The organism is Psychrobacter urativorans, from assembly GCF_904846695.1.
Lineage (GTDB): Bacteria > Pseudomonadota > Gammaproteobacteria > Pseudomonadales > Moraxellaceae > Psychrobacter > Psychrobacter urativorans.
In genome coordinates this window covers 1-57671 of the sequence record NZ_CAJHBR010000017.1, presented here as the reverse complement: position 1 = coordinate 57671, position 57671 = coordinate 1, and the positions used below count along the sequence as shown (strand labels likewise).

The 57671-nt window shown below is 41.2% G+C and carries 51 protein-coding genes and 1 other RNA gene; 21 read left to right on the top strand and 31 right to left on the bottom strand.

Translation table 11 applies throughout. The features are described 5' to 3' along the window. Window positions 1-39: 39 nt before the first annotated feature. Complete coding sequence (locus JMY09_RS11080; protein WP_201623654.1) at window positions 40-573, bottom strand: DUF2058 domain-containing protein; 534 nt, start codon at window positions 571-573, stop codon at window positions 40-42. A gap of 100 nt (window positions 574-673) precedes the next feature. Continuing rightward, window positions 674-1888: a phosphoglycerate kinase gene (locus tag JMY09_RS11075; RefSeq protein ID WP_201623653.1), complete on the bottom strand. Its 1215-nt coding sequence runs from the start codon at window positions 1886-1888 to the stop codon at window positions 674-676. 471 nt (window positions 1889-2359) lie between these two features. On the opposite strand from JMY09_RS11075, the gene JMY09_RS11070 reads away from it, so the two are divergent. Further along, entirely contained in the window at window positions 2360-2689 is a 330-nt protein-coding gene (locus JMY09_RS11070) for a TraR/DksA family transcriptional regulator (protein ID WP_201623652.1), read from the top strand. 21 nt (window positions 2690-2710) lie between these two features. Here the strand turns inward: JMY09_RS11070 and JMY09_RS11065 are convergent, their stop codons facing one another. Together JMY09_RS11065 and JMY09_RS11060 are read right to left on the bottom strand one after the other, a co-directional pair. Next, window positions 2711-3424: a thiamine phosphate synthase gene (locus JMY09_RS11065; protein WP_201623676.1), complete on the bottom strand. Its 714-nt coding sequence runs from the start codon at window positions 3422-3424 to the stop codon at window positions 2711-2713. A 170-nt stretch (window positions 3425-3594) separates the two neighbouring features. Continuing rightward, window positions 3595-4677, bottom strand: coding sequence for a serine hydrolase (locus JMY09_RS11060; protein ID WP_201623651.1), 1083 nt, complete (start codon window positions 4675-4677; stop codon window positions 3595-3597). A gap of 420 nt (window positions 4678-5097) precedes the next feature. Here JMY09_RS11060 and JMY09_RS11055 point away from each other — a divergent pair, with 420 nt between their 5' ends. The 3 genes from JMY09_RS11055 (at window position 5098) to JMY09_RS11045 (ending at window position 9717) form a co-directional block, all read left to right on the top strand. Beyond that, on the top strand, window positions 5098-5733 hold the full coding sequence (locus tag JMY09_RS11055; protein ID WP_201623650.1) for a response regulator: 636 nt from the start codon (window positions 5098-5100) through the stop codon (window positions 5731-5733). A gap of 282 nt (window positions 5734-6015) precedes the next feature. Beyond that, complete coding sequence (locus JMY09_RS11050) at window positions 6016-7851, top strand: sensor histidine kinase (RefSeq protein WP_201623649.1); 1836 nt, start codon at window positions 6016-6018, stop codon at window positions 7849-7851. A gap of 147 nt (window positions 7852-7998) precedes the next feature. Continuing rightward, on the top strand, window positions 7999-9717 hold the full coding sequence (locus JMY09_RS11045; RefSeq protein WP_201623648.1) for a sigma-54-dependent transcriptional regulator: 1719 nt from the start codon (window positions 7999-8001) through the stop codon (window positions 9715-9717). Between the two features lie 57 nt (window positions 9718-9774). Here JMY09_RS11045 and JMY09_RS11040 read toward each other — a convergent pair whose 3' ends face one another. After that, window positions 9775-11259: a S41 family peptidase gene (locus JMY09_RS11040; RefSeq protein ID WP_227677292.1), complete on the bottom strand. Its 1485-nt coding sequence runs from the start codon at window positions 11257-11259 to the stop codon at window positions 9775-9777. A 441-nt stretch (window positions 11260-11700) separates the two neighbouring features. Beyond that, the gene (gpmI, locus tag JMY09_RS11035; protein ID WP_201623646.1) at window positions 11701-13329 is read right to left on the bottom strand and encodes a 2,3-bisphosphoglycerate-independent phosphoglycerate mutase; all 1629 of its coding nucleotides are present in this window, start codon (window positions 13327-13329) and stop codon (window positions 11701-11703) included. Between the two features lie 388 nt (window positions 13330-13717). Between gpmI and ssrS the strand changes: the two genes are divergently transcribed. Continuing rightward, a non-coding RNA gene (gene ssrS / locus JMY09_RS11030) (6S RNA) lies at window positions 13718-13913 on the top strand. Window positions 13914-14117: 204 nt separating this feature from the next. Here ssrS and JMY09_RS11025 read toward each other — a convergent pair. Then, window positions 14118-14765, bottom strand: coding sequence for an FxsA family protein (locus tag JMY09_RS11025; protein WP_201623645.1), 648 nt, complete (start codon window positions 14763-14765; stop codon window positions 14118-14120). Window positions 14766-14984: 219 nt separating this feature from the next. Between JMY09_RS11025 and ruvC the strand changes: the two genes are divergently transcribed. Further along, the gene (gene ruvC, locus JMY09_RS11020; RefSeq protein ID WP_201623644.1) at window positions 14985-15569 is read left to right on the top strand and encodes a crossover junction endodeoxyribonuclease RuvC; all 585 of its coding nucleotides are present in this window, start codon (window positions 14985-14987) and stop codon (window positions 15567-15569) included. Window positions 15570-15812: 243 nt separating this feature from the next. On the opposite strand, the gene JMY09_RS11015 is transcribed toward ruvC, so the two are convergent. The 5 genes from JMY09_RS11015 to JMY09_RS10995 all read right to left on the bottom strand — a co-directional run bounded on the left by JMY09_RS11015 (window position 15813) and on the right by JMY09_RS10995 (window position 21878). Continuing rightward, the gene (locus tag JMY09_RS11015) at window positions 15813-16709 is read right to left on the bottom strand and encodes an META domain-containing protein (RefSeq protein ID WP_201623643.1); all 897 of its coding nucleotides are present in this window, start codon (window positions 16707-16709) and stop codon (window positions 15813-15815) included. 41 nt (window positions 16710-16750) lie between these two features. After that, entirely contained in the window at window positions 16751-17410 is a 660-nt protein-coding gene (locus JMY09_RS11010; RefSeq protein WP_201623642.1) for a glutathione S-transferase family protein, read from the bottom strand. A 273-nt stretch (window positions 17411-17683) separates the two neighbouring features. After that, window positions 17684-18322, bottom strand: a complete 639-nt coding sequence (locus JMY09_RS11005; protein WP_201623641.1) for a peroxiredoxin — start codon at window positions 18320-18322, stop codon at window positions 17684-17686. Between the two features lie 366 nt (window positions 18323-18688). Next, window positions 18689-19960 carry a TerD family protein gene (locus tag JMY09_RS11000; protein WP_201623640.1) on the bottom strand — a complete coding sequence of 424 codons (1272 nt, stop codon included), beginning with the start codon at window positions 19958-19960 and terminating at the stop codon, window positions 18689-18691. A 175-nt stretch (window positions 19961-20135) separates the two neighbouring features. After that, window positions 20136-21878: a glutamine--tRNA ligase/YqeY domain fusion protein gene (locus JMY09_RS10995; RefSeq protein ID WP_201623639.1), complete on the bottom strand. Its 1743-nt coding sequence runs from the start codon at window positions 21876-21878 to the stop codon at window positions 20136-20138. Between the two features lie 249 nt (window positions 21879-22127). Here JMY09_RS10995 and JMY09_RS10990 point away from each other — a divergent pair, with 249 nt between their 5' ends. Then, window positions 22128-22643 carry a peptidylprolyl isomerase gene (locus JMY09_RS10990; RefSeq protein WP_201623675.1) on the top strand — a complete coding sequence of 172 codons (516 nt, stop codon included), beginning with the start codon at window positions 22128-22130 and terminating at the stop codon, window positions 22641-22643. A 73-nt stretch (window positions 22644-22716) separates the two neighbouring features. After that, complete coding sequence (locus tag JMY09_RS10985; protein ID WP_201623638.1) at window positions 22717-23607, top strand: UDP-2,3-diacylglucosamine diphosphatase; 891 nt, start codon at window positions 22717-22719, stop codon at window positions 23605-23607. A 6-nt stretch (window positions 23608-23613) separates the two neighbouring features. Here JMY09_RS10985 and JMY09_RS10980 read toward each other — a convergent pair whose 3' ends face one another. From JMY09_RS10980 to JMY09_RS10970, 3 genes are all read right to left on the bottom strand, one after another. After that, complete coding sequence (locus JMY09_RS10980; protein ID WP_201623637.1) at window positions 23614-24825, bottom strand: CynX/NimT family MFS transporter; 1212 nt, start codon at window positions 24823-24825, stop codon at window positions 23614-23616. A gap of 176 nt (window positions 24826-25001) precedes the next feature. Then, window positions 25002-25472 (bottom strand): cyanase, encoded by a 471-nt coding sequence (gene cynS, locus JMY09_RS10975; RefSeq protein ID WP_201623636.1) that lies wholly within the window; start codon window positions 25470-25472, stop codon window positions 25002-25004. Window positions 25473-25683: 211 nt separating this feature from the next. Next, window positions 25684-26346 (bottom strand): carbonic anhydrase, encoded by a 663-nt coding sequence (locus JMY09_RS10970; protein ID WP_201623635.1) that lies wholly within the window; start codon window positions 26344-26346, stop codon window positions 25684-25686. A 118-nt stretch (window positions 26347-26464) separates the two neighbouring features. Here JMY09_RS10970 and cynR point away from each other — a divergent pair, with 118 nt between their 5' ends. After that, complete coding sequence (cynR, locus tag JMY09_RS10965) at window positions 26465-27355, top strand: transcriptional regulator CynR (RefSeq protein ID WP_201623634.1); 891 nt, start codon at window positions 26465-26467, stop codon at window positions 27353-27355. A 144-nt stretch (window positions 27356-27499) separates the two neighbouring features. On the opposite strand, the gene orn is transcribed toward cynR, so the two are convergent. Further along, window positions 27500-28093, bottom strand: coding sequence for an oligoribonuclease (gene orn / locus JMY09_RS10960; protein WP_201623633.1), 594 nt, complete (start codon window positions 28091-28093; stop codon window positions 27500-27502). Between the two features lie 252 nt (window positions 28094-28345). Here orn and rsgA point away from each other — a divergent pair, with 252 nt between their 5' ends. The 4 genes from rsgA to secB all read left to right on the top strand — a co-directional run bounded on the left by rsgA (window position 28346) and on the right by secB (window position 31151). Further along, window positions 28346-29449 carry a ribosome small subunit-dependent GTPase A gene (gene rsgA, locus JMY09_RS10955; RefSeq protein ID WP_201623632.1) on the top strand — a complete coding sequence of 368 codons (1104 nt, stop codon included), beginning with the start codon at window positions 28346-28348 and terminating at the stop codon, window positions 29447-29449. Window positions 29450-29619: 170 nt separating this feature from the next. Next, window positions 29620-30075 carry a rhodanese-like domain-containing protein gene (locus JMY09_RS10950; protein ID WP_201623631.1) on the top strand — a complete coding sequence of 152 codons (456 nt, stop codon included), beginning with the start codon at window positions 29620-29622 and terminating at the stop codon, window positions 30073-30075. 276 nt (window positions 30076-30351) lie between these two features. Continuing rightward, window positions 30352-30615 (top strand): glutaredoxin 3, encoded by a 264-nt coding sequence (grxC, locus tag JMY09_RS10945; protein ID WP_201623630.1) that lies wholly within the window; start codon window positions 30352-30354, stop codon window positions 30613-30615. A 62-nt stretch (window positions 30616-30677) separates the two neighbouring features. Continuing rightward, on the top strand, window positions 30678-31151 hold the full coding sequence (gene secB, locus JMY09_RS10940) for a protein-export chaperone SecB (protein ID WP_201623674.1): 474 nt from the start codon (window positions 30678-30680) through the stop codon (window positions 31149-31151). 250 nt (window positions 31152-31401) lie between these two features. On the opposite strand, the gene adk is transcribed toward secB, so the two are convergent. The 6 genes from adk to JMY09_RS10910 form a co-directional block, all read right to left on the bottom strand. After that, on the bottom strand, window positions 31402-32067 hold the full coding sequence (gene adk, locus JMY09_RS10935) for an adenylate kinase (protein WP_201623629.1): 666 nt from the start codon (window positions 32065-32067) through the stop codon (window positions 31402-31404). Between the two features lie 253 nt (window positions 32068-32320). Next, on the bottom strand, window positions 32321-33604 hold the full coding sequence (ccmI, locus tag JMY09_RS10930; RefSeq protein WP_201623628.1) for a c-type cytochrome biogenesis protein CcmI: 1284 nt from the start codon (window positions 33602-33604) through the stop codon (window positions 32321-32323). Then, window positions 33601-34104, bottom strand: coding sequence for a cytochrome c-type biogenesis protein (locus JMY09_RS10925; protein ID WP_227677296.1), 504 nt, complete (start codon window positions 34102-34104; stop codon window positions 33601-33603). The genes ccmI and JMY09_RS10925 overlap by 4 nt, the downstream gene beginning before the upstream one ends. A gap of 86 nt (window positions 34105-34190) precedes the next feature. Next, window positions 34191-34784: a DsbE family thiol:disulfide interchange protein gene (locus JMY09_RS10920; RefSeq protein WP_227677295.1), complete on the bottom strand. Its 594-nt coding sequence runs from the start codon at window positions 34782-34784 to the stop codon at window positions 34191-34193. 118 nt (window positions 34785-34902) lie between these two features. Continuing rightward, window positions 34903-36960 carry a heme lyase CcmF/NrfE family subunit gene (locus JMY09_RS10915; protein WP_201623625.1) on the bottom strand — a complete coding sequence of 686 codons (2058 nt, stop codon included), beginning with the start codon at window positions 36958-36960 and terminating at the stop codon, window positions 34903-34905. A gap of 351 nt (window positions 36961-37311) precedes the next feature. Continuing rightward, the gene (locus tag JMY09_RS10910; protein WP_201623624.1) at window positions 37312-38646 is read right to left on the bottom strand and encodes a hypothetical protein; all 1335 of its coding nucleotides are present in this window, start codon (window positions 38644-38646) and stop codon (window positions 37312-37314) included. A 421-nt stretch (window positions 38647-39067) separates the two neighbouring features. On the opposite strand from JMY09_RS10910, the gene mrdA reads away from it, so the two are divergent. From mrdA to scpB, 8 genes are all read left to right on the top strand, one after another. Beyond that, the gene (gene mrdA / locus JMY09_RS10905) at window positions 39068-41083 is read left to right on the top strand and encodes a penicillin-binding protein 2 (RefSeq protein WP_201623623.1); all 2016 of its coding nucleotides are present in this window, start codon (window positions 39068-39070) and stop codon (window positions 41081-41083) included. A gap of 121 nt (window positions 41084-41204) precedes the next feature. Next, complete coding sequence (locus tag JMY09_RS10900) at window positions 41205-42023, top strand: RsmD family RNA methyltransferase (protein ID WP_379606721.1); 819 nt, start codon at window positions 41205-41207, stop codon at window positions 42021-42023. Between the two features lie 273 nt (window positions 42024-42296). Beyond that, window positions 42297-42725, top strand: coding sequence for a 50S ribosomal protein L13 (gene rplM / locus JMY09_RS10895; RefSeq protein ID WP_201623622.1), 429 nt, complete (start codon window positions 42297-42299; stop codon window positions 42723-42725). A gap of 10 nt (window positions 42726-42735) precedes the next feature. Further along, window positions 42736-43122 (top strand): 30S ribosomal protein S9, encoded by a 387-nt coding sequence (gene rpsI / locus JMY09_RS10890; RefSeq protein WP_201623621.1) that lies wholly within the window; start codon window positions 42736-42738, stop codon window positions 43120-43122. Between the two features lie 432 nt (window positions 43123-43554). After that, on the top strand, window positions 43555-44481 hold the full coding sequence (locus JMY09_RS10885) for an LpxL/LpxP family acyltransferase (protein WP_452596422.1): 927 nt from the start codon (window positions 43555-43557) through the stop codon (window positions 44479-44481). Between the two features lie 172 nt (window positions 44482-44653). Beyond that, complete coding sequence (locus tag JMY09_RS10880) at window positions 44654-45730, top strand: tryptophan--tRNA ligase (protein ID WP_201623619.1); 1077 nt, start codon at window positions 44654-44656, stop codon at window positions 45728-45730. A gap of 71 nt (window positions 45731-45801) precedes the next feature. Beyond that, the gene (locus JMY09_RS10875) at window positions 45802-46665 is read left to right on the top strand and encodes a segregation and condensation protein A (protein WP_227677291.1); all 864 of its coding nucleotides are present in this window, start codon (window positions 45802-45804) and stop codon (window positions 46663-46665) included. Window positions 46666-46826: 161 nt separating this feature from the next. Continuing rightward, a complete protein-coding gene (scpB, locus tag JMY09_RS10870; RefSeq protein ID WP_201623618.1) occupies window positions 46827-47447 on the top strand; it encodes an SMC-Scp complex subunit ScpB in 621 nt (206 codons plus the stop codon). Between the two features lie 176 nt (window positions 47448-47623). Here scpB and JMY09_RS10865 read toward each other — a convergent pair whose 3' ends face one another. From JMY09_RS10865 to JMY09_RS10825, 9 genes are all read right to left on the bottom strand, one after another. Beyond that, the gene (locus tag JMY09_RS10865; protein ID WP_201623617.1) at window positions 47624-49075 is read right to left on the bottom strand and encodes a capsule assembly Wzi family protein; all 1452 of its coding nucleotides are present in this window, start codon (window positions 49073-49075) and stop codon (window positions 47624-47626) included. Between the two features lie 141 nt (window positions 49076-49216). Continuing rightward, window positions 49217-50425, bottom strand: coding sequence for a DegT/DnrJ/EryC1/StrS family aminotransferase (locus JMY09_RS10860; protein ID WP_201623616.1), 1209 nt, complete (start codon window positions 50423-50425; stop codon window positions 49217-49219). 35 nt (window positions 50426-50460) lie between these two features. Further along, window positions 50461-51453 (bottom strand): ATP-grasp domain-containing protein, encoded by a 993-nt coding sequence (locus JMY09_RS10855; RefSeq protein WP_201623615.1) that lies wholly within the window; start codon window positions 51451-51453, stop codon window positions 50461-50463. 4 nt (window positions 51454-51457) lie between these two features. Continuing rightward, window positions 51458-52462: an NAD-dependent epimerase/dehydratase family protein gene (locus JMY09_RS10850; protein WP_201623614.1), complete on the bottom strand. Its 1005-nt coding sequence runs from the start codon at window positions 52460-52462 to the stop codon at window positions 51458-51460. A 12-nt stretch (window positions 52463-52474) separates the two neighbouring features. Continuing rightward, window positions 52475-53659, bottom strand: coding sequence for a type III PLP-dependent enzyme domain-containing protein (locus JMY09_RS10845; RefSeq protein WP_201623613.1), 1185 nt, complete (start codon window positions 53657-53659; stop codon window positions 52475-52477). Window positions 53660-53668: 9 nt separating this feature from the next. Continuing rightward, window positions 53669-54274 carry a sugar transferase gene (locus JMY09_RS10840; protein WP_201623612.1) on the bottom strand — a complete coding sequence of 202 codons (606 nt, stop codon included), beginning with the start codon at window positions 54272-54274 and terminating at the stop codon, window positions 53669-53671. Between the two features lie 62 nt (window positions 54275-54336). Continuing rightward, the gene (locus JMY09_RS10835) at window positions 54337-55467 is read right to left on the bottom strand and encodes a glycosyltransferase family 4 protein (protein ID WP_201623611.1); all 1131 of its coding nucleotides are present in this window, start codon (window positions 55465-55467) and stop codon (window positions 54337-54339) included. Continuing rightward, entirely contained in the window at window positions 55464-56555 is a 1092-nt protein-coding gene (locus tag JMY09_RS10830; RefSeq protein ID WP_201623610.1) for a hypothetical protein, read from the bottom strand. The genes JMY09_RS10835 and JMY09_RS10830 overlap by 4 nt, the downstream gene beginning before the upstream one ends. Next, window positions 56548-57621 (bottom strand): glycosyltransferase, encoded by a 1074-nt coding sequence (locus JMY09_RS10825; protein ID WP_201623609.1) that lies wholly within the window; start codon window positions 57619-57621, stop codon window positions 56548-56550. Before JMY09_RS10825 ends, JMY09_RS10830 begins: the two co-directional genes overlap by 8 nt. Window positions 57622-57671: the final 50 nt, after the last annotated feature.

Below are 57671 nucleotides of genomic sequence, written 5' to 3'. Positions count from 1 at the left end.
AATAATTTTAAAACTATTTTTATAGCGGCAAAATTATTATTACCACATCAAGTCATCTGGTATCACATAAGCAGCATAAGGATCATCAGTCTCTAGTTCAACCTGTGAGCTGTCATTAGCTACTACAATAAAACCTTCCATTTTAATATTAATTCGATCGGCTAAAGGACGAGGGAGCAAAGCATAGTTTTCTTCTAAACTTGCAATAACCACATGGCCTGCCACTATTTGATCATAGAGCTTTTGAGTGATATATATTTTTTTTACTTTTGACTGATCGCTAAATTGATAAGCAACCTCACCTCGAGTGTCGGCAATCTGATGCTGCTTAATCATTTGTACAATATTAGCTTTTAGCATTTTTTGCTCTAAGACTTGTTGTTTTTCTTGATTAAGCTTTTGATCCTTGGCCATCTTCTCCGCTTGCGCAGTTGCCAATGCCTTTTTAGCTTCTAGGTTCGATGAGTCGCCAGTACGCTTAGCATGTTGAGACTGCTTGCTTATTTGCTTGGCTTTTTTGCTATCAACCAATCCCGCTTTTAAAAGTTGCGCCTGCAAGGCATTCTTGGCCATAATTTGATCACCTAAATAATAGAAGCTAAATCATAAATCGCAAAACATGAGCATGCATAGTAGCAAACTCTGCGAGGGGTTGTCAGCATTCAAATCAATGCTAAGACTGAAGCTGCAATGCAGCCACTGCTGGTAATACTTTGCCTTCTACAAATTCTAAGAAAGCACCGCCGCCTGTCGACATATAGCTTACTCCGTCGGCTACTTGATACTTATCTATCGCCGCTAAAGTATCGCCGCCGCCAGCGATTGAAAATCCTGCACTATCTTTTACTGCTTGCGCTAATATCTGCGTACCGGCACCAAAAGCATCCACTTCAAAGACCCCAACAGGACCATTCCATAAAATAGTCTTAGCTTGACTAATAGCATGCGCCAGCTTCTCAGCGCTCTGCGGGGCAATATCTAAGACCATATCGTCGCTATCGACTGCATCGACCGCTTTGATAGTCGCAGTGGCTTTTTGTAGAGAGCCGGTAAAGTCGGCAAAATCGATCTCATTTTTATTAGCGACTACCACATATTCAGGTAATAAAATATCAGTCTTCGTCATGATTTCACGTGCTGTATCTAGTAAGTCAGGCTCATACAAAGAAGCGCCAACACTATGACCTTGTGCTGCTAAAAAGGTATTAGCTATGCCTCCGCCAACGATAATCTGACTACATAGAGTCGCCAAACTATGCAGCACTTCAAGCTTAGTAGAGACTTTCGAGCCCCCAACGATAGCTAGCATTGGCTGATCCGGAGTCTGTAAAGCTTGGCTCAAAGCATCAAGTTCGGCGGCTAGCAATGGACCGGCACAAACCGTTTTACCTGCTTGACGCATAGCTTGGGTGACGCCTTCTGTTGAGGCTTGAGCACGGTGCGCTGTACCAAAAGCGTCCATCACAAATACATCCGCAAGAGCAGCATAAAGCTCAGACAGTGCTGGATCATTTTTCTTCTCGCCTTCATTAAAGCGTACGTTCTCTAAAAGTACTACTTCACCGACTTTAACGGCTACTTTTTGCTTTAAGTAATCACTATTAACTGTGACCGGTTGAGCCACTTGGGTGCCCAATTGCTCGGTCAAGTACTCAGCTACCGGTGCTAATGAATAAACAGTCTCAAACTTACCTTCTGTCGGACGACCTAAATGAGAACAAACAATAACTGCTGCACCTTTATCCAAAGCCATTCTTATAGTAGGGAGACTCGCCTGTAAGCGAGCATCACTGGCAACTTTACCGTCTTTAATAGGCACATTCAAATCTTCACGAATCAACACCACTTTGTCAGTAAGATTCAACTCACTCATACGCAAAAAACTCATTGCCGCTCCTGTTTATTAACTTTTATAGTAAGTCATTTGATAATTAGTTTTGTAATGGATAATACTGTACTAGATAGTTCTGTAATAGACGGTTTCATAATAGCTAGGTTAAAAACGGCTAGATTAAAAATAGCTATATTAAAAATAGCCACTTTTATAATAACCCTAAGCCAACTTAGATTATTTATAGTGGCTTGAGGTTACCACAATTCGCTGTATTTTAAGCCTGAGTGTCCTACAAGGTCAACTTCTACTAGCAAATACCTCAATCATATGGCTAAATTTTTTTAACTAGCACGCTTATACTTTAGTAGTAGTCAGACAGTAACATCCAGTATTATTTTTTACTAGAATTTACAATATTTTCAACCACTCCACTTGCAGTAACATTTAGTGGTGGTAGTCGTTAACAGTCAGCTTTATGATAGAGCAGTAAACAATAATAACAGCCACCATTTTCAGGAGATTTAAATGAGCAAAAACTTTGACAGTGCCAAACAAACGCTATTAGCGCTTAAAGAAGAATATACAACACGTATTAGTAAAATAGAAGACGATATCCAAAACCCCAAAGATGATCTTAATAAAGACTGGGAAGACCAAGCTATTGCTATTCGTCAAAACGATACTCGCCAGCTACTAGCAGCAGAAGCTCGTCAAAATCTTATCTATGTTCAGGACGCTTTAAGCCATATAGAGAATGGCACTTATGGTGAATGCGATGTTTGCGGTGAAGAGATTCAGCCCCAGCGTTTAGCTGCCGTCCCTTATGCTACTTTATGTATGGATCACGCTGAATAAGAGTACTATTACTAGCCCAAATTAAGTAGGTGCTTGCCAATCGTCAAGTGCCTGCTGCCACTGCTGACAACGCTCGGCAATCCGCTCTACTGGCAAGTCCATGATATCACCTACTACCGCAATATAAGTAATCGGTAAACCTAATAGCTGCTTAATGTTTTCTGCGGTCAAACCGCCAATCACACAAATATCAATTCCTTTATCAATGCCTAGCTGACAGCCTGCTACAAGCTGCTGACGACTTATAGTATTGGCCTTGGGCTTAGTACTAGAAGCAAATATTGCTCCCATTGCCGCATAGCTTGCACCATCACGCTGCGCTTCTTTTATAAGCTCACCATCATAATGACAAGTTCGACCAATGATTTGATTGAGCGCTAATTGTTGTTTTGCTATACGGACATCGCCATCGCCTTGGCCTAAGTGCACGCCAACTCCAAGCTTAACCGCTAAGTCTAAATCATCATTGATAATTACAGGGACTTTATAGGCTTGCGCCAAAGCAATGATTTGTAATGCCTCATCATGCAGCTGCTCACTGCCATTTACTTGGGCTAGCACTTGCTTGCGTCTTATCTGTATCAGTCCGATCAAGCCTGTCGCAAAAGCGGCTTCCAGCTTAGTTAATAGCACCTCTATCGCATCATCATTGGTCAGTAGATATAATCGAGGGGGTATTATTTTATCCGCCGTTTTTAGTGAACTTTTTAACGCTTTATCGCTTATTACGGTCATCACTATGTGTCTATCCTAATCATATTATTGTGCTAAATTCGGAAAAATTTAAAACAAAAAAAAGGCCGTTATAGAGTATAACCGCCTTTTTAGATAATACAGGTACTTGTTTAAATGGGATGTTTTTTTGAAGCGTACCTTTTTAAACGGCACCCGTTGTGATTGGTCAGTTATACGGTGCGACGAGAGGCTAAGCTGTTTAAAATGTTTTTGGCATCGCCCCAGCGTGTAGCTGAGCTACTAGCGCCCAAGATCACAATGATAGCTGGGCGGTTATTCACTCGGGTTTCCATTACTACACAGCGGCCTGCTTCATTGATGAAACCTGTTTTAGAGATACCAATTGGGTAATCCCCTGAGCGTACTAGACTACTAGTGTTATTGGCTGAGTAAGTACGATTACCGCTTCTACTGTTAGAGACATAGAATTCATAGCTTTTAGTGGTAGTAAAGCGGCGAATAACGTCATAATTACCAGCAGCACGAACCATTTTTACTAAGTCGTTTGATGAGGCAACATTACGCTTATCTAAGCCGGTTGGATCACCAAAGTACGCCGTACTCATGCCTAACTCTTCTGCTTTACGGTTCATTGCCCGAATAAAAGCATTATAACCACCCGGATAATTACGCGATAGGCTTTTAGCCGCTGGGTTCTCTGATTTCATCAAGGCCATCAGTAACATTTCAGCACGGTTTAGACGATCACCTGCTTTAAGGTTAGAGCTGGCACGCTTAGGCCCAATAAAATCCTCAGCGTCAAGGGTTATTTCCTCACGCATATCTAAGCCGGCATCTAACACTACCATAGCGGTCATGACTTTAGTAATACTGGCCATAGGGTGAGCCGTATTAGCATTTTTTTCATAGATAGATTCACCAGTTTCGGCATCGATTACTGCTACGCTGCGCGAATCAGTACTGATTGGCAACATATCACTACTGCCAAAACTGCCACGATAAGTGGTGTTATAAGTATTACTGTTGCTGCTACTACTGTAGTTGCTATTGCTACTATTAGCATTAGTTATGTTAGTAGTGCCATAGCCGTTATCGACTTTTTTGATGGCAGAACCGCTGTTTGAGTTAGACATGATATTGCGTGCTTCTGACAAGCTATCAGCCCCACCCCAACTTACACGTGCACTAGACTCAGAACCATTAATGGTTAATGCCGCTTGTGCAGCACTGCCCAAACTCAACGTTATCATAGCAACCAATAGTTGCTGTTTGGTTAATGGTAAATTTGTCATTTTTCCTCCGAGGATGGGTAACACTCTAGTCATAAAACCATAGCGTAATTAGTATGCGTAGTCACTATAAAGAGCTTATTATCGATTGTCTGTACCTCTAGATAAAGACAATAAATCCATTTATAGTTACTCACAATGATATAGAGTATGCTGATATAGAGCTTTTGTACTTTTAGTGTATCATGCTTTACATTTAAGTTTAATCCTATGAAGCGACTTGATGGATTTTTTATGGATTTTGTTAAAATCTACTACATTTTCTTTAGATGCCAGCAATATTTATTAACATTCGAGCAATAATTAGCAATTTTAGCTGCAAAAATTGCAATATAGTCAATGATTTACATTTTTTGCTATTTTCAACATGCTCTAAGCTCATTTGCCAACCGTGCATTTTCTTAGACAGTAAAGAGTATAACTATGATTAGAGTATTAGTAGTAGATGACCACGATTTAGTACGTATGGGCATCAGTCGTATGCTATCTGACAGTATAGATATCGAGGTAATCGGCGAAGCTGACAGCGGTGACATGGCGATAAAAATGGCCAAACAACTTAGCCCTGATGTGGTGCTACTGGATGTCAATATGCCCAATATTGGCGGCGTTGAAGCTACCAAACGCTTAGTACAATTAAATATGGGTATTAAGATATTAGCGGTGAGCAGTATGGCCACCCAGCCTTATCCTTCTATGTTACTCAAAGCTGGGGTTAATGGTTATATCACTAAAGGTACTCCGCTGGATGAAATGATACGTGCTATCAAAAAGCTGTATCAAGGGGGGCGCTACTTCAGTCATGATGTAGCAGAACAGTTAGCAGAAGTGTTGTTATCAGATAATGCAGCCTCACCGTTTGATTTACTAAGTGATCGTGAGAAGCAAGTCGCTATGATGGTAGTCAACTGTCAAAGCCCACAGCAGATTGCTGATCAATTATTTGTAAGCGTTAAAACTATTAACACTTACCGCTATCGTATTTACGAAAAAGTAGGCGTTGATAGCGATGTCAAATTGACTCATATGGCTATTCGGCATGGGCTGATCAAACCATAGAGCAGACAATAGGCGGCTGTGCAATGTGGTTATTGCATCGGCTTATTAAGCCATAGCCCATGGTTAATGGTTAATGAGTTATGGTAAGGTCTAGGAAGTCGATAACCCAAAAGCTGATAACTCGCGGGGCTATAAGTAGGGCTATAAGTAGGGCCATAAATAGATACATAAGACGGGTTAGGCGCTATTGGTTTTAAGTCTTGTTTTTGGGTCTGTTAAGTAGTCGACCACAGCAGTATTTACTTGTGAATGATCAATGGACCCTAATACTTTGGCACTCTTATGAAACTTTCCTCTAGCGTCATGACTGCCATTAATGCTTATTTTCAACAAGCCGAGACGCTACCATCGGCACCGTTGCGACGCTTAGGTATTATCTACAATAGCTATCGACTTGCTGTCAGTGTGTTTTTGATGCTGATGGTCTATATCACTAGTAAAGTAAATAATGGCTTAGTGCTTCCTAGCCTACTACAGCAGACTGCCCTCAGCTTTTATGTGCTGCTCAGCCTTATTTTATTTGGGCTATTTTTAGTCGTGACTCATAAGCCACGTCAACAGCTTTTATTCGGCTTAGTATTAGATATCATCATTTTAAGCTTATTATTGTATGCCAATGGCGCAGCAGATCTGCAATTAACTATGCTATATATGGTGGTGGTAGCTGCTAGCTTTTTGCTACTTAATAGTACCCAAGCCTTGATTGTCACCTTGTTGGCTGTTATTTTTGTTATCTATCAGCAGTTCTTTTATGCCATAGCTAACAGTATGAGCTTAGTCAATCTAGGCGATGCCTTACTGATATCTGCCAGCTTTTTAGCCGTAGGATTCTTGAGTTGGTCAGTGTCTCAGCGCTTGGTAAATGCCGAAGGGATGGCATTACGGCAAACACACGAAGTGGCGCGACTTAACACTATTAACCAAGAAGTTATCAGTCAAATGATAAACGGTATGATAGTAGTCGATAAGCGCTACGTGGTTTTGGCCAATTGCGCCGCTTATCAACTATTAGGTATAGAACCTGAAGTAGTAGCGGCTAGTGATTCTGGCCCTACTAACAAAGCTACGCGCAGCCAAGAAACTGCCAAGAATAGTGATATCCTCAGTAAAGGTGATGGTAAAAATAATCCTAACCCGTTGATTACCTTTCAAAAAAAGCTAGTTAAGCAGCATAACTCTTTGATTGAGAGCTATCTGACTTTGGCTACTAATCAATCACGTACTTTTATATACGAGCTGCCTAAGATAGTGGGAAGTTCGACTATCAAAAAATTACGTATCCAAATTATTCCTCTAAAAGATGCCAGTCAGCTGGTACTGCTCGAAGATTTACGCCGTGAACAGACTAGTGCTCAACAGTTAAAGCTGGCCTCATTAGGTCAATTGACCGCCAGTATCGCTCACGAGATACGTAATCCTTTAGCAGCTATTTCCCAAGCCAGCCAGCTACTAATGGAAGACATTAATGCGCAGGCTATTACTAACGATAATAACGACATTTATAGCAACAGTAATAACCAGCGGTTAGCATCGCCCTCAGCTGTCGACCTAGAAGCCAATCATGAATTATATAAGATAATATTTGCGCAGACTAAAAGGGTTAACCGTATTATTGAAGATGTGTTAAAGCTGTCACGACAGCAACAACCTCATCAGCAACTGATAGAAATTGCTAGTTGGATGCCCCTATTTGTAAATAACCATTTTTATAGTCACGATGTATTTTTGCGTATCCACACCCAGCTTATTATCCAGTTTGATACTCATCAGTTGGAGCAAGTATTGATTAACTTGATTAACAATGGTTTGCGTTACAGCAGCTACGCTCATTCTCACGCTTATGTAGAAGTGGAAATTTACGGCCTACAGAACGATGTTATAATTGACATTTTAGATGCTGGTGATGGGGTGGCTAGTGAGAATTTCGAGCACTTATTCGAACCCTTTTTTACTACTGATAGAATAGGTACGGGTTTAGGGCTATATTTATCACAAGCGTTTAGTGAGGCCAATCATGCTCAGCTCTCCTACGTGCCAGAACACGCAAAAACTTGCTTTCGCTTAGTAATCCCAGCTGTGGCTTCCTCTATCGAGCCTATTAAAAACTTTAAAGCATAAACATCTAAGCGCTATTGATCGGCATCGTCACCCCCTAAAACATAACTATATAGGTGGCAAATGCTAAATAAAAACTGCTTACTACTGGCGAGCATAATTATTAAAAAATTGACAATCTTTAGTACTTTTGAATAAACGAGGTTATATATGACAGCAACTGCGTTAGTCGTTGATGATGAAATGGACCTATGCCGATTGATGCAGATCACTTTGACTAAAATGGGTATCAAGTGCGATGTTGCTTATACTTTAGCGCAGGCTCAGCTCTTTTGGGAAAAAAACCAATACGACTTTTGCTTGACTGATCTTAAACTTCCCGATGGCTCAGGACTAGAGTTAGTCAGACAAATCAGTAATAGCTCCCCTACACCAGTAGCGGTGATCACTGCCTTTGGTAGTATGGATTTAGCCATCGAAGCACTCAAGCTCGGCGCTTTTGATTTCGTTAATAAGCCGCTTGAGCTGCCTCGTCTGCGTCAATTAGTCGAAAATGCTCTAAAAGTAGTACGTCAAGACACTGATGATCAAACATCCAGCACTCAAAGTCCTGAACAGCAGCTATTAGATAGCCGATTGATTGGTAATGCAGCCGTGATGCAAAGCCTCAAAAAAACTATCCTAAAGCTAGCGCGTTCACAAGCTCCAGTGTTCTTATCAGGTGCCTCAGGCACAGGAAAAGAAGTAGTAGCTAGGCTAATCCATGACTTGAGCCCACGCCGTGATGGCAGTTTTGTGCCAGTGAATTGTGGCGCAATACCCTCAGAGCTAATGGAATCAGAGTTTTTTGGTCACAAAAAAGGCAGCTTTACTGGGGCGGTAGCCGATAAGTTAGGTCTGTTTCAACAAGCCAATGGTGGGACTTTATTTTTAGATGAAGTCGCAGACTTACCCTTACCTATGCAAGTCAAGCTATTACGGGCTATTCAAGAAAAGACTGTACGAGCTATTGGTGATACTAAGGAGGTGCCAGTAGATATCCGCATTCTCTCAGCCACTCATAAAGATTTGAGCCAATTAGTACAGGACAGCGATTTTCGTCAAGATTTATACTATCGTATTAATGTGATTGAATTAACGCTACCAGCACTCAATGAGCGTCGTGATGACATTCCAGCTTTAGCTCAGTATTTTTTGGCTTTGATTGCTAAAGAATGGCAATTGTCGTCTACACCACAATTGAGTGCTAGTGCTTATCAACGTCTACAACAGCATGCGTTTGCTGGTAACGTACGTGAGCTGCGCAATGTCCTCGAAAGAGCGATTACTTTATCAGAGACTGATGTTATCGATGTTACCCACTTAGGACTAGTAGACGCTACTGAACCAATGCCAGTTGCTCAAGTTGCTCAAGTTGCTCAAGTTGCTCAAGTTGCTCAAGTTGCTCAAGTTGCTCAAGTTGCTCAAGTTGCTCAAGTTGCTGACGATAGCTACGGTTCAGAAAATAATGCAAATACAATAAAAAATAACAGTGCTCAGTCTACTACTACCAATCTACATCCTTATCGGGTTAGTAGCCAAACTTATCCTACTGCTATTAGCTCGTCAAATAACACTACCCTTGTCAGCAACCCCGCCCCTATGCAACATAATAAGGCTATTAATAATGCTCAAACGCTTGCCAGCTCTGGAGAGTCGGCCAGTGCAGCAACTAGCCCGCAATCAACGCCTTCCACCCCCAGTGCTGGTGATACTGTACAGTTGCCTGCAAGCGGCTTAGAAACCTATCTGCAGGAGCAGGAAAAGCGTCTAATCATCGCCGCCCTCAAACAAACCGAGGGTAATAAAACCCAAGCTGCTGAATTATTAGGTACTAGCTTTCGCTCCTTGCGTTACCGGATGAAAAAGCTAGAGATTGATGATGAATAGTAGAGCGTTGTTGATTATTAACCTTAGAGGATATTAAACCGTTACTGTTAGAATAATTTACTCTGCAACCTTTGGCTTAATCTCACTATCAACGATTGGGCTTTGCTGCACAAAGCGAATACCTGATGTCTTCACTTGTTGACGTAATAAATCCAGCGCTTGTTGCTCCCAGCTGCTCTCACTACCCGATAAAGTAACGTCAGGCTGTACACCGATACCATCTATTTTTTCACCAGTCGCAGTCAGATAATGAGCAACGGTTAATTTTACTGCTTGTTCATTGTTAAGCGGTATAACGGACTGTACTGAACCCTTACCGTAGCTGACTTCGCCGACAATCATAGCGCGCCTTTGGCTTTGCAGACTACTGGCCAATACTTCAGCTGCTGAAGCTGAATAACGATTCTGTAGCACTACGACCGGTAAAGGCTTAAATAAAGCACTACCGCGAGTAGATAAAGTACGTAATGCGCTTTCACGGCTTTTTATTTGCACGATATCGCTGTTATCCATAAACAGGCTGGCAATCTGCACCGCTGAAGTCAGAACCCCACCCGGATTGTCGCGTAGATCTAATAGAATACCTGATACGGGTGCATCCAAACTGGTCAAGCTTTGTAAGACTTTTTCACGACTGTTATTTTGGAAAGTAGGTAGCTTTATAATAGCTATGCCATCGACTAAGCGCGTCTCTATAGCTTGTGGATGATTGTTATTACGCTGTAGGGTGATAGTGCGTTTGCGACGACCTGCTTTCGATATTACTATGTCAACTTGAGTCCCAGCAACACCTGATAGTAGCTGCACGATATCGTTAGTTTGCTTGTCTTCATCCAACTTAAATTCATCGATCTGATGAATGTAATCACCTACTGTAATACCTTTTTTATCCGCTGGTGAATCATCCGCTACTTCAACGACTACCCAATATCCTTCTTCCGCTTTATAACTAACCTTTACCCCGATATCACCGACATCACCTTCGGTAAAAGCCCGCAGATTCTCATAAGCTTCAGCATCCAAAAACTCAGCATGACTATCAAGTTTAGTCAACATACCGCTCATTGCGTTCTCAAATAGCTCTTCATCGTTCACCGGATCCACATAGTCACGGCGTACTAAATCCACTAAAGCTACAAAAGTCTTCAGCGTTTGAGGGGAGATTGCATTCAAAGAGACCTGATCGACTTCAACTGGGATATCCGTATTTATCGATTCAGTGTAGTCAGTACTGTCCACTAGAGGGTTACTGTCTGCGCGTTCGCCTTCTAGCCAACCCCCAGTTTTATCGCTAGTATTTATGCCACTGTCATCATCTTCTAGAGTATCCATTCCATTATCTGCTGACACCTCGTTTTCATCCCCTTGCAAGTCTATAAGCTGCAAGCTGGCAGTAGGATTAGTAGTCTTAACAGTAGTTAATGGTGCAGCTGTTGCAGTTTGTACTACACTGAAGGCGCAACAGGCACTAAATAAGTAGCTTAGTAGTACCGTCCTAGAGCCAGTAGCTATTTTTGACTGTTCACAAGCATATAAACCCATAAATTGACTCATCTAAAATAATAAAAACCCATAAAATAATTACTAGCGCAATAATCGATAACTACTGAATACTGAATACTGAATACTGAATACTGAATACTGAATACTGAATACTGAATACTGAATACTGAATACTGCAGAACAAATACTAGTCAAACAAAGATAAGATAGCATTAACCTTAACCCTCACTCTATATCATTATTGCAAGCACAATGAGTATCATTAGCAAAGATTGAAAAGCGCAAAGCAAAAAGCGAAGATAATGCTTATCCTCGCTTTTTTTCTATACATGACGCATTGCTACACCCTAATGGCTATTGTCTATTAGCACTAGATAAAATCTAGTAGCTGTTACAGCAATTAAAGAGGTTATAGCAATCAAAGTTAAAAGGGCTAGCAGAGTTCACAAAGCCCTAAAATCTAGTAACCGTTAATCAATATTAAACTGCTGGAATTAATAGGTTCTCACCAGTCATCTCAGCAGGTTGGACTAAATCCATTAGGCCTAGGATAGTAGGAGCTACATCACTCAATCTACCGCCGTTACGCACCTGCAATTTTTGTGCACCAATATAGATAAGCGGCACATGTTCAGTAGTGTGCTGAGTATGCACTTGACCACTATCGTAGTCCTGCATCTGCTCACAATTGCCATGATCGGCTGTGATCAGCATCTCCCCATTGGCAGCACGAATGGCTTTTTCAACTCGTCCTACGCAGACATCTAGCGCTTCTACTGCTTGTACTGTCGCAGCAAAGTTACCAGTATGTCCGACCATATCACCATTAGCATAATTCACAATCAACACATCGTACTTACCAGAGTCGATGGCCGCTATCAGCTTATCGGTGACTTCTGGGGCATTCATCTGCGGTTGTAAGTCATAGGTCGCCACATCAGGGGATGGTATCAATATGCGATCTTCACCGATAAACTCCGCCTCTTGACCACCACTGAAGAAGAAAGTCACATGCGCATACTTTTCGGTCTCAGCGATACGCAACTGCGTCTTGCCTTGATCTTGTAAGTATTCACCTAGCGTATTACTTAATGAAGTCGGATAATAAGCGATACTAGTCTTACTGTTATCCGCTAGAATATCTGAGTACTTAGTCAGCATTACAAAAGCGGCAAGTTTAGGACGCTTATGACGCGCAAACCCCGAAAACTCATGATCCGGCAATACAAAAGCTTGAGCCAATTCACGCGCTCGGTCTGCACGGAAATTCATAAATATCAGCGCATCGTTATCTTCAACAGTGAAAGGAGTCTCGCCATGTTCAATAACCGTAGTCGGACTAACAAACTCATCAGTTTCACGAGCTTTATAAGCAGCTTGTACAGCACCATCAGCACGAGTTGACAGGCGATCTGCCTTGCCTTCTGTCAACAGCTCATAAGCTTTTTGGACTCGATCCCAGCGATTGTCTCGATCCATCGCATAGTAGCGACCAATAATACTGGCAATCTGTACTCGGCCTTCATAATGCGCATTGAGCTTATTGATATATTCACGTAGGCGATTGATATACTTATCAGCTGATTTAGGCGGCGTATCTCGACCATCTAAAAAACAATGTATAAATACGTTTTTGGCACCATGAACTAAAGCTGAATGGCACATGCCTTCAATATGGTCTTGATGAGCATGCACGCCCCCATCAGAGAGTAAGCCCATAATATGGACATTACCCCCTAATTCATTGGCAGCATTTACCGCGCCAACTAGCGCTTCATTTTTATAGAATTCGCGGTTAGCAAGCTCGCTTGAAATACGGGTTGAATCCTGATAAAGAACTCGGCCCGCACCCAGATTCATATGACCAACTTCTGAATTACCAAACTGTCCATCTGGTAATCCTACATCCTCACCTGAGCCTGATATGAGGCCATGGGGATACTGCTGATAGATTCTATCAAGATTAGGAGTATGAGCAGCAGCAATAGCGTTGTCATTCTCGTCCTCACGATGGCCAAAACCATCTAATATCATTAATACACGAGGTACTTTTTTATGTTGTTGGTCGCTACTCTGGTCATTAGACTCTGATTGTTGCTTATTAGTCATAGATTACCGCTCCTCAAGTGGATGAACGTCGGTCATAAATTAATAGGATCAAGATATAAAGCTGTCTATCTTAACACAAATCTTAAAATAGCCGAAAATTCAACCTTTTTTAACTCAAAATTGAAAAAATATATTATAACTTAGCCTATGAGAGATACTGTTAAACGGTATAAATAAAAATAGGCATAGTCCTAAAAGCCATGACTTATGGTTATGAGTGCTAATGATAGCTTAATAACAGCTACTCAACTGTAGACCTTAGCTAATAAGGGCTAACACCGCTATTGTTGCCATTATATTATTAAATAAGCGCTTATATACCTGCTACTGGTTGTACCGATAACTATAAAACAAACTTGCAATTGCTTATCTCATTGGGTAGTATTAGGTTATTCTGAAGTGTTGGCGAGTGGATGCTATTTCCCTGAGCCGATAATGCTTTACCTGGATGCGCTACCTATTGCTTCATTGTGTATGCCTGCACTGCTTGCAGTGTATCAGGAAACCTGCCGAGGCAATGACGCATCCGCCCTGAACTTCACGGTTCATGGGTCACCATCCCACAGCGGCATTTCGGTTGTTTAATTCGAGGATTATTATTGCTTAAATAGCTAATATTGAGACTCACTAAAAAGCCCCTAACGTTATTAGCGTTAGGGGCTTTTTCTTGCCTAATCTACCAGCGACTGCTGTTTTAGACTAGCATCCCTATCATACAGTGTGCTTATAAAAAGCGCTCTCACTCATCATAAGCATCACTGTTAGCTGCATATTTATCAAAGATACTTCTACTCGTCATTAGCAGACTGAGTGATCTTTTTGACATCTTTAGGGATATTTTTGGCAGTACCATCAATAGTAGTATGCTGCTTAAACACATTACCAAATGGATTTTGCTGTTGCTTATCAAACGGATTTTGGCCACCAGCATCACCAAATGGGTTTTGACCACCCATGCCACCGAAAGGATTTGGGCCACCGCCCATACCACCAAACGGGTTTTGACCGCCCATACCACCAGCGCCGCCCATTTGCTTAGCCATCATGGCCATCATTTTTTGCTGATTGTTCATTACGTACTTATTAGCCATATCTTTAAGGCGCTTTTGTACGGGTGGTAGGACTACCAACAGAGCCAACAGATCACTAATGACACCCGGTATCAATAACAAAATACCAGCAACCGCCATTGCTACACTCTTAAGCATAGTCGACTCTTCAGGGCGCATTGAAGCATTCATCATACCACCAGCTTTCATTTGCTGCGCCATAGGATTGAGGGAAGCCATACCTTTACGAATAAAAGAGATACCAATAACAGCGGCAATAATAAACCAACCAAATACTAGCCAGCCACTAATGAATTGAGCCAGTAAATACCAGATCAACATCTCAATAATAAACCAAACGATGGCAATACCCACTATCTGACCCATAAACTACCGTCCTATAAAATTAAAAATGCATAAATAACTATATTAACCATCACATACATCAACTAATAAGCAAATTAAATGGCCTAACTTATGATGTATATGGGGATGGCTTGTTATACTATCAAACTTATGGCCTATTTTTAAGTGAATAAATAATAAGCCATACAATAAAAGCTAAGCAGTATAGACTACTTAATTACAATCCTGAACTGGAAAACTATGGCAATTATAATTGGGATTGATCCCGGCTCACGTATGACCGGTTACGGTATCATCCAACAAACGGGCGACAAACTAACTTATATCGATGCAGGGACTATACGCACTGACACTAAAGAGATGCCCGAACGTCTCAAACGTATCTTTAACGGTCTAACACGCATCACACAACATCATATCAAGTATGCCAACGAGCCTATTCATACTGCTATTGAACAAGTGTTTATGGCAGAGAATCCAGACTCAGCCCTTAAGCTGGGACAAGCACGTGGCGCGGCTATTGCGGCTATGGTGGCTTTGGACTTAGAAGTATCAGAATATACTGCTCGTCAAATAAAACAAGCCGTCTGTGGCTATGGTGCTGCCGCTAAAGAGCAAGTTCAAGAGATGGTTTGTCGTATCTTATTGTTAGATGTGGTGCCACAACAGGATGCAGCAGACGGTTTAGCTTGTGCTATCTGCCATGCTCATTCAAGTCACTCTATGAATAAGCTATTACTAAATAGCGGCCTAAGCGGACGTGGTGCTTCTAAAAAGAAGGGTCGTTGGCGCCTTACCGAAGAGGATTTAAACAATCTTAGATAATCCTCAATAGCCTTAGATAACTACTATCCTATGACAGCAAGTTCTATCACTTAAATACTCACAGAAGATCAGGAATAAGTAGAAGTTCAGTAATAAGGCTGTTAACGGAAAAAAAACGCGTTACTGTTGATCATAACGCGTTTTTTAGCTCAAGCTTTTAGCGTAAAGCTTGTAACTTAAATAGCTACTTATCTATTAACTATTAGCTATTAGCTATTAGCTATTCTAATAAATAATAACAAGCTATCTGATAGCGCTTGTTTCTATGACGGTATCTAGAACATACGCATATTCTGAATCTATATTGTCTACCAGCACTGTATCAGCTTCAGTTTTGAAACGCTGTAAACGTAATACTTGATCCTGAGTATTATCGTGCTCATAACCATCGATAGTGCCCGCAAACTCTACTACTGCTCCCTCGTTGATTTTCCTTCCTTGTTCATCATAAGTAACCGGTTTTACTTGCAAACACATCTGCCCGTTATTATTTACACAAGGCTTAGTATTGGCACTTACTGCCCAAAACACAGTCTCCGCTTTACCTTTATATTTAGCTTGTGGGGTCATTTTCCCAGTCCATACTAAAGTAACGCCATCGCTAGTCACTTGAGTTAATTCAGTAACCTCTCCTACCACTAAGCTTAGTTCACTGTCGCCTTGCATCAACTCATTTAAACGGTTTTCAACTATGTCTAAGTCGCCACAGGACATTTTGGTGCTCATGCTATCCTCGATGCTAAGCTTCTGATCTTCTAGCTGATAAGCGGCGCCCATAGTATTACAGCCAACGCTATAGCTAACACTGTTCTGGCCTTGATACTGATTAAAATTTAAAGTTACTTGATCTTTGATCGCCATAAGGGCTCTCAAAGGCTGGTTATTATTATCCATAGCCGTAGCTAAAATCCAACGGTAGCGAGGAAGATTATCAATCATGGTTTGCTCAGCAGTTGCAGGAACAGCGTTGGTAGTATCAGTGGCAGTCACAGTAGGATCAGCCACAACATCACTAGTAGTATTAGCTGTAACCTTAGGATCATTGTTTTGAGAGGTATTGTTACAGGCGCTTAATACTAAGCTTGCGGCTAGTAAACTTGGCAACCAGACTAGTTTGGCTGATTTGGTTATTGGCTTCATAATGGTACCTATTGTATTGCTTATTTTGTATTGCTTATTTATTAGTCGTCAGCGCTATCTTTGGCTTTTGCCATGTTTTGAATACTAAAACGCTCATGCAACATCTGATAAAAACGCGCCAAGTTATCGCCTTGTTTGGTTGGGTTTACTTTGAGCGCTTTACCGAAATCAAGACCTATATATAAGACAATATCAGCAAAAGTTAGGTGATCAGTAACAAGGTAATCACGCCCTTCGAGCACATTGTCAAAGTAAGGTAGGGCAGCAACTGCTCGAGCAGTAGACTTCTGCGCAAACTCAGGCACTTGATCAACACGTGCTGCTTTGGATGGATGACTATGCTGAAAAGCTAGCATAAAATTATATAACACTTCAAATTCGGCAATACGGCGCATAGCACAGACTTGGGCACGCTGTACTACATCATTACCCATCACTGAACGTTCACCATAGACCCGATCTAAATACTCACAAATAGCCTGTGAATCATTAAGCACTGTACCATCATCCAAAGTCATCACTGGTACAGTCTGCATAGGATTCATGGCCGTAAAAGCCTCAGTCATATGCTCATTAGCAGTAATATCAATATCTACCACATCTAAGTCGTCCATGTCATCGACATCGATACCTTTGGAAGCTAATAAAATTAGCGCTTTACGTGGATTAGGTGCGGTGCGAGAAACGTATAATTTTTTCATGATATATTCCTAGTAAGTAATGTCAGAGAGCGACAGCCTGTGCTTATAGTTTTTGCTGATAAACATTAAGTAGTAGTTTTTAAAATTAAATTAAATTAATAGTAACCCTACTGCTCTTATCATAGCAAAACCCTACTGACACTTGTGGAAAAATCACAAAAGCCCCACAACCTGAGGCTATGGGGCTTTTGTATAGTATTTATCATATTGATTAATATAGATAAAATACGATTAATTGTACTTTGCATTTAACTATTAAGACTAATGAATGGCTTATTTGTTAGGCGCAGGGGTAGTACGTAAATACGGTTTGATTTCAGTATGACCTTTAGGATAGTTAGCAGCGATATCTTCGTTTTTAACGCTTGGCGGAATAATAACGTCATCGCCATCTTTCCAGTCTACTGGGGTAGCGATATTATATTTATCAGATAATTGCAGGGCATCAATAACTCGGATAATCTCATCAAAGTTACGGCCACAGCTAGCAGGGTAAGTCAAAATTAGACGAATCTTTTTATTTGGATCGATAATAAACACACTTCTGACAGTAGCAGTAGTACTAGCGTTAGGGTGCAACATGTCATATAGGTTCGCCACATCCTTATTAGGATCAGCGATAATTGGAAAGTTCAATGCCGTACCTTGAGTCTCACCGATGTCTTTTGCCCACTCATGATGATCGTCTAAACCATCCACTGAGATACAAATTGGCTTAACGTTACGCTTTTGAAACTCGCCATTCAAGGCAGCAGCTCGGCCAAGCTCAGTAGTACATACTGGGGTAAAATCGGCTGGATGTGAGAAAAACACCACCCATTTATCACCGGCCCAATCATAAAAGTTAATATCGCCATCAGTAGTGCTTGCATCAAAATTTGGAGCGCTATCACCCAATCGTAAATGTGCCATTGCTAGTTCCTTATTTATTGAGATTCATTTATTAAAATTGATTTATTAAATTTGGTTTATTAAAGGATGAGCGTTAATATTCAAACTTATAGGGATACTGTATTAGGAAGAATGACATGCAGCTGGCTAATCATTATTAGCCACACCTCAGTCAAAAACCTCCTCTAGCTTAACAAATTGGTTATGAATGTCTTGTGACCGATTGTAATGCGCTTATTCCAGTTATGGATAAGCAACTCATCTACCCGCTTTTGCCGCTTAGCGATGACTAATGCATTCACTAGTCAGCTATCATAAGGCAGGTTGTGTTAAAAAAGCATCATAAAACCAGCGATTACAAAATAACTGTTGATTAACCGTTGAATACTAGTTGGCCTTAAACATCGGTGCACCGTCAATTTTTAACTCAACCTTATCTTTTTTCCACATCAATCTTGGCGTCGCCTCACTCATACGCTTACTAACCTCACCTGAGTGCTGCAAAGTAATGCCTTGCTCATCAATGATCGCTATACCAATGACATAAGTATAAACCAAATTACTTTTGGCTTTAGCGGAAGCTTTTATATTAAATACACATTCGACAACTTGATCTTTATATTGCATGCGCATTTTTGGCTGTAATGAGGCGATAGAGACCATGCCATTTGACACCGCTGAGTAGACTGAGAATACTAAGGCTACTTTGCCGCCATAATATTTAGCGATAGCTGGATTGACTAACACTATCTCCTTACCAGGCTCATTAATGCTAGCAACTTTTATATCGCCTTGATGCTGGATAAAAGGCATAGTCGTTAAGCTACCAATTTGCGCAGGAGCATGGATATAACTCATGTCTTTGCTGTGGTGAGCCAATATCCCAACGCGTAAATCTAAGTCATCATTATCTGCACTAGCATCACCATTATCCATCCAGATCGCTTCTACCACTAAATGCTCATTATCCCCTTTAGTAAGAGTAATTCGGTGCTCGCTACCGGGTTTGTCGAGGGTTACTTTTTTTAGATTAAGCGCTGGCGAGTTACTGATAACCTTGCTCGTTGAACTAGTAGGGCTTGTAGGGCTTAGAGAGTTATTACCGGCATTGATATGGCTGTCAATAACAGTGTTAGCTTGCTCAGCTACCTCACCACCGAAATGCGTCACTAACGCACTCAAACCACCGTTGAATCCTTGACCAATAGCGTTAATACGCCAAATGCCACTCTTGCGATAAACTTGTAATAGCATAACAGCACGCTGATTATCAAAGCCGCTACCATCGAATGTATAACTGGCTAATACTTGCCCTGCTTGCTCAAGTTTGACTGTGCTTACCCCAAGTTCACGCATAGTGGCCTGACCGTCAATAGTCGCTGTCAGCACTAAATAATCTATCGAGCTAGGCAGTTTAGTCAGGTCGATATTGAAGCGCTGCTGCTGATTATCTGCTTGCCAGCTCACAGCACCACAAGGGGTTTTGGGCTGGTTATAAAAGGTCATATAATCATCATTTGCTAGCTGCTGCTCAGCATTTAGGCCAAAGCAAGCCACATCAGTAGCCATGCTAGTGGTCAGCTCTACTACCAAGGTGAACTGCTGGGCAATGGCAGCGTCAGTAAATTTCGCTTTTTGACCCGTTATTAAATTGAGCATCAGAGTAATTCCCGTTAAGTGTTAACTATTTATAATCCTAACTAGCGATAAACATCATTATCATTGCCCACAAAAAAGCCTATCTCTAGCGTACTAGAAATAGGCGATGTTGCAAACTACTATTGTTTAATTTAGCTCACAAAAACCAGCTAAAACTAAACTGCTCGTTAACCGTCTAAGCAGGCTTATAACTGTCACGTAAGCTTACGATTTGGTTAAATACTGGATGCTCATGGCTATGCTCGATAGCATCAGATATAAAGTAACCTTCTCGTTCAAACTGGAAACGTGTGCCAGCGTCAGCACTCACTAATGATGGCTCGACTACCGCATTAAGCTGAGTTAAAGAGTTAGGGTTCAACGCTGCATGCACGTCACTAACACTACTTGGATCTGCAACGCTAAACAACGGCTCGTACAGACGTACCGTGGCTGGAATACCTTGGCTGGCCGATACCCAATGGATAACGCCTTTGACTTTGCGACCTTCAGGATTTTGGCCCAAAGTTGTCGGATCAATCGTGGCTTTTAGTTCAATAACTTTGCCATTCTCATCGAGCACATGCTCACTCACCGCTAGTACGTACGTATTACGCAGACGAATTTCAGGCTTTTCAGGCGACAGACGCTTATAACCTGCTGGTGGCTCAATCTCATAGTCACCTGCATCTATGTATAAATCTTTAGTAAATGGAATCTCACGCTCACCCATATCTTCAACGTTAGGATGCTTAGGCTGAGTTAACCAAAGGGTTTGCGTGTTATCATCAAAGCGCGCAGTAACGCTTTCTGCCTTTAACGATTGCCATTCTCTGAGCGCTTCATCAAAGTTGGTAATAGTCACTTTTAGAGGGTTTAGCACCGCCATACCACGAGCGGTAGTATCGTCTAACGATTGACGAATGCTGAACTCTAGTAGACGCATATCAACTACGCCATCAGCTTTGGCAACCCCAACACGATCACAGAAATCACGTAGGCCTTCAGGAGTGTAACCACGGCGACGCATACCGGCAATCGTTGGCATCCGGGGGTCATCCCATCCATCAACAATACCTTCATCGACCAATTGCTTGAGCTTACGCTTACTAGTCAAAGTATGATCGACATTCAAACGCGAAAACTCATACTGATGCGGCGGTTGCTCAAAACCTACTTTCTCAACTACCCAATCATAAAACGGACGATGATCTTCAAACTCTAAAGTACATATAGAATGAGTAATACCTTCATGAGCATCTGATAATGGATGAGCAAAGTCATACATCGGATAGATACACCATTTATCACCAGTCTGATGATGCTGTTGATGCATCACGCGATAGATAATAGGGTCACGCATGTTCATATTGGCATCAGCCATATCAATTTTGGCACGCAATACCGCTTTGCCATCAGCATATTTGCCCTCTTTCATATCTGCAAATAACTGCAAGTTGTCTGCTACGCTAGCATCACGTTGCGGTGAGTCTGTGCCAGCTTCTTTAAACGAGCCGCGATTATCTCTGATTTGCTCGAGTGTCTGTAGATCAACATAAGCATCGCCTTGCTCGATCAGTTTTACCGCCCAACTATAGAGCTGGTCAAAGTAGCTAGAAGCATGTAACGCTTCACCTGCCCACTCAAAACCTAGCCACTGCACATCAGTCTTGATATTATCGATATAATCTTGTTTTTCAGCGGTCGGGTTAGTATCGTCATAACGCAAATGACAGATACCACCGAACTCTTCGGCGATACCGAAGTTTAAGCAAATAGACTTTACATGACCCAGATGTAAGTAACCGTTTGGCTCTGGTGGAAAACGAGTGACAATCTGCGCATACTTTTGCGCTTTAATATCATCACGAATGATATTACGGATAAAATCGTTTTTTGGTTCTTTTTTTAGCTCAGTGTTGTTGGATGGCTTACTCATCAATCATTGCTCCTAGGCAATTTATCAATTTATGCGACGCATCATCACGCCTCATAAAAATTTGCAAATAAAAAAGGTTTTAGAAAAATTATAACAAAGATATAAAGTTGCGTTATTCTATCAGCTTTTACAAACTCATTAACAGCCAGATACATGACAGACGACAAAAAAGCCGTTAGACTAACCATGAATTTATTATCAACTCAACACAGCGCCACTTTAGGTGCTGCTAATAAAAAGGATTATCACATGGTAGATATGCCACCAGTAGTACAACTCGACACTAGTATGGGTGCCATCGTTATCGAACTTAACGAAGAAAAAGCACCAAAAACGGTTGCCAACTTTCTGAACTATGTAAAATCAGGTCAGTATGAAGGTACTATCTTTCATCGCATTATCGATGGTTTTATGATTCAAGGCGGCGGTATGGACGCTGAAATGAATGAAAAGCCAACTAACAAGCCTGTTGAAAATGAAGCCGATAATGGCCTAAAAAACAACGCTGGCACGATTGCTATGGCTCGTACGCAAGATCCACATTCAGCGACTAGCCAATTCTTCATTAACGTAAAAGACAACGATTTTTTGAATCATACTGGCAAGAACGCTCAAGGCTGGGGTTATACCGTCTTTGGTAAAGTCACTAGCGGTATGGACGTTATCGAAAAAATGCGCGGCGTACCTACAGGTCGTTTCGGTATGCATGCTGATGTGCCAAAAACACCAGTTACTATCACCTCTGCAAAAATTATTTCTGAATAATTTGTCAATCAAGGCTTATACATAGGCCTTTGCAGCTGTGCAAAAACTTAATGAGCCATAAAGGTTAAGATAAATGCAGACATTTAATCATCTAATAACGACCCGCCCGCATCAGCTACGGCAAGTATTGATTAGCGATTTGCATTTATCACCTGAAGAGCCTGCCTTAGTGCAGGCTTTTTTGGCTTTGCTTGATGATTGCTTAGTGCTGCCAGCCCTCAAGCGTCTGTTTATTTTAGGGGATTGGTTCGAGGTCTGGCTTGGCGATGATGCTTATCTAAGCTTATCGCCATCGCAGCAGCAAACCCACTGGCTAACGCCTATGATCACCAAGCTTAAACAGTTGCGATTAAATGGCTGTGATATTTTGGTGATGCATGGTAATCGCGACTTTTTATTAGCTCAAACATTCTGCGACCTATTCGACGGTCAGCTGATTTATGAGCCTTATGCGATAAAAGTTGGTGAGCAAAAATTTCGCTTAGAGCATGGTGATGCGTTATGCACCGATGATATGAAATATCAGTTGTTTCGTAAAGTGATGCGTCATAGATTTACTAAATGGTATTTACTTAATAAGTCACTAGAAAAAAGACTAGCTATCGCCGCTAATATCCGGCAAAAAAGTAAGCACAATAATACTAAGAAAGCGGCTTATATTATGGATGTTAACCAAGCATCAGTGGACAAAGCGCTCTTTAAATTTGACGCCCTATTACATGGACATACTCATCGTCCAGAGACTTATCATAGTAATGAAGGCCGTAGCCGCTATGTGCTCGGCGATTGGCGACTACTCGATGTGGACACACGCCAGCCTAAAGTTAGTGCGGTGATCGGTGTTATCACTGCTGATATTGCCGATAGTACTGATAGTGCTGATGTCGATAGTGCTATAGCCTCAAACTTCAATAACGCTAGTGCCGAATTCGATTTGGTAGAGTTTGAATTTTTGCTTCGGTAATAATTATCAGCTAGTAGCCAGATTTATAGCCTGAGCATACTGTCTAGGAGCAAACCTTATAGTGACTAACAGCATACCCACAAGGGTGAAGATAAGCATCAGCCAAACGATCTGAAAACCACCTGACCACTCGCGTACTACCCCTGCTATATAAGGCATAATTGCCGTAATGACAAAGCCAATGCCTTGTACAAAGGCAGTCAAGGCTCCAGCCATACTATGATTAGATAAATGATCTAGCGCCACGGTTAGCGTCAAAGCAAAGCAAGCACCAAGACCACACCCTATCATCGATACCCAAACGATCAACATCGGAGCTGGCATTAGCATCAAGCCGGCAAAGCCAATAATCTGAATGCTGACGGCAAAGAATAACCAAGGGCGGCGATCTAAACGATTAGAAGCTAGTGCAGGAATAGCTATAGCCCCTAGTACCTGAAAAATAGTCATGATGCCGATCAACTCGCCACTACTTTGCGCGCTCCCGCCTAAGCTGCGTGCATAACTAGGTAGCCAAGCAATCATACAAGCGTAACCGGCATTAGCTAAGCCAAAATAGCTGGCCAACAACCAAGCACGGCGATTGTTGAAGAAGTTAATAGGCACACTTTTTGTGATGGTTGCCATGCCTTGCGTAGGCCTTAGCCACCAAAGCAGCAGAGCGATTACTGGCATGACTAGCCAAATCCCAAGCCCCGATTGCCAACGGCCATAATGCTGAGCTACCAGCGGACTTAGCATAGCGGCGATACCACCGCCAGCCATCAATGCGCCGGAATAAAACCCCATCGCTAACGGTACACGTTTGGGATACCAGCGTTTGACCACCCCAGGTGCCATTGCCTGCACAATAGCGATACCCGTACCGCCTATTAAAGCGCTGGCTATTAACGCCCAACCTGATTGCAATGAAAAACGCCATAATCCTGCTAAAGCAATAGCCAATAAGCCGCCAGTTATCCAAGCACTCTCGCTCAGTCGGCGACCGATCCAAGGCAGCAATAAAGGAAAGACACCCATACATAGCATTGGTAATACTACTAGTAATGAAGCCGCTTGCAGGCCCATGCCTGTGCTTAAGCGAATCTCGGCTAACAAGGGTCCCGTAGAGGTTATCGTTGGTCGTAGAGTCAGTGCAAATCCAGCAATGACCACCATAGGCCAAAGTGAGCTGAGTACTGACTGCTTAGTATTGATAGAAATGCGTTTAGTGTTCATCAGCAAACCGATGCCCCTTGTCACCAAAAGCTTAGCCATAAAAAGCCGACGCTGAACGCCGACTTTTAGTAGGTTATATTTTTAGGTAACTATTTTAGTAGTAATTTCAGTAATAACTTTAATAATAATTATGACGTGATAGCCTTTTTAATAAGCTTAGAAGTTTTTACTAAGGCTTAAAAAGGTTTAAAAGGTAGGAATTTACCATCTAGAGTAATAACAGCGCGATCGCCGCCTTCTGGATCTGCAACTTTTTTGATATCCATTTTAAAGTTGATAGCGCTGATGATACCGTCGCCAAACTGCTCATGAACTAGAGCTTTAAGGGTTGTACCATAGACTTGCATCATCTCGTAGAATCTGTAGATAGTTGGATCAGTAGGCATTTCGCTGCCAACACTGCCACGTAGTGGAATAGCTTGCAATAAGGCGATAGCGTCATCATCCAGACCTAAAGTCTCACCAACTTGTTGTGCTACTGCGCTTGGTAATGGATGCTGACCTAGTAGAGCTGCTGTCACATAGACATCGCTTAAACCTGTATTGGCGGCTATTTGCTCGAATGATAAGTTTTTTGCAGCTTTGGCGGCAATAATAGTATCGGTTAAAGCTTGACGAGCGCTGTTGCTAACTTGAGACTGAATCATGGTAATACCTTTTATGGTTAGTAATATTTGGTTAGTAATATTTTGTTAGTAATATTTGGTTAGTAATATTTGGTTAGTAATATTTGGTTAATAATATTTGGGTAGTAATAGTTAACTTGATAATCATCAGCTATAAAATCAGTTATGAAGAACTAGTTATAAAAATGAGTATTGTTGCAAAAAATCAATAGTGTTTTAAAAGACAGTAAGCTTAAACGGCGATAGGGAGCTGCTGTATAGGATAAGCGCGAACCTCGGTATGCTCTGCTAGCGAAACAAAGTTGTTAGTAGCACCATCTAAGGCATCAATGCTGCCGGTTTCGATATCGTATACCCAGCCATGTAATGACAAGCGGCCTTCTCTTATAGCCAGACGTACTGAGGGGTGGGTTTTAATATTTTCAATCTGGGCGATGACGTTTTCTCGTACCATAGATTCGATACGATCACCATCGGTTAAATGCTCGATAGATTCGTTGACTACTCGTGCAGAATCAGCATATTTTAGCCAGCTACCAACCGCTGGCATGTGATCCATACAAGTACAATTGGCGATAGCCGTCATAGCGCCGCAGTCTGAGTGACCACAAATCACTACATCGGTTACTTGTAGGGCAGTTACCGCATACTCTACTGAGGCTGATACTCCGCCTGGCTCAGGACCATAGGAAGGTACAATATTGCCCGCATTACGAATGACAAACAGGCCACCGGGCTCATGTTGAGTGACTAATTCAGGAACTAAACGGCTATCTGAGCAAGAGATAAATAAGGTGCGTGGGTTCTGCTGAGTGGCCAAGCCTTTAAATAAATCAGCACGTTCAGGATAAGCCTCGCTATGGAATTTTAAAAATCCTTCAATAATATCTTTCATCTCAGTGCTCGGTGTTGTTTCGATAAAATGAATTCTACGCTGTTGCGATAATAAGGTAAAAGACTAGTATGTTATGATGTTGATAACCAATACTTATAGATAGATTAAAAAAAACACTATGATACTTAGACATATTAATTATTTTTTGGCAGTGGCCAAACATCAAAGTTTTACACGGGCCGCAGAGTCTCTATATGTCTCGCAGCCTGCTTTGTCGCAGCAGATCAAGCAATTAGAGCAAACCTTAGGCGCTTGTTTATTCGATCGTTCAGGTCGCAGTGTCAAGCTAACAGATGCCGGTGAAGTCTATGCTCGCTATGCGCGTAAAGCGTTGCAGGATTTGGAGGAAGGACGCCGAGCGCTGCACGATGTACAGACTTTAAGTCGTGGTGCTTTGCGAATTGCTATTACCCCAACCTTTACTACTTATTTGATAGGGCCATTGATCAAGGCCTTTCACACTAGCTATCCTAATATCACCTTAAGTGTGCAAGAGATGTCACAAGAGCAGATGGAGAAGCAGTTACTCGATGATGAATTCGATGTCGGTATTGCTTTTGCAGAGGTGCACTCCGCTGACATAGAAGTGCAGACCTTGCTTGTTGAGACCTTGGCATTAGTAGTCAATAACAACCACCCCCTCTCCCAGTATCTGACTATTGATTTGCAAACCTTGAACGAACAGTCGATGGTGCTTTTGAGTAGTAGCTTTGTCACCCGTGAACAGATTGAGCGCTACTGTCGGCAGCATGACATTCAACCCAAAGTGATGATGGAAGCTAACTCTTTAAGTGCGGTTATCGAAATAGTCCGTCATACTCAATTGAGTACTTTACTACCCTCCAATATTGCCCATGTTCGTGACGATCTGATCGCTATTGAACTGGCGCCGACTTTACTAAAGCGTACTGCCGTATTGCTACAACGCAAAGGCGCTTATCGCAGTGCCGCTACTGAGGCATTTATTGCTTTAGCGCATAAGGTTTGTGAGGAAGAGGAATCAGGATAATCAATAAGCTAATAGCCTAGCTGTTTATAAAAACTGGCCAATAAAAAAGGGTCCATGGCATAAGCGATAGACCCTTTTTATGAGATTTTTTCTTACAATTCTAGTCAAAGCTCTGTTTCAGCCTTAAGTTAAAGCGCCAATGCTTCAATCTTCAGCAATTAAGTTAAAGAAATGCTGACGGTAATGTTTTAGTTCACGAATAGAGTCACGAATATCGTCCAAGGCTAAATGACTACCGCCTTTTTCAAAGTTTCTGAGAATATCAGGACGCCAGCGGAAGCACAGCTCCTTGATTGACGATACATCCAAGTTACGATAGTGGAAAAACCGCTCAAGCTCTGGCATTTGGCGCGCCATAAAGCGACGATCTTGACAAATAGAGTTGCCACACATTGGTGACTTGCCACTATCGACCCACTTATTCAAAAACTTAATAGTTTCCGCTTCTGCTTCTGCCAAAGTTACGGTGCTACGACGAATACGATCAACTAGTCCTGACTGACCATGTTGCTTAGTATTCCAGTCGTCCATCCGGTTTAGAATTTGATCAGAGACTTTAATGGCAAATACTGGACCTTCAGCTAACACATTTAAATCTTGATCAGTAACTACTGTAGCAATTTCGATAATCTCATCGTTTAAAGTATCAAGTCCGGTCATTTCCAAATCTATCCATACCAGCCCTTTTTTACCTTGGTTTTTAATTTTAATCTTGTTGGGATGGTCTGTGGTGCTCATAAGCTATCCTAGGTTCAATAAATTCTGCAGCAACTTTTAGTAAGTGATGCTTCATTAAAATCAGTCATTTAAGCCATAATCATTCATGAGTTAAATTTGGGTAAATTGGGTTTTAATAAACGAGCTTTTGCTGACTCATCATCAGGTCTGTAAATAACATTACAAAACCTCTGTCTATGACGATTACTTTAGGCTGTATGTTAGCAAATTTTCACGTTACACTTAACAATATTTTTATAATAGGTCTTACTCATGGCATTAATCCGGCAGCGCAAACTAACTAAACAGCAGATTCGTCGTATCGATAAGCAACAGCTGCAGAGTCAAGACAGTATTGATGAGAGCTTGATGGATGGCGTAGTTATGGCGCATTACGGTAAGCAATTAGAAGTGCAAGTGACCAGCCTACCCCTCGTTATCCCTGTACAGCCGGAGATAGCTCCTGACGACCCTGAACCTTTTTGGCAAGCATTGGCCTTAGGCGATATTTGGCGCTGTCACGTCCGTACTAACCTGCCTATGTTAGCTGCTGGTGATCAAGTACGTTGGGGAGCAGACTCTAATACTGGCTTTGGCCGTATCGAATCAGTAAAGCCGCGTACTTCTATGGTCTCAAGGCCTGATCGCTACCATAAGCTCAAGCCAGTCGCCGCTAATATCGATATTCTAGCGATCGTGTTTGCACCGCTACCTGCTGCTGCACCGACTTTGATAGATCGTTATTTAGTCGTCTGTCATCATGCCGGTGTTAAGCCTCTATTAGTGCTGAACAAAGCCGATTTACTGGCTGACAATGATGATGCCAATACTAATGAGTTACTGATCCAATATGCTGCGTTAGGTTATGAGAGTGTATTAACCTCAGTGGATTGTCCGGAAAATGTCGCCGCTAGCAATGATCAACAAGGACTCAGTGAGTTACAACGTTATATTAATAACAAACTAGTGATTTTTGCTGGGCAATCAGGGGTTGGTAAGAGTAGCTTGATCAATGCGCTGCTGCCTGATTCGGCACAGAGCGTCAATATCATCTCCGATAACTCAAAACTTGGTCAGCACACTACTACTACTAGTCGGCTATTGCCTTTTAATCCTGATGAATTGACTGAAGGCGGCATCGTCGATACTCCAGGTATCCGCGAATATGGTATTTGGCATTTGACTCCTAATGATATTATCTCAGGCTTCGTTGAGCTAGCACCTCTAGCAGGTAATTGTCAGTTCCGCGACTGTCGTCATACTTATAACAGCAAAGGCTGCGCACTATGGCAAGCAGTAGCTGATGGCCAAGTGCTACAACGCCGTGTCGAAAACTTAGTGACCTTGATGGAAGAAGCAGATACTAAGCCTTATTAGCGCTTTGCTTTGTCGATATAAGCTATTTATAAGTTGGCAAACCTTAGATTAGCAAACGCTTTGCTATCCTGCGTTTACTATGATTGACCAAATCGGTATAATAGCGCCTTGTTCACTAGGTTAAGTTGTATCCACAACTTAAAAGAACACTTATTTTTTGGAGGTATGTTTTGGATCGTGCGCTTGAATTTGTGGGTAACCACCCGTTTTTATTTGGTATTTTAGCAGTACTTGCCATATTGTTTTTTGCCATTGAAAGCAAACGCAGCGGTAAAAAAGTGTCGCCCAACACGCTTGGTATGATGGTTAATTCTCAAAACGCGCAATTGATTGATATTCGCGCCAATAAGAAATTCACTACTGGCTACATTCAAGGCAGTCGTAACATTCCCTTCACTGAGCTAAAAGAGCGATTAGCAGAAGTACGTGCTATCGAAGACCCGATAGTTATTATTTGTGATATGGGGGCCACTGCTGGCGCTGCGATACAAATGATCGGTAAAGAAAATGTCTATCGTTTAGATGGCGGTATCGGTGGCTGGCAAGCAGCTGGTATGCCTCTAGTGGGCTTAAAAGACGCTCAGCCAAAGGCTAAAGGCAGAACCAAGCCAAGCTTGCATAAATAACTTGCCTTAATGGTGGTTGCCGTGTCATGGCAGTGAGAAATAAAAAAGACATCATAATACTATGGTGTCTTTTTTATTTCTCATTTGTAGTTCAGTTATGACTATTTACTCGATTATAGCTAGTTGCGCTTGAATTAATAACCCTCAACCCCACTTTATAACTGAAGATAGACAAATACCTACTAACTATTAATTTATTATTAGCGGTAATCATTATATTATAGCCTCGGTACTGTCTTAGCCCTATATAATCAACAAACCTATCAAGGATTTATTATGACTGTATCTGTAAAAGTATATACTACTCCTATCTGCCCATACTGCTCAAACGCCAAACAATTATTAAAAAATAAAGGGGTTGAGTATGAAGAAGTTGGCATGCATGATATTAGCAGCGAAGAACGTCGCGAGCTGATGAAAAAAACCAATAATTATCGCACAGTACCTCAGATATTCATTGGCGATACTTTTGTTGGTGGCTTTGATGAGCTGAATCAGCTTAATCAACAAGGCAAGCTTGACGAATTATTAGCAGGCTAATAATTCACTATTCAAGTGAGCTAATTCTAAGATAACCATAAAATTTTAATTTTTGAGGAAATATCATGGCTGATGAACAAGCACAACCACAACTAGCCCTAGAACGCATTTACGTTAAAGATATGTCATTAGAAGTACCAGGCGCAGAAGTGTTCACTAAAGAGTGGAACCCTGAGCTAGACATCAATCTTTCGAGCAATGCTGAAAAGCTTGATGACGATCATTATCAAGTTATCTTGACTGTGAGCGTTACTGCTAAGAACGCTGAACAACCGGCTTTTATCGCTGAGGTGCATCAAGCAGGTATCTTCTTATTAAAGAATATTCCTGAAGATCAAATAGGCCAAATCTTAGGTGCTTATTGCCCTAACGTTTTGTTCCCTTATGCTCGTGAAGTGATCAGCGACATTGTTACTCGTGGTAGTTTCCCGCAGTTACTACTAGCTCCTGTTAACTTTGATCAGGCTTATGCCCAAAGCCAAGAGCAAGCTGGCGACTCAGCAAATGCTCAAATAGACGCTGAAGGCAAAGCTTAAGCTTTTAAGCTGTAGTTGGTTATAAAAAAGCCGTCATCTTAGCTAAGGTGACGGCTTTTTTAGCTGCTGATTACCAGCATAAAAAAACCTCAACTTAAATAATTGAGGTTTTTTAACTAACTATTAGTTCAGTGAATGTAGTTCAGTGAAGCTAGTTCAGTGAATGTAGTTCAGTGAAGCTAGTTTAGTAAAGCTAATGAAGCCAAATCATTTTAGCGTCATCATTTTAGCAAAATTAGCTCCGTAAACCTTACCCTTTTAATGCAGTCAAAATCTGCTGTTTAACAGTATCAATAGCTTGCGTACCATCGAACTTATCATAATCAGGAGCACTGTTAGCATTAGCACTTTGCTTGGCTTGATCTTGGTAAAAGCCTACTAAAGTAGAAGTTTGCTGATGATAAGTGGCTAAACGCTCACGGATAGTAGACTCTTTGTCATCTTCACGTTGAATCAACGCTTCGCCAGTCACATCATCAAGGCCTTCTTGCTTAGGAGGATTATGATCAATGTGATAAACACGACCTGAGCCAGCATGTTGACGACGACCTGATAGACGCTTGACGATCTCATCATCAGGAACGCTGATTTCAATCACATGATTGATCGCCACATCTGCTTCTGCAAGGGCTTGTGCTTGTGGGATAGTACGTGGGAAACCATCAAAAATACAGCCATTAGCACAGTCAGGCTTGGCAATGCGCTCTTTCACTAAATTGATAATTAGATCATCAGAGACTAAGCCACCAGCATTCATAATGCCTTGCGCCTGTTGGCCAAGCTCGCTGCCTTCTTTGATAGCAGCGCGGAGCATATCACCAGTTGAGATTTGCGGGATATCATACTCTTTTGAGATAAACTGAGCTTGGGTGCCCTTACCGGCGCCTGGCGGTCCTAGCAAAATAATGCGCATCATTGTACGACTCTCCTTAATGAGTGGGATTGGTAGATAAAACCTAGGGATTGTTAAATGGTAAAGCTTACCTTACCTTGCAGCTTTGTAAACCTCAAGTATTTTTAACCTGAGAGTGATAGCTGGCTATGACTTGACTGTTCATATAAATTGATTGCACGCTACAGTCGTCAGCTAAAACGTGCTAGATTTATAAGAAGATTTATCACTACTATAAGCGATAGTACTTATTTATCACTACTATAAACGATAGTCATTAAGGTACTTGCTCATTAATCTCAACCTTGACTTGGTTTTGTTCAGCGCTTATCACTATCGGATTACCCGATAGATCACCAGATTCAGCAATGGCATTACCCGTGTGACTGACTCGGGCAACGACTACCAATTTAGTTTTTTCGCTACGTGCCATTTGAATAGTACGCTCAGGCATCATAGCGTCGAGATCACTCAAGCTGATAGTGGCTTGGCCTTGCTTAATAATGCTAATAGGTAAGCGTTTAGCAGCAAACGGTGGCCCTCCCTTCACATCACGAATAGCCACAAACAACACATCATCAGCCTTTATCAAAGGCAATAAGCTGGCGTTAATAGTTACGGTCACATCGATCCCTAGCGCCGCTTGTTTTTTCTGCGTAGAGACATTAGCACTCAGCTCGTCCAAACTTGCTAAAGCTTTGCTATGATCACCCGGCTTAGCGGCGATATTATCGCGTAAGCGCTTGATCCAACCTTGAGCTTGCTGATAGTTACTACCACGAGCCTCACCCATAGCCATCAGCATTTGCGCGCCTTCGTGCTGTGGGTTTTTGGCTAATACGTCCTGCAATACTCGGCGAGTATTAGTATCGAGCTGGCCTTGATTGGCAAAAAAGCTAATCTGGGCATAAGTAGTAGCGATCTCTTCATTATCAGGAGCTAAGCGATAAGCCCGTGATAGTGACTCTATGGCTGAGTCAGTAGACTCAAGTGATAAGAACAGTTCTGACAAACGCATCCAACGATCAGGATCATCAGCATGGCGATGGACATTGCTTTGCATAGCGGTAATAAGCTGACGACCATCGTCTTCGATCGCCCACGCTGGTGGCTGGTCAAGCTTACCAGTTAATAGATCATCAGCAACTTGACCAACTTTATCTTCAGCCGACCAGAAGTTAAATACGGGCGTGCGATCACCGATTAATAGATAAGCCAATGCCGTTAATGCTGGCACCCAAATGATAAGTAATAAACGGTTCTTTACGCCTGGAACAACCATAGGTTCTATTTGGCGCTGTGCATCTAATAGCTGTCTTTCAAGCTCAAGCTTTTGATTTTGATAGTGACTGTCATCGATAGTGCCCGTATCTTTATCGATCTTAAGCTCAGCCAAACGCTCACGGAATACTGCGATATTGATATCTAATAACTGATTATCTACCGGTTTGTTTTGTGCGCGCTTAGCACGCAGCCAAGGCATCACCACGATGATCGACAGTACTACAGTAATCAATAAGCTTAGAGCAATAAATAAGCCGAGTGTAGAGAATTGGGTCATTTTTTGTCCTCGGTGCTAGTAATGTCACGATCAAAGCCATTAGCGCTGTCAGAACGTGATAATAAACGCTCCAATTCAGCCTTTTCAGTAGCATTTAATGGGGTAGTAGTATGATCTACCGATGGCCCACTCTGACCACGTGCGGTAAGCTGACGGCGTTTGGTTTGCCAAAACCAGCCAGCGATTAGCAAGATGAGTAGTAACGGTGGGAAAAACCACAATATCCAAGTAGAAGGACGTACTGGTGGCTTATAACTGATAAAGTCGCCATAACGCTCTTGCATATAATCGCGAATTTCGCCATCACTGCGACCTTCTTTGATTAGATCATATGTCTTTTGCTTTAGATCTTGGGCGATAGGAGCATCAGATCCAGCCAAGTTTTGATTTTGACATTTTGGGCAGCGTAGCTCTGCGATCAGGCCTCGGTACTGAGCTTCTTGCTGTACTGAGTCAAAATCATAGACATCAATAGCAGCATTAGCAGTCATACTCATCATAGCAGCCAGCAGCGCAGCTAACCCTAAGGCTAGCCACTTAGAGACTTGACAATTTTTGAGTAGGTTGATGCTTATTAAATTAAATATCATTGGCAGACCTCCGCAACTTGAGCTGGATCGAGGGCGGTAGCATTATCGCTAGCTTCATTGAGTATCTTCAAACAAGGCATAATACGCTCTTGCCAATTGGCTTCGTTAATCTCACCAATAATATGCTGACGAATAACTCTATCTCCATCAACTATAAAAGTCTCAGGAGCACCAGTTAAGCCTAAGTCTAAGGCGAACTCTCCCTTTGAATCTTGAATAGACATCGAGAACGGATCGCCACGCTGGTTTAAGTAGCTAAGCGCATTACCAATGTCATCTTTATAATTGACCCCAATAATGTTCACGCCTCGTTCTTCAAGCTGCATCAAAAAAGGGTGCTCAACGATACAAGTAGGACACCAGGAGCCCCAGACGTTCATTAAAAACGGCTTATTGGGCAAATTACTATTAGTCATATTACGACTAGTGTCAGACAATAATGGCAGCTCAAAGGTAGGAACTGGACGCTCAAGAGCGGTATTAGTCACAATCTCTGTCGGCTTACCTAAGCGCATATAAAGCATAACTACTATGCCAAAAAAAACTATTAGCGGAATCAGGAACCATAGCTTCATCTGCTTTGGTTTCATGGTCTTGCTAGCACGCTTGCTCTTATTAGTGTTATTGATATTAGTATTATTGATATTAGTGTTATCACTATTGTTAAGGTCATCGTTTTGCTCAGGATTATGGTTTGAAGTAGTCATTCTACTGCTCCCCTGTCGTCGATGCCGTAGTGGTTACTGCTTTATTCAAAGCCTCAGTTTCTGCCTCAAGGCTCAAATTTCTGCTAGTTAGAGTATCCGTAGCTAAAAGGGTAGACTGAGGTTTTTTGATGCGATAGCGTTTATCAAGCATACTTATTAAGCCACCTAAAGCCATAATAATAGCGCCCAACCAAATCCAACGGATCAACGGCTTCACATAAATACGTACTGCCCACTGATTGCTATCTGCAGCGATAGGCTCGCCTAAAGCCACATAGAAATCACGCATAATACTGGCATCAATAGCAGCTTCCGTCATTGGCATCATGCTCACAACGTAAGTACGTTTTTCAGGATACAGAGTTGCCACTGAGCGGCCCTCTTTACTGACTTCTACTTTAGCTTGCGTGGCATCAAAGTTACTGCCTTTAACTTCTTTAAAGTCGGTAACAGCAAAATCGTAGCCTTGCACCGTTACTGTATCACCAAGCCCCAGCGCTACATCGCGCTCGATACTTAAGCTGCTGGTAAAGGCCACTCCAATAACTGCTATTAACACTCCAATATGGGCTGTTTGTTGACCCCAATAGCTTAAGCGTAACTGGCGTAAACCCTTAAACAGGCTAGGGGCATTTTTGGTCTTATCTTTAAAATCAACCACCATCCATAGCAATACCCAAAAGCTTACGGCTAAAGTTACGCCGATATTGAGCATAGAGGACGGGCTAACAAAGTAAGTAATAATAGCCGCTAGCACTAAGCTGCTGACCGCAATCACCATACCAACGCCCAATAGTGGACGGCTGTCTTTTTTCCAACGGATATTAGAGCCCATACCCATCGCTATCAATAGCAGCCACGTTAGCGGTACAAATAGCGCATTGAAGTACGGAGGGCCTACTGAAACTTGACCTAAACTAAAGGCATCAGCGATGATAGGATATAAAGTACCTAGTAGCACCACTAAAGTTGAGATCAGAATAATGGCATTGTTGATGACTAAAAAAGACTCGCGAGAAACCAGTTGATACTGACTCTCCACCGTCAAGCGCCAGCCACGAACCGCAAACATCAGTAGACCACCACCGATGATTATGCCCAAAATAGCTAAAATAACTAAGCCACGAGTTGGGTCAGCTGCGAATGAATGCACTGAAGTAATAACCCCAGAGCGCACCAAAAAAGTACCGAGTAAACTAAGCGCAAAGGCAAAGATAGCCAGCATGATAGTCCAAGCTTTGAACACGCCACGCTTTTCGGTAACGGCTAACGAATGAATCAACGCTAGACCAGCCAACCAAGGCATCAACGAAGCATTCTCTACTGGATCCCAAAACCACCAACCGCCCCAGCCAAGCTCGTAATAAGCCCACCATGAGCCCAAGGCAATACCTACAGTCAAGAAACCCCAAGCGGCTAGCGCCCAAGGCCGTGACCAACGAGTCCAGACCGCATCTAAACGACCTTCCCATAGCGCCGCCATACAAAAGGCAAAGGGCACTACCATACCGACATAACCCATATACAGCATAGGGGGATGGATAATAAGACCAAAATCTTGTAATACTGGATTAAGATCTGCACCATCGACAATTAGATTGGGTAGAGTGCGATCAAAAGGTGAGGAAGTAAAGATTAGCATGGCCAGCATCATCAGCTGCACCCCGGCTAATATTACTAATACTCGTGCTCGCATAGATAACGGTAAGCCACGGCTGAAATAAGATACTAAGGCACACCAAGTGGCCATAATAGTCATCCACAGTAGCAATGAGCCTTCGTGTCCACCCCAAGTTGCTGATAACTTATAGTACCAAGGCAACAAAGTGTTGGAATGCTGAGCGACATAAGCCAAGCTAAAATCATTGTAATAAAAGCCTGCCATCAACGCCCCAAATGAGAAGGCCATAGCGGCAAACTGTGCCCAAGCTAAGCTTGGTGCCAAACGCTGCCAAGCGACACGACCTTGCACGATCCCTACGGTTGGCAACACGACCTGCAAGATCGCTAAGATAAAGGCGGCCAGCAAGGCCAAATAACCTAATTCTGTGATTAACATACGGTCTAACCTTGTTATACGCTAATAGTTTGCTGTAGCAGCTTGGTCGACTTATAACTGGCCAAGACACTTAGCGTCTGTTACGAATTTTTTGACGGTTTTAACGGTGATTTTTTATACGATTACGGCTATAGATGATTATTTGCTGTGTTTGTCTTAGTTGATGCTTTATTTAAATTTAACTTACTTATCAGCCTGTTCTACTGTTTTAATTATAATTCTACTATTCTACTTTGACGGTTCTGACAAAAATAATGACTTCATCTGTAGGCATATTATGCTAATGATATTTTGATGGTGCTTAAGGTTATCAGCTTCAATATGTCACTATAAAAATTCATCATTAATCACTTAACTAACTGCTGGCAGGAATACTAGAACCAAATGCAACCAACCCGCTAAGAAGCCAGTAATACCACCTAATATAATCAAGGTTAATTCATCCTCTTGAAAGGCTGGGCGTAATAAGTTTTGAAATTCGCGCGGCGACAAAGCACGGATACGGTCACGAAATAAGCCAAATATCTTGCTAGCACGACTCTCATTCAATTCAGGATCACGCATCGGTATCATAGTAGCGCTGATCGACTTATCAATAATAGTGTTCTTTAGCTGACCAAATTCACGACGACCTAGTCCCATACGTAAAGTAGTATTGACTAACGGTGAATCCAGCACCTCATATAGATGCGACTTCATGAGCTCACGAGTTTGTGCCGCCCGCTCGCCATACATCATCTCGTTCATGATATTCTCAAGAGTCACCAAGTCTTTTACCACAATCTCAGCGAACACCTCAGAGACTTCCTCTTGACGCTTCATAAAGCCGCCCTGCCAGCGAAACTGAGTAATATGGGGCACTTGTAACTTGATAAAAGGAAAGCCTTTACGCCAAGAAAAGAATTTTATACAAGGAATAAATTTAGGTTCTATCGGGTTAAATACCATCCAAATAGCAATCCAATTGGTCAGTAAGCCCCACACTGCCGCAAAGAAAGGGACCGTCCAATGCACTGGTACTACCAAAAAGATAAACATCTGGATAACACCAAATATCAAACCAATCAGCGCACTGATATGCCAAATAAAGTTGATCTCATGTTGACCAACTTTTAGGAACATATTGACCATCAAGCGTCGATCGCTCTCCATCTTATTGACGATCATCTGCCGCATATCGACTAAGTCCTCGACATGATAAGTCAAGTCAGTCACTAGCGACTGCATGATGCCTGGCAGCTGTTGATGAGCTTGGGTATACAGACGCCGCTTTAAGGCATAGGGAATATTATTCCACAGGGTCTCTGAGCGCTCAAGCATGATCTCATCGATTAAAGATTCGAGGTTTTGATCAACAGTATCAGTAATGAATACTGCCATTTGCTCAGGCTCCATCGCCTGAAAAAATTCATCAAGCGAGCCTAGTTTAGATAAGGTTTGGTCAACAATAACCCCTGATATCTTGCCAGCTTTACGCGGCACTATACCTTGCCAGCCTATTCCAGGTAAGCCAAAAAAAGGAAAGTTTGGGATACGAATACCCCGAAACTTAATAGGGTAAAACAGCATCTTTAGTGCCATCCATACATGTATCCAAGTGACAAATGCGGTCACTGGCGGTATGGTCAGCATGGCAAGGAACTCTGGATGCTCAGCAAGCGTCTGCCATATTGAAGTTGCAACCATGACTGTTTATACCCCTGACATAAGGATGAGCTTTAATCTACAGTCATAACTAATGACTGATTACTAAAACAATGTTTTTAGCAAAAATGCTATAAAATAAACCGCCTGATTTTAACATACTTGCCATTTATTAGCACGGCTTACTAGTTAAGCTCAATGACTGTTGGTACTACCCTTAATCTCACTAGATTGAGCTTTTATTGACCTTTTTTTGTCATCACTACTAATACAGGTTATTGTTTTAGCAGAATTAACTGTTAATCCACCCCTTCGGTTAGTGATTACCGGCCCTTGATCTAGCAAACCACAATTGCTAGGGCAAAGGCAACAGAGTCTATTTTGTTCTGTTATAATTTGCTACTGATCGCCGTGGCTAGCCTTAATACTTTTGCGCGACTTAATAATTTGGTACTGACTTTACATGAATAAACCGCTTACGCCAGATACTGAACTAGTGAACCGCATTTTTATGCAGCGAATTATTATTTTTGGGTTGATTATAGTGGTAGGACTAAGTGGCCTGCTACTGCGCTACGGCTATTTGCAAGTTTATGCTCATGAACAGTATTTAACTAACGCTGATAATAACCGCATCAAGCTGATATCAGCCCCGCCCAGCCGTGGCTACATCTATGACCGTAACGGCATAATATTGGCGGACAATCAGCCAGTATTTACCGCTATGCTAAGCCCCGATGAAGTCACTAACCCTGAACGTACGCTAACTTTATTAGCTCCTATCTTTGAGCTAACGGCTAGCGATATAACTGACATTTTAGCCCGTATTAGTCGCAGCAAAAACGATCCCGTCACCATAAAAATCGATGTGACTGAAAAGCAATTGGCGCAGTTTAGTGAGCGCAAACCTTTCTTTCATGGCGTTAACATTCAAAGCAAGCTAACTCGCTCTTATCCTTATGACGACCTGTTCGCCCATGTTATTGGCTATGTTGGTCGTATTAATGATAAAGAGACCAAAACCATTGATAAGGATCGCTACGCTGGTACTGATCTAATCGGCAAAATTGGTATTGAAGACTTCTATGAAGATATTTTGCTCGGGCAGCCTGGCTATCAGTCGGTAGAAACCGATGCCCACGGCAATATCTTGCGCCAGTTAGAGTCAAAAGCCCCAACAGCCGGTAATGACATCACTCTAAGCTTAGACTATGGCCTACAAACGATAGCTCAACAGCAGCTCGATGGTCGTCGTGGCGCTATTGTGGCGATAGACCCCAAAAACGGTGATGTATTAGCGTTCGTCAGTAACCCAAGTTACGATCCTAATCCTTTTATATCAGGTATCTCTTTTAAAGATTACGGCGAGCTGCGAGATGATCTCGATCAGCCGATGTATAACCGAGCGCTGCAAGGTATGTATCCGCCAGGCTCTACTATCAAGCCGTTTGAGGGGCTGGGTGGTCTGCATTACGGTCTACGTAACTGGGATACTACGATTTATGACCCAGGCTATTTTAGCTTGCCTGGTGACTCGCATCGTTTCCGTGACTGGAAGCGTGGCGGGCACGGTACGGTCAACCTCAATAAATCTATCGCCATGTCGGTTGATACTTATTACTACAAGTTGGCTTATGAGATGGGTATCCAGCGCCTGCATGACTGGATGGTACGCTTTGGCTTTGGTGAACAGACGGGAATTGACTTGCCTAATGAAAAGTCCGGTATTATGCCTTCGCCGCAATGGAAAAAAGACACTTACAATAAAAGCTGGTTACCTGGTGAGACTATCTCTGTCAGTATTGGCCAAGGGTACTTTTTATCCACGCCCTTACAGATTGCTAATGCTACGGCGATGACGGCTAACCAAGGCTATCATATCACCCCGCATCTACTAAAGAGTAGCGTAGGTAGCGCTGATGTCGATATCATCACTAAGCCTGACGGCAAGATAGAATATAATGGCGAGCCCTCTGACTGGCTACGCATGCATAGCGCCATGGAAAACGTGGTAAAAGGCGGTACTGGTCGCGGCATTTATACTGATCGCTATCGTATCGCTGGCAAGACGGGTACCGCGCAAGTAAAATCAATCGCGCAAGGCAAAAGCTATAATAAAGCGGCTTTGGATAAACGCCATTGGGATCACGCTTGGTTCAATGGCTTTGCCCCGGTAGATGATCCACAAATCGCCCTTGCGGTACTAGTAGAAAACGGTGGTGGAGGTAGTGCGGTAGCCGCTCCTATCGGTCGTGCCTTATTCGATTACTGGGTAATACAACGTAAAAATGACCCTATTTTACCGCCGAGCGCTGAACAGCTTGCTATTATTAAACGTCAAAAAGCGGTGGATAAAGCGGCCCGTGATTTAATACGTGATCAACAGCAGGCGCTAAAAGAACAAGCTGAAGCTGAGGCCAAAGCTGCAACAGCAATTACTACAGCAGCGACAGTGACAACTGCAACCACAAGCGGCTGAAGTCCCAACCGTTAACTCTGTTAAAATAGCTTCAGATTAACAATAGCTAGCTTAGTTTGCCGTTGGCGCAAAATCTAGCCCCTTTTAATAAAATAACGTCATAGAATAAGATAAAGACCTTATGAAAAAGCCAGTATCGTCCCGTAAAGTAACTGCTAAACCTGCCAATAAAGGTAATACTAAAATGGCTTCTAAAGCTAAAAAAGCTAAAAGTGCTACTGCTGGCGAAGTCCGTATTATCGGTGGACAGTTCAAGCGGCGCAGTATTAGCTTTATTGATGCGCAAGGGTTACGCCCTACCCCTGATCGCCTGAGGGAAACGCTGTTCAATTGGCTAATTGCTGACATCCATGGCGCACGTGTACTCGATAGCTGTGCCGGTAGCGGGGTATTAGGCTTTGAGGCCTTGTCACGTGGCGCAGCGCATTGCACTTTTATTGAAATGAACGCTGTACAAAGTCAGCGCTTACGGTACAGCGCAGAACAGCTGCGTCTTGACGCTAGTCAGTACCAAGTCATTCAAGGGCAAGCCGAGCAAGTGTTAAAAAAACCAGCAGAGTTTTTGCTAAGCTTGTCACCGTGTCTGTCCGCACAATCAGCATTAGCACAATCAACGTCAGCATCAGCGCCAATGGATGCTCATGACTCTAAGCAAAATAGTGAGCATTGTGGCAGCCCTTTTAATCTGGTTTTTATTGATCCGCCTTACGCTGATGACTTATGGCAGCCTATTTTGACTGCCTTAATCGAGCACCAGTGGATTGATGCTACTAGTGTTATCTACCTAGAAGCGGATAAAGATCTGACCGAGCAATTGGCTGTGTTAGCGGCTACTCTTAGGCAAAATGCGCCTACAGCAGACTTTCAAGGTTTTGACTGTCTAAAACAAACCAAAGTCGGACAAGTTGTCGCTGGACTTTACACGCTAGCATCGTCATAATCGAACAGCTTATGCTATGATTTATTAATAGCTATTTATTTATTAGCGGCTACTACTTATTGTAAACCATCCACTTTGCATAAAAAAAGCAGCTGATAATCGCTAAAACTTGCCAAAAAACGGTTAAATATACTGTTTTAATGGTAAGCCTGCGAAAATAAACCCCAATGCAGCTTGCAACAATCTACGCTACTGCTTATAATGTGCAGTCTGTTTTTTGAGAGCCCCGTTCCCAGCTAAACTCTCAACGAATTCTAAATTTAAGGTTTTATCATGAAAACACTTAGTGCAAAACCAGCTGAAGTGACCCATGACTGGTTTGTCGTAGATGCTGACGGCAAAACTCTTGGTCGCTTAGCCACTCAAATCGCTAGTCGCTTACGTGGCAAGCATAAGACTTGTTATACTCCGCATGTTGACACTGGTGACTTTATTGTCGTTATCAATGCCGAAAAAATCGCGGTTACTGGTAAAAAAGCGCAAGACAAAAAGTACTATCGTCACACTGGTTATCCAGGTGGGATTAAAGAAACTAACTTCACCAAGCTGATTGCACATAAGCCTGAAGATGTTTTACACAAAGCAGTTAAAGGTATGCTTCCAAAGGGCCCTCTTGGCTATGCGATGATCAAGAAGCTGAAACTATATGCGGGAACTGAACATCCGCATGAAGCCCAGCAACCTAAAGAACTAGACATCTAAGGATACACTTATGGAACGCAATTACGGAACTGGTCGTCGTAAGACTTCTACTGCTCGCGTCTTTTTAGCTAAAGGTACTGGTAGCATTGTCGTTAACGGCAAGCCACTTGATGAGTATTTTAGCCGTGAAACTTCACGTATGGTTGTTCGTCAGCCACTAGAGTTACTTGACTCTATTACTGCTTATGACCTTTATATCACTGTTAAAGGTGGTGGTATTAGTGGTCAAGCTGGCGCTATTCGCCACGGTATCACTCGTGCTCTAGTTGAGCTTGACGAAACTAACAAGCCTGCGCTTAAAGCAGCTGGTTTTGTTACTCGTGACTCACGTCAGGTTGAACGTAAGAAAGTTGGTCTACGTAAAGCACGTAAACGTCCACAATTTTCAAAACGTTAATCAAAGCTATTATTTATTGGTTTATGGCTACTGCTCTTATTATGAGAATAAGCTAGCTATAAGTGATAAATTAGTAGATTTGCAAAACCTTATAAGTGGTTTACCGCTTATAAGGTTTTTTTATGGCTGATAGAATATAGAAAGATTGACTCGCTAATCAATCCATAACCCCAAACCTCCTCATTGCCTAAAAAACCAGCTTGCAAAGTCGTCAGAGCTGCCCCATCATAACAGTACCTTTTCTACATCAGTCTTAATACCATGAAAGCGCCTGAACAGTTTGATCCTAGCAAAATAACTAAGTCCAGTGCTCCTAGCGCTTCGCCCTCTAAGGCGCTACAGCAAGGCAAATCACCAGCTATTCCTGTTGGTACGCCTACGATTACTCAGACCCATAAGCAAACTGATGCTACCGTCAAAAAGCCGTTTGAGATGCGCTTGTTAATGCCACAGTATTGGGGTATATGGCTGCTGTTGGCGCTGATATTACCCTTAGTATATTTGCCACTACGCTGGCAGTTTTGGCTAGGTCGTAAGCTAGGTATTAGTCTATATAAGCTAATCGGCTCACGCCGCCGTGATACGCTGATTAATTTAAAATTAGCCTTTCCGGAAAAGCCAGAAGTTGAGCGCGAACTAATGGCCAAGCAAGTCTTCGTTAACCAAGGTATCGGTGTATTCGAGACTTTATGCGCTTGGTATCGTCCGAATGTTTTTACTCGTACCGTATCGATCTCAGGATTACAGCATCTAATCACTGCTCAGAATGAAGGACGAGCCGTTATTTTATTAGGGGCCCACTACACTTTGTTAGATCTGGGTGGTATGCTTTGTACTCAGTTTTTTCCGATGGATGGCATGTATCGACCGCAGAACAATGCCCTACTCGATTGGTTGGTTTATAACGGCCGTAGTAGTATTTTGAGTAAGCAAATCTCTAGTCGTGATATGCGTAGTGTGGTTAGCTCTATTAAAGCCGGCCATGTCATTTGGTATTCGCCGGATCAAGATTATGGTCTTAAACAAGGGGTGATGGCTCCGTTTTTTGGCGTTCCGGCAGCTACTCTTACAGCGACACGGCGACTAGCTGTAATAGGAGATAAAGCAAAGCTCCCTGCTGTCATGGCGCTACATACTTATCGACAAACCCCTGACAACATACCTAAAGGCAAACGGCCGCATTATCATTTAACTATCACGCCTGAACTGGACAACTATCCTAGTAATGATGCCGTTACTGATGCTACTCGAGTTAATGAGCTGCTAGAAGGTTTGATTCGTATCGATCCTACCCAATGGATGTGGTTTCATCGACGTTTCAAAAATGGTCCGAATGGACGCACTGACATCTACAAGTAATATAAGCTAACTGATATGAGCGCCAATGCAAATTTGCTATACTTCACTTCTTTAGTAAGCTTCAGTAAGCTTCATTCGCCTTGACAACCGTTTAACAGAACCCTAATGACATTTTAATAAAACACGCATAACCCTCTAATAACACCTTAATAAAGACGGATACGGATTTTTCATGAATAATAATGACAGTGTGACCCCTTTGAATAGCCAAAAGCCCGCCAAGCGTGTGTTAACAGGTATTAAACCGACTGGTACTCTACACTTGGGCAATTATGTTGGTGCTATTCGCCCAGCTATTGAATCGATTAAAAACAGCGATGATGAAGCTTTTTTCTTTTTGGCAGATTACCACGGTATTATTGGCTGTCATGATCCTGCGGTGATTCATGAATCTACTAAATCGATTGCGGCTACTTGGTTGGCTTGTGGCCTTGATCCTGAGCGTGTCACTTTTTATCGTCAGTCCGATGTGCCAGAGATTCCAGAATTGGCTTGGATTCTTAATTGCTCCTGTGCCAAAGGTCTAATGAATCGTGCCCATGCTTATAAAGCTTCAGTCGATGTCAATGTAGCTAATAGTGTTGATGCTGACCAAGGCGTTACTATGGGGCTATTTGGCTATCCGGTATTAATGGCGGCCGACATCTTAATGTTTAATGCCACTCATGTGCCTGTTGGTCGTGATCAGATTCAGCATATCGAGATGGCTCGTGATATCGCTGGTACTTTTAATCATAGATATAAGCCGCTATTCACTATGCCAAGCGCGGTAGTCGATGATGCTACCCCCTTATTGACGGGGCTTGATGGCCGTAAAATGAGCAAAAGCTATGGCAACACTATCCCCCTATTTGGTGATATGAACCCACAAGTGAGCTCAGAGAAGCAGATGCATAAAGCTATTATGAAGATCGTTACTAACTCGCAGTTACCTAACGAGCCAAAAGACCCTGATGATTCGGCTATATTCGAAATCTATAAAGCCTTTGCTAGTGCTGAAGAAGTCGCAGCTATGCGTGAGCAATTCGCTACTGGTATTGGTTGGGGTGAGGCCAAACAAGCGCTATTTGAAAAAATAAACAATGAGATTGCGCCATTCCGTGCTCGTTACCAAGAGCTGATGAATAATCCAATACAATTAGAAGAAATACTACAAATGGGAGCGGATAAAGCCCGTCGCCATAGCCGTAAACAGTTGGATAAGACTCGTCGTGCAATCGGCATCCGTCCGCTTGCTAAGCTTAAGTAATAGTCCTTATTTAATACAAACTATTTGTAGGCTGGGTTTTTAACCCAGCCTACGCTAATAATTTTAGACAGTTGAACGCGGGGTCTATTGCTATAAATATCGATACAAATGACAGTACTCAAAGTAATAGTAATTTGCGCATTTATCAGACGCCAGTGCAGCACTTACCAGCAGACTTGTACGTGCCACCGCAAGCGTTTGCCATTTGGCTAGAGCAGTTTGCCGGACCGCTAGACTTTTTGCTTTATCTAGTCAAAAAGAACAACGTTGATCTTACTCAGATGCCGATACTGCCTATCACTGAGCAGTATTTGGCTTATATTAGCGAGCTGGATACTGATCATTTTGAATTGGCGGGTGACTATCTACTGATGGCATCGACCCTAATTGCTATTAAGTCTGAGCTGTTATTACCTAAGCGGCAAAACCCAACTGATGAGCGTGACCCAAAAGCTGAGCTGATAGAACGCCTAGAAGCTTATGCGCAAATTAAAGAGGCGAGCCTGCGCTTAGACACCTTAGTACGTCTTGAGCGTGACGTATTCTTAGCACTAGTTAGCATGCCTAATCAAGATATTATGCAAGCTGAACTGCCGAGCTACTCACCGAATTTATTGATCGAAAGCTTGTTTAAGATGCAATTACAGGCTAACTATCAACTGCAAACGCACACGGTAAAAGTAGATGCTGTACCTTTGGCTGATCGTATTGCCAGCATTAGCCGCCAGCTTAGTATTAATGGAGTGCATTCTTTTTATCAGCTGTTAGATAGATCGCAAGGCAGAATCGGGGTAGTGGTTAGCTTTGTAGCAGTACTAGAGTTAATGAAACGTCAATTGGTCGGGGTGCTCAAAGCAGATAGCGCTATTAACAATGAGAAAAACAGTGAAGGCGATCATCAAACTAACAAGTTAACTTTGCAATGGTTAGCTTAGGCTGATTTTTATGAATTCTTAACTTTTAACTTTTAATAATAATGCTAAAGCTTAACGTAGTGCTTTAGCAACTTATGCCATTGGTGGATTACGCTGCGCTAATGGTAGTACCCTTTCAACTGTTGCAAAAATTTTAATCCACTCTTTAGAGCAGTATGCTAATGACCAACCTTGATAATCCTAAAGATCACTCTACAAACAATAATTCTAAAAACAATTATCCTAAAGGCAATCCTGAAGATCACCACCCTGATAAACACCAAAGTATCAGTCTAGATATCGAAGTACTGCTGCATGCCTCCGAAGCGCCGCTAACGGCTAGTAGTATTAGACAGTACTTGTCTCTATCCACTAAAGAGCTGCAACTGGCTTTAGAGATATTACAACAGCGTTTAGATGACGGGGTGTTAAGTCTTACTGAGACTGCCAGCGGCTATCGCTTACAAGTAGCAGACCAGTACAGCGCTTTAATCCAGCAAGTGTTCCCGCAGCGTCAACAGCGCCTTAGCCAAGCCTTGCTAGAGACTCTAAGTGTCATTGCATATAAGCAGCCAGTGACTCGTAGTGACATTGAGTACGTACGTGGAGTGACTTTATCTAGTGGTATTTTAAGACAGCTGTTCGATAAAGGTTGGATAATTGAGGAAGGTTATAAAGACACTTTAGGTCGCCCTGCGCTATTGCATACTACCGCGCAGTTCTTAGATGCTTTTGGGCTGACAGATTTAGAGCAGCTGCCGCCTATGCCGGATTTGGCAGCAGTTGGTTCAGTGTCCAACTAAGCGTTTGACAGCTAATAGTATTACCATAAAAATACGGTTATAAAAAAGGGTCTATTGATAATTCAATAGACCCTTTTTATGTACAGATACCTTTAATAAAAAACCATTTAGCCTACTGATGTTAAAACTATAGGCTTAACAATTACAGATATGAGCTTACAACTATCAATTTAAAATTAGTAAGTCTTTAACTGTAAGCCTATACCAGCACCAATCTCAGTCGACTGGGTATCTGAGTCAACAGCCCATAGTCTAGTACTAATCGTCGTTAATGGCTGTAGCTGATGGTCCCAAGAGACATCGATAGCTGTTAACTTGTCGGTAGTTGGGAAAGCTTGGTTAATAGCCTCATTAGCTTGGTTTACTTTAGCATGCTGTAATTTTGCATTGATAAAATTACGCTCATCCAACCATAGTTTACCGCCGACTGAAATACTCTCAGCATCACCACCTAATGAATGGCCTAGCGGATAGCCTTGTTGATAATAGCCATCAGTATAAATACTATGATCGTAAGATATGCCTTGTACTTTACCGCCAGTACGAGTATCGGCATATTCAGCATAGAGCTGATAAGGCTTACCATAAGCAGCTGAAGCGTAGTCGACACCCGCTAAATACATATTTTTAGCTGGCAGTGCCCCAGCTTCATCTTCGCCTACTAGCTGCGCATAGATCCCAGCAGGGACATTAATCAAAGGCGCTAAACTCAAACGCGCATCAAAACCGGCCAGCTGATTGGCAGGATCGCCATTCTCATTACCACCATTATCTTTAGTACCTAAAACGGCATCGGTAAAAGATCTAATATTCTGTGGTCGACCTTTACCGCCCCACATAAAGGTACGCGAAGCTCCTAACTCTAGCCAAGGCCAAGGACTAGCGGTAAGACGCGCGCCGAATAACTTGGTATCAGGTATAGCGTTGTAATCCTCCAGCTGACCGGCGAATAGCTGATACTGCCAAGGGCCTACCCAAGATAAATACGGCGAGACTGGCGCTGCTTGCTGATCACGCTGCATAGTAATACCAGTAACGGGAATACTAGCATCACCTCTAATCAGGCTGCCATCAGTACCTGGTCCCCACCATGCTGGAATTTTGCCCGCTACTAGCCACTGATTGGCCAGCTTACCAGCGACATAAGAGCCTTCAAAGCTAACATCAGAGCCGTCTTCAATGAGCTTGTCATTCTTTAGATTGGCTTGTAGATTGAACTCTAGATTGTCTTCGCTAAGCCCTACAGAGCCACTGATCTGCTGCCCAGCCAACTGGTTATCCGCAAAAGTCTGTGGTAACTGCTGGCGATTGGCCTGTAAATACAGTCCTACATCAGCGTGGACTATCGAATTAGGGTTTTGCTTAAGTTTGGTAGCTACTGACTGTAATAGCTGCTGCTGCGCAGGCGTTGTCGCCTTAGCCGTACTCAAACCACGTTTGATTTCATTGGCAGTTAATGGCCAAGTGCTAGTACTAATCTGCGTCACGCCTTGACTATTGAGCCAGTCAATATCAGCCTTTAGCCGCAGATCATTCATATATAGGTTTTGTGCCGATGCGGTTGTCGATAAGATAGAAACTATCGATACTACACCGGCCGTTAATACCGTAACTAACTTTTTATTCATAAGGGTCTGCTTCTATAGCGATGTTTAATAATGGCTGTATTTTTATAAAGTACTAGGGTTAAAAAACCCAGCAGTATTTGATAGGTTTTTTATTAATATAGGTTTTTATTAACAATATATACCACTATTATACAGCAGTTATTACTGGCTAGAAGCATTCATGTTAGTGAACACAGTATCGATAGCCGCTACGGTCTGCTCAATCTCAGCGCTAGTCAAGGTTGGATGTACTAAGAACATTAAGCTAGTCTCACCCAACTGTTTAGCGATAGGCAACCTAGTTTCAGGGCGCAGTCCGGTATTATCAAAGGCTTTTTCTAAATAGACCTCAGAGGCCGATCCTGAGAAGCAAGGTACCTTAAGCGCATTAATCTCAGCGATGATACGATCGCGTGACCAGGCTGCAGGCAAGTTGTCCGACTCTACGTAGACATAGAGCTTATAGTAGCCATGAGTCGAGTCAGTAAAAGCTGGCGTCTGTTCTAATCTAGGGACAGATAAATACCCCTTGGCTTGCCATTTATCACATTCATCCAGTATGGCGTGGGCGTTTGCCGTACGCTTGGCGGTCCACTCGCTCATGCGGGTGAGCTGAATACGGCCAATCACCGCTTGCATCTCTGTCATGCGCCAGTTAGTACCGAAGCTCTCATGTAGCCAGCGATAGCCGGGGGGATGGTCAGTCTCATAGACAGCGGCATAGCTCTTGCCATGATCTTTATAGGCCCACATTTTGCGCCATAGCTGCTCGTCATTGGTGGTGACCATACCGCCTTCACCACCCGTAGTCATGATCTTATCTTGGCAAAAGCTCCAAGCACTGATATGACCGATACTGCCGATGCTACGCCCTTTATAGCGAGTGCCATGGGCTTGGGCGCAGTCCTCTATGACATACAGATTATGCTGCTCTGCAAGCGCCATGATGGCATCCATGTCACAAGGCCAGCCTGCCAAGTGTACACAGACTATAGCTTTAGTCTTGGGCGTGATAACCGCAGCTATAGTCTCAGCGCTGATGTTACCTGTAGTAGCTTCCACATCAGCGAAGACTGGAGTAGCACCGGCATTAACCACTGAGGAAATACTAGCGATAAAGGTACGAGGAGTGACCACAACTTCATCACCAGCTGTGATACCTAAGGCTTGCAAGGCCACATCTAATGCTAAAGTACCATTACCTAGAGCGATAGCATAGTTGCTGTCTGCCCAGTCTGCAAATTCTTTTTCAAACTCGCGGCATTCTTGCCCAGTCCAATAATTTACCTTATTGGAGAGTAATACTTGGCTGACCGCATTCGCTTCTTCTTGAGTGAAGCTAGGCCATGGTGAAAATGGAGTGTTTAGCATAATAACTACAGCCGTATTTTATAGATCGATTAAAGTTAAACTTTGGCAGGCTCAACCAGCTCAGAGGCATTTATGATTACCACATCATCGTACATCATCATAATAACATCTTCGTCATAAGCCCCGAATCTTTCAACGTTTTCGATATTGTTCACATTATTTTGAATAAGTTCATAGAAGTTGACACCAGCACCATAAGCATGAACATAAGCACCCCCGAAACGCGGGTTGATTTCAGATAAGAAATATGTGCCATCTTTATAGAAAAAGTCAATATCGATAGGCCCATAAAAACTAAATTTAGGTACTATACGTTGTATAGTTTCAAAAAGGGCTTGATCTTTGAAAGATATAGTCTTACTTGCTCCACCTATCTTTGTTTCTATTTTCTTTTTAGAAAATGCCGATACTGCTTTTCTACTTATGCAGTCAACATAGACATCAACATCTATATCGTCGCCACCCATCAACTCTTGAATTATAAAGTAATTTTTTTCATGTTTACTAATTTGACTCTCTAGCTGTTTAAGATCCTGAATTTTTTCAGCTCCAAAGCTAGCACTACCTGTCCTAGGCTTTATAAATACTGGAAAGCTGACTTTTTTATTTTCAAGCCCAATTTTAAAGCTTTCTAAACTGTCGTAAGTCAATACTGTACTTATATCATTAGCAACTAAAAACTCATACATCTTGAATTTATCAAAACATAATTGAGCTGTTTCAGATGAAGGACACAAAGGTAGAACCCCATTTTCGATAAATAGGTTTCTGTTATTAGCTAGAATTTCTATTTCAGGATCTATCAAAGTTGTTATAGCCTGAACTTTATTATCTTTACATAAGTTTAATATATAAGATAAATAAGTACTATCGTCTATACGAGGTGAAATAAACTGTCTATCTGCTGAATACAATGCAGGCGCATAAGGACTGCAATCAGTCGCCAGTAGTTCGACATTGCTATTAAAATCTTTAAAATTTTGAAGTAGTTTTGCTCTACGTCCAACACTGCAGAATAATACTTTCATTACCTTATTGCTCCTCAATAAAATCTTCTTTCTTACCCCAAAGTAAAGCGAAGGGCTCACTTTCCATTTCTTTCTTAAAGTCTATTAAGGAATCAATGTAGGAATATTTTTGTGTATAGCCCAGTTCTTCCTGAGTTTTAGAAATATCAAACTTAGCTAACAACGGATCTGGCATTTCAGGCTTATAAACCTTGCGGGAAGGTATATCTTTTTTTGAAAAAACATTAATAATTCCACTTATTTGTTCTTCTAGTGATACAGCTTCTCCCCCAACATTGTACATACCGCCCTTCGAATTACTCTCAAAGCACTTTCCAACAACTTGGGTGAAGTCTTTAATATAAACCATTTCTTTAGAGCGTGACGCATCACCCCAAACCTCGATGTCTAATGATTTTTCGGCCCTATCTATAAGCATACGATAAGGCATCATCTGTTTTTTAAAGTTTGAATAATGATAGGGATTTGGATGATAGTTATATATAGTGAAAAATCTTAAATGATATCTTTCAAAGTCATAAGTAGCAGCATAATGATCTATCAAGTCTACAGCTGCATTTTTGGCGATAGTATAAACGGAGTGGTCTCCTAATAAGGGAAACGTTTTAGGTTGGTCAGCCTCTATCTTTTTATCAGTATTATGATACTTATATTGATCAAAAGGAGTTTGTGGAAAAATTATTTTTTCGCCCCCTGCTTTAACCATATACTCTAAAACATTCAAAGTTCCAGTAATAATTGATGTTGTTAGGGCTCTTGTGTCGTAGTTATATCTTGAAGGTAACTCACCAGCTAAGTGAACAACTCCATATATATCTTGAGGCAAGCAATCAAATGTCTCACTATTTGCTATGTCCACTGAGTGATACTTCATACCTTTAGATTCGAAAAATCCATTATCTGAAGCTCTTGAACCTATTGCATACACATCATAGCCCAGCTCTTTCAAATACACAGAAGTATAGGCACCTAAGTTTCCGGTAGCTCCAAAAACAATAATTTTTTTCATAAAGATTATTCACTATTCTGATGTGTTGTATATGCTATAAAAATCAGCTGCTGACCATTTTTTTCTAATTAAGATGTATTCGCCATTATCTTCCAAATAGATATTAGGAAAATATCTAATAAATAGAGGGGATAATGTCATAGTGTATGCCCCAACCGACTTATATTTGATTAGATCACCTAATTTCAAAAGATTTGTATCTTCTAACTCAAAAATCTTATCGTATTCTAAACAAGTTCCGCCTGCCACCACCTGAAGGGGCACTATTGATCCAGACGGATTACTAGCTATTATAGTATGAAAGTAAGCACTTTTTTTATAAAAAGGATCTAAATCATTTCGAGAACCATCAGTTGTAATAACATGAAAGTCTTTGATTTTTTTGACATCAATAACTGAGGAAATAAAATCTAATGCAGATGCGACTATCGCATTACCAGGCTCAATAATTATCAAAACTTCATTTAGATCAAAAGTAGATGATAGACCTTTACTTATGGAATCAAAATATTCATCGAAAGTTGGTTTATCATCCATAATTCCATAGAACCCACCTCCTATATCAATATACTGTATATTTAAACAGTACTCTTTTACAACTTCACCTACATAAAGAGCAATCTTTTCATATACATCAACCGAACGTGATAAAGTAGTTCTATGAACATGAACGCCAATTAAATTTATATTGCTATGAGAAGTAATTCTAGAAACAGCATTTTTAAAATCTTTGTTCTCAGGTGAAAAACCGAATCTACTGTATCCTTCATCCACTTTTGCATCTTTTGGTGAAATAATATCAAGGTCAATATTAATTCTAATACCTACAGAGAAACTCTTATTTTTAGGGAGGTCATCAAGCCAATCAATTTCTCTTTGAGAATCTATATTGACTATAGCCCCTTTCTCAATAGATTCCAAAAAAGTGGATTTTGACTTTAACAGGCCATTATAGACTATGTTATTTATATCGAAACCTACTAATCTCGCAAGTTCATACTCATCGCTTGATACTACTTCTGCATAACCTCCTGCCGATTTTATTTTCTTTAGAATATAGGGTAAAGAGTTTGTTTTGAGAGAATAACTGAAAACATTTTTTGGAAAATATTTATCTAACGATGATTGTATTAGATCAATACTATTTTGAAGTACTTCCTTTTTTACAATAAAAGCAGGGGTTTCTAAATTAATCATATTTAATCCTTATTCAACTAAAAAATCTTGCTGTGTTACAGCTAGTTCAATACTTGCTACATCACTTTTCGTAACTATTTTCTTAACCGTTTTAAAAAAAATAGTAGAATCTAATTTAAAAGACATATTTTCGATATACCAATTATCCATTTCAAACTTATCTTTCCAAGTAACGCTATTTCTTCCATTTACTTGTGCCCAGCCTGTTATACCAGGTTTAACAGAGTGTCGCAATTTTTGTCTATTGGTATACATAGGTAGATATTCTTTTAATAAAGGTCTGGGTCCGATTAGAGACATCTCTCCCCTAAGAACATTAATAAGTTGTGGTATCTCATCTAAAGAAGTTTTACGAAGGAAAGAGCCTAGTTTAGTAATGCGCTCTCCCATAGGAAGTAAGTTACCTTCAATATCTTTTTTATCGTTCATTGTTTTAAACTTTATAAGCTTAAAGAGAATTTCATCTTTACCAGGTCGCTCTTGGAAGAAAAATGGCTTACCATTATTTGAATAATATAAAGCAATCATGGTTCCTATAAATATAGGACTTAAGACTACAATACCAAAACATGCAAAAAATAAATCTAATAATCTTTTAAAGTACTTCTCATACATACTGAACACCCCGCTTATAAGAGAAAGTAAGATTAGAACTTTTCATATTAATAACTATGAGTTTAAGTTCCTAATATTTTTTTGAGTCTATCATTTACAATACGAGAGTCGAATTTTTCTTGAGCTATTTTATAACTCTCGTAGCCCATTTGTGCCACTTGTTCGGGGTTCTCTATAAAATAAATCATCTTCTCAGCTAAGGCTTGTGGATTCCATTTTTCAACCAAAAAACCGTTCACTCCATCAACTACTGTTTCGCGACATCCTGGAACATCAGTTGTAATCACTGCGCGCCCTATAGCCATAGCTTCTTGTGTACTACGAGGAACACCTTCACGATATGATGGCAACACGAACACATCAGTATTAGCAATCCAGTCTTTAACATCATCTACATGACCAGGATAGTTCACTAGCTGAGAGGAGATTAAGTCATCAAGCTCTGACTGTTTCAACGCTCCAGGATTAGAAGCATCAATACTACCCAACACAGTAAATGTAGTTCCAGGGTATTTATCGTTTACTATTGTGGCGGCTGATACAAAATCGTGAATACCTTTTTCTTTTAGCAAACGACCAATAAAAAGAAATTTTAACGGCGTTTTAGTATCTATTACAGGCTGATGAGGATAATCCTCTAAATTCAAGCCAATACCACCTAATACCTCAACTTGCTTTACTTGTATGTTATATCTTTCTAGCAAATCTTTAGGATCATCGGGATTCAGAAATATAATCTTATCTAATTTAGGTAAAGCTACTCTATATAATAGAACTTGAATTTGTTTTATTAGTTTTGTTTTTTTACTTAACCCTTCAGGTTGATCGGTAAAAGTATAACCTAAACCTTCTAACATACCTATGATACGTGGAACTTTAGCTACCCTTGCAGCCAAAGTTCCAAAAATTACTGGTTTGGTGAAGTAAGAGAGAACTAAATCTGGCGCTATCTGCTTTATCTTTTTTGCTAAAGCATGAGTAGCTCTTATATCTGCTAACGGATTTAGGCCGCCACGGTTTAGTTTATAAGTAACAGGTGTCACACCTATATTTTCTATTTTATCTAAATCTTCAGAGGTATATTCCGAAGTAAACGCATAAACTATATGCTGCTGTTCTAGTAAGGATTTGATTAGATCAGCACGGAAACCATAAAAACTTGAAGCTACCGTTCCTATAATAATTATTCTCATCGTTTAATACCCTTTAAATTTTTCAAGGTGTTACTTTTAAGTCTTAAGATATAAAAAAAGCTAATATAGATGGCGAAATAGTTATACATTCTCAATCGCACTGCTGTGCCTAAATTATCATTACCGATAAGCCAAACGCTAGCATAGATTACAAAAAATATAATTAAGAAACGTACAAAATTGTCCGCTAATTTGATATTTTTAAGTACGTAAATCAGCATAAAAAAGAAAGGTACTGTCTCGATAAGCAACAATACAACCGCTAAAGGATTAGTAATGTATAAACCTAACATCTGGCCCAAGAAGCTAAATATAAAGTTTGGGATAAACATAATTGGGTTAGAAAAGTCTAAACCTAGTGTTGAGCCCCCACCTATTTCTTTAAAACCAGAACGGTACTCTGTGAGTAAATCTAGCGCACCTATATAATTCAAAATAAAAAGAATCAAAAAGTAAAAGAACCCTAAAAATAAAATTTTATTTTTAGAAAATTTTATCTTCCATAATAGTAGAGAGACAAGGAACGCATATCCTAAATAAGGTCTTAACCATAATAAAAAGAAACCTATAATAATAGATATACATAAATAAAAAATAAAAAATAAAAAATTTTTGCTATCAACGAATTTTTTTACTATCATGCAACTAATTAAAAAAATAAAAACCATGAATACGTCACGGAATATATCAAAAACAAAAACATATGGTGTAGGATAAGCTATACATATTAAAATAATATAAAGATAATGTTTTTGGTTATTTCTAAAAGTCAGACTAGCTAATTTAGCTGTGATAAAAGGTATAGCGAACAAGCTTAAAAAGAATAAAATATAACTAATTGAATTGCGTGAATAAAGCCCTATATTGTTGAGGTATCTTAATATAACTGGCCAGATATTTACCGCTAGTGTATATAATCCTGTTGCATAACCATGATAGTAAATAGCATCACTACCAGTACCAAATCCAGATAATATTAAGTCGCTTTTGACTAAAATATAAAAAATGAGTTTAAAAAATACTAATATAGCTATAGCTAATAGAATAAAGTAATTAGGTATTCTCTCGAAAAAAAACTTATTATTCATTATATATAGAGATCCATTTTTCTGAAATAATATCTAAGTTAAATTTACTTTTAGCGTAATTATATCCCAAAATATTTTTCTCTTTAATATCTAAAGCTTTTTCTATAGCCAAAGCTAAATTTTTAGCATCTTTTATAGGTACGATCTCGCCATAATTCTCTATTATTTCTCTAGCACCACTTACGTCTGTAGATACCACATTAGCTTGGCATGCTAAAGCTTCTATTAATACAGTAGGTAAACCTTCATAGTCAGAAGAAAGCACAAAAACATCACAAGCACTCATTAATTTTGGTATATCATTTCTTCTACCTAGTAAGATAACTGAAGCATCTAACTCTAGTTCTGTAATAGTTTCTTCTATTTTATTTCTTAACTCACCATCACCTGCAATCAAAAGAGTAAATGGTATAGAACTATACTCTCTCAAATACTTAATCGACTTCAGAAGATTAAAATAGTTTTTTTGCTTATTAAACCTTCCCACAGATAGAATAATTTTATGTTTTTCACTTATATTTAACTCATGAAGCAAATACTGCCTAGCTTTTGAATTATAATTAAATTTATTAAAGTTGACACCATTGTAGACAGTGATCATCCCATCTTTAGGTACTGCATTTTTTATTTTAAAAGATTCAACAGCAGTATTGCTTACATTAGTTGTAACATCTGCTAATTTATGAGTTAATCTATACAATAGCATTCTTGCCCGGCCACCCTCATTACTATTATGAGCGGTAGATATCAACTTGTCTATGGGAGTGATCATACGTATTAATCTGGCCAATAGGTTAGCATGAACCATATGAGAGTGAACAACATCTGGTTTATAATTTCTAATTATTCTTGATAAATTTAAATATGCTTTTAATAAATCATTAGGTCCATTTAAATTAAGATCAATTAATTCAATCTCCTTGTTTATAGGACGAGTTAGGATGTCCCCTGTTAAATAAACAATTTTGACTTCATTATTTTTTTCAAATATATTATCAGCCATATCACAAACTACACGTTCAGCACCACCTTGTGCTAATCCTGTAATAACATATAGTATTTTCATTAATATCTTAATCCAATTATTAGTAAGTTATTCTATGATAAGTGTATTTT

What these genes read in the sequence shown, in the direction of transcription:
- JMY09_RS11075 (WP_201623653.1), bottom strand. Translation starts at nt 1,888, where the DNA reads ATGAGTTTTTTGCGTATGAGTGAGTTGAATCTTACTGACAAAGTGGTG.
- scpB (WP_201623618.1), top strand. Translation starts at nt 46,827, where the DNA reads ATGACCAACCTTGATAATCCTAAAGATCACTCTACAAACAATAATTCT.
- JMY09_RS11065 (WP_201623676.1), bottom strand. Translation starts at nt 3,424, where the DNA reads ATGACCGTAATAAGCGATAAAGCGTTAAAAAGTTCACTAAAAACGGCG.
- JMY09_RS10900 (WP_379606721.1), top strand. Translation starts at nt 41,205, where the DNA reads ATGAAAAAGCCAGTATCGTCCCGTAAAGTAACTGCTAAACCTGCCAAT.
- JMY09_RS10995 (WP_201623639.1), bottom strand. Translation starts at nt 21,878, where the DNA reads ATGAGTAAGCCATCCAACAACACTGAGCTAAAAAAAGAACCAAAAAAC.
- JMY09_RS10850 (WP_201623614.1), bottom strand. Translation starts at nt 52,462, where the DNA reads ATGAAAAAAATTATTGTTTTTGGAGCTACCGGAAACTTAGGTGCCTAT.
- JMY09_RS10980 (WP_201623637.1), bottom strand. Translation starts at nt 24,825, where the DNA reads ATGAACACTAAACGCATTTCTATCAATACTAAGCAGTCAGTACTCAGC.
- JMY09_RS11015 (WP_201623643.1), bottom strand. Translation starts at nt 16,709, where the DNA reads ATGAAGCCAATAACCAAATCAGCCAAACTAGTCTGGTTGCCAAGTTTA.
- ccmI (WP_201623628.1), bottom strand. Translation starts at nt 33,604, where the DNA reads ATGACCCAATTCTCTACACTCGGCTTATTTATTGCTCTAAGCTTATTG.
- JMY09_RS11010 (WP_201623642.1), bottom strand. Translation starts at nt 17,410, where the DNA reads ATGAAAAAATTATACGTTTCTCGCACCGCACCTAATCCACGTAAAGCG.
- adk (WP_201623629.1), bottom strand. Translation starts at nt 32,067, where the DNA reads ATGATGCGCATTATTTTGCTAGGACCGCCAGGCGCCGGTAAGGGCACC.
- JMY09_RS10985 (WP_201623638.1), top strand. Translation starts at nt 22,717, where the DNA reads ATGCAGACATTTAATCATCTAATAACGACCCGCCCGCATCAGCTACGG.
- orn (WP_201623633.1), bottom strand. Translation starts at nt 28,093, where the DNA reads ATGAGCACCACAGACCATCCCAACAAGATTAAAATTAAAAACCAAGGT.
- cynR (WP_201623634.1), top strand. Translation starts at nt 26,465, where the DNA reads ATGATACTTAGACATATTAATTATTTTTTGGCAGTGGCCAAACATCAA.
- JMY09_RS11045 (WP_201623648.1), top strand. Translation starts at nt 7,999, where the DNA reads ATGACAGCAACTGCGTTAGTCGTTGATGATGAAATGGACCTATGCCGA.
- JMY09_RS11005 (WP_201623641.1), bottom strand. Translation starts at nt 18,322, where the DNA reads ATGGCACATTTACGATTGGGTGATAGCGCTCCAAATTTTGATGCAAGC.
- JMY09_RS10920 (WP_227677295.1), bottom strand. Translation starts at nt 34,784, where the DNA reads ATGAAACCAAAGCAGATGAAGCTATGGTTCCTGATTCCGCTAATAGTT.
- mrdA (WP_201623623.1), top strand. Translation starts at nt 39,068, where the DNA reads ATGAATAAACCGCTTACGCCAGATACTGAACTAGTGAACCGCATTTTT.
- JMY09_RS11040 (WP_227677292.1), bottom strand. Translation starts at nt 11,259, where the DNA reads ATGGGTTTATATGCTTGTGAACAGTCAAAAATAGCTACTGGCTCTAGG.
- JMY09_RS10860 (WP_201623616.1), bottom strand. Translation starts at nt 50,425, where the DNA reads ATGCTAAACACTCCATTTTCACCATGGCCTAGCTTCACTCAAGAAGAA.
- JMY09_RS10855 (WP_201623615.1), bottom strand. Translation starts at nt 51,453, where the DNA reads ATGAAAGTATTATTCTGCAGTGTTGGACGTAGAGCAAAACTACTTCAA.
- JMY09_RS10825 (WP_201623609.1), bottom strand. Translation starts at nt 57,621, where the DNA reads ATGAAAATACTATATGTTATTACAGGATTAGCACAAGGTGGTGCTGAA.
- JMY09_RS10970 (WP_201623635.1), bottom strand. Translation starts at nt 26,346, where the DNA reads ATGAAAGATATTATTGAAGGATTTTTAAAATTCCATAGCGAGGCTTAT.
- JMY09_RS10840 (WP_201623612.1), bottom strand. Translation starts at nt 54,274, where the DNA reads ATGTATGAGAAGTACTTTAAAAGATTATTAGATTTATTTTTTGCATGT.
- JMY09_RS11050 (WP_201623649.1), top strand. Translation starts at nt 6,016, where the DNA reads ATGAAACTTTCCTCTAGCGTCATGACTGCCATTAATGCTTATTTTCAA.
- JMY09_RS11070 (WP_201623652.1), top strand. Translation starts at nt 2,360, where the DNA reads ATGAGCAAAAACTTTGACAGTGCCAAACAAACGCTATTAGCGCTTAAA.
- JMY09_RS10845 (WP_201623613.1), bottom strand. Translation starts at nt 53,659, where the DNA reads ATGATTAATTTAGAAACCCCTGCTTTTATTGTAAAAAAGGAAGTACTT.
- JMY09_RS10880 (WP_201623619.1), top strand. Translation starts at nt 44,654, where the DNA reads ATGAATAATAATGACAGTGTGACCCCTTTGAATAGCCAAAAGCCCGCC.
- grxC (WP_201623630.1), top strand. Translation starts at nt 30,352, where the DNA reads ATGACTGTATCTGTAAAAGTATATACTACTCCTATCTGCCCATACTGC.
- cynS (WP_201623636.1), bottom strand. Translation starts at nt 25,472, where the DNA reads ATGATTCAGTCTCAAGTTAGCAACAGCGCTCGTCAAGCTTTAACCGAT.
- JMY09_RS10835 (WP_201623611.1), bottom strand. Translation starts at nt 55,467, where the DNA reads ATGAGAATAATTATTATAGGAACGGTAGCTTCAAGTTTTTATGGTTTC.
- rsgA (WP_201623632.1), top strand. Translation starts at nt 28,346, where the DNA reads ATGGCATTAATCCGGCAGCGCAAACTAACTAAACAGCAGATTCGTCGT.
- JMY09_RS10990 (WP_201623675.1), top strand. Translation starts at nt 22,128, where the DNA reads ATGGTAGATATGCCACCAGTAGTACAACTCGACACTAGTATGGGTGCC.
- ruvC (WP_201623644.1), top strand. Translation starts at nt 14,985, where the DNA reads ATGGCAATTATAATTGGGATTGATCCCGGCTCACGTATGACCGGTTAC.
- JMY09_RS10915 (WP_201623625.1), bottom strand. Translation starts at nt 36,960, where the DNA reads ATGTTAATCACAGAATTAGGTTATTTGGCCTTGCTGGCCGCCTTTATC.
- JMY09_RS10910 (WP_201623624.1), bottom strand. Translation starts at nt 38,646, where the DNA reads ATGGTTGCAACTTCAATATGGCAGACGCTTGCTGAGCATCCAGAGTTC.
- JMY09_RS10925 (WP_227677296.1), bottom strand. Translation starts at nt 34,104, where the DNA reads ATGATGAGTATGACTGCTAATGCTGCTATTGATGTCTATGATTTTGAC.
- rplM (WP_201623622.1), top strand. Translation starts at nt 42,297, where the DNA reads ATGAAAACACTTAGTGCAAAACCAGCTGAAGTGACCCATGACTGGTTT.
- JMY09_RS11060 (WP_201623651.1), bottom strand. Translation starts at nt 4,677, where the DNA reads ATGACAAATTTACCATTAACCAAACAGCAACTATTGGTTGCTATGATA.
- gpmI (WP_201623646.1), bottom strand. Translation starts at nt 13,329, where the DNA reads ATGACTAATAAGCAACAATCAGAGTCTAATGACCAGAGTAGCGACCAA.
- rpsI (WP_201623621.1), top strand. Translation starts at nt 42,736, where the DNA reads ATGGAACGCAATTACGGAACTGGTCGTCGTAAGACTTCTACTGCTCGC.
- JMY09_RS10830 (WP_201623610.1), bottom strand. Translation starts at nt 56,555, where the DNA reads ATGAATAATAAGTTTTTTTTCGAGAGAATACCTAATTACTTTATTCTA.
- JMY09_RS10885 (WP_452596422.1), top strand. Translation starts at nt 43,555, where the DNA reads ATGCGCTTGTTAATGCCACAGTATTGGGGTATATGGCTGCTGTTGGCG.
- JMY09_RS10865 (WP_201623617.1), bottom strand. Translation starts at nt 49,075, where the DNA reads ATGAATAAAAAGTTAGTTACGGTATTAACGGCCGGTGTAGTATCGATA.
- JMY09_RS11025 (WP_201623645.1), bottom strand. Translation starts at nt 14,765, where the DNA reads ATGGGTCAGATAGTGGGTATTGCCATCGTTTGGTTTATTATTGAGATG.
- JMY09_RS11080 (WP_201623654.1), bottom strand. Translation starts at nt 573, where the DNA reads ATGGCCAAGAATGCCTTGCAGGCGCAACTTTTAAAAGCGGGATTGGTT.
- JMY09_RS11055 (WP_201623650.1), top strand. Translation starts at nt 5,098, where the DNA reads ATGATTAGAGTATTAGTAGTAGATGACCACGATTTAGTACGTATGGGC.
- JMY09_RS11000 (WP_201623640.1), bottom strand. Translation starts at nt 19,960, where the DNA reads ATGCTCAATTTAATAACGGGTCAAAAAGCGAAATTTACTGACGCTGCC.